This window comes from Limnohabitans sp. TEGF004, from assembly GCF_027924965.1.
Taxonomy (GTDB): Bacteria; Pseudomonadota; Gammaproteobacteria; order Burkholderiales; family Burkholderiaceae_C; genus Limnohabitans.
Genome location: NZ_AP027056.1, coordinates 2091068 through 2146875, shown reverse-complemented (window position 1 = coordinate 2146875; position 55808 = coordinate 2091068). Strand labels below are relative to the sequence as shown.

The 55808-nt window shown below is 56.2% G+C and carries 55 protein-coding genes, 1 tRNA gene, 1 pseudogene and 1 other annotated feature (2 of these 58 running past the window's edge); of the genes and pseudogenes, 25 read left to right on the top strand and 32 right to left on the bottom strand.

Features of this window, described 5'->3' with window-relative positions; translation table 11 throughout:
- Both ileS and LINBF2_RS10480 read right to left on the bottom strand, forming a co-directional pair.
- Window positions 1-678, bottom strand: partial view of an isoleucine--tRNA ligase gene (gene ileS, locus LINBF2_RS10485; RefSeq protein ID WP_281888714.1) — the start only. Its footprint begins 2214 nt before the window's first position; only the first 678 of its 2892 coding nucleotides appear in the window; its start codon is at window positions 676-678; its stop codon lies off the left edge, out of view.
- Between the two features lie 117 nt (window positions 679-795).
- Window positions 796-1770 (bottom strand): bifunctional riboflavin kinase/FAD synthetase, encoded by a 975-nt coding sequence (locus tag LINBF2_RS10480; protein ID WP_281888712.1) that lies wholly within the window; start codon window positions 1768-1770, stop codon window positions 796-798.
- A gap of 109 nt (window positions 1771-1879) precedes the next feature.
- Between LINBF2_RS10480 and LINBF2_RS10475 the strand changes: the two genes are divergently transcribed.
- Complete coding sequence (locus LINBF2_RS10475; RefSeq protein WP_281888710.1) at window positions 1880-2437, top strand: HNH endonuclease; 558 nt, start codon at window positions 1880-1882, stop codon at window positions 2435-2437.
- 1 nt (window position 2438) lies between these two features.
- Here LINBF2_RS10475 and LINBF2_RS10470 read toward each other — a convergent pair whose 3' ends face one another.
- Genes LINBF2_RS10470 through LINBF2_RS10460 form a run of 3 tightly spaced genes read right to left on the bottom strand, consistent with a single transcriptional unit; the run spans window position 2439 to window position 3616 of the window.
- On the bottom strand, window positions 2439-2741 hold the full coding sequence (locus LINBF2_RS10470) for a hypothetical protein (RefSeq protein ID WP_281888707.1): 303 nt from the start codon (window positions 2739-2741) through the stop codon (window positions 2439-2441).
- A gap of 2 nt (window positions 2742-2743) precedes the next feature.
- Entirely contained in the window at window positions 2744-3334 is a 591-nt protein-coding gene (gene purN / locus LINBF2_RS10465; protein ID WP_281888706.1) for a phosphoribosylglycinamide formyltransferase, read from the bottom strand.
- Between the two features lie 45 nt (window positions 3335-3379).
- The gene (locus tag LINBF2_RS10460; protein ID WP_281888704.1) at window positions 3380-3616 is read right to left on the bottom strand and encodes a DUF1653 domain-containing protein; all 237 of its coding nucleotides are present in this window, start codon (window positions 3614-3616) and stop codon (window positions 3380-3382) included.
- Window positions 3617-3636: 20 nt separating this feature from the next.
- Here LINBF2_RS10460 and LINBF2_RS10455 point away from each other — a divergent pair, with 20 nt between their 5' ends.
- On the top strand, window positions 3637-4971 hold the full coding sequence (locus LINBF2_RS10455) for an RsmB/NOP family class I SAM-dependent RNA methyltransferase (RefSeq protein ID WP_281888702.1): 1335 nt from the start codon (window positions 3637-3639) through the stop codon (window positions 4969-4971).
- Window positions 4972-5023: 52 nt separating this feature from the next.
- Complete coding sequence (locus LINBF2_RS10450; RefSeq protein WP_281888700.1) at window positions 5024-6235, top strand: fatty acid desaturase; 1212 nt, start codon at window positions 5024-5026, stop codon at window positions 6233-6235.
- A gap of 62 nt (window positions 6236-6297) precedes the next feature.
- Here the strand turns inward: LINBF2_RS10450 and rpmG are convergent, their stop codons facing one another.
- The 3 genes from rpmG to trxB all read right to left on the bottom strand — a co-directional run bounded on the left by rpmG (window position 6298) and on the right by trxB (window position 7797).
- On the bottom strand, window positions 6298-6468 hold the full coding sequence (gene rpmG, locus LINBF2_RS10445) for a 50S ribosomal protein L33 (RefSeq protein ID WP_100131508.1): 171 nt from the start codon (window positions 6466-6468) through the stop codon (window positions 6298-6300).
- Window positions 6469-6493: 25 nt separating this feature from the next.
- A complete protein-coding gene (gene rpmB / locus LINBF2_RS10440) occupies window positions 6494-6727 on the bottom strand; it encodes a 50S ribosomal protein L28 (RefSeq protein WP_100131507.1) in 234 nt (77 codons plus the stop codon).
- A 113-nt stretch (window positions 6728-6840) separates the two neighbouring features.
- Complete coding sequence (gene trxB, locus LINBF2_RS10435) at window positions 6841-7797, bottom strand: thioredoxin-disulfide reductase (RefSeq protein WP_281888698.1); 957 nt, start codon at window positions 7795-7797, stop codon at window positions 6841-6843.
- Between the two features lie 102 nt (window positions 7798-7899).
- Here trxB and LINBF2_RS10430 point away from each other — a divergent pair, with 102 nt between their 5' ends.
- From LINBF2_RS10430 to LINBF2_RS10395, 8 genes are all read left to right on the top strand, one after another.
- Entirely contained in the window at window positions 7900-10251 is a 2352-nt protein-coding gene (locus LINBF2_RS10430; RefSeq protein WP_281888696.1) for a DNA translocase FtsK, read from the top strand.
- A 64-nt stretch (window positions 10252-10315) separates the two neighbouring features.
- Window positions 10316-10969, top strand: a complete 654-nt coding sequence (gene lolA / locus LINBF2_RS10425) for an outer membrane lipoprotein chaperone LolA (RefSeq protein ID WP_281891325.1) — start codon at window positions 10316-10318, stop codon at window positions 10967-10969.
- 8 nt (window positions 10970-10977) lie between these two features.
- Window positions 10978-11499: a DNA-deoxyinosine glycosylase gene (locus LINBF2_RS10420; RefSeq protein WP_281888694.1), complete on the top strand. Its 522-nt coding sequence runs from the start codon at window positions 10978-10980 to the stop codon at window positions 11497-11499.
- A 50-nt stretch (window positions 11500-11549) separates the two neighbouring features.
- Window positions 11550-12839: a replication-associated recombination protein A gene (locus LINBF2_RS10415; protein ID WP_281888692.1), complete on the top strand. Its 1290-nt coding sequence runs from the start codon at window positions 11550-11552 to the stop codon at window positions 12837-12839.
- Window positions 12840-12842: 3 nt separating this feature from the next.
- Window positions 12843-13772 (top strand): branched-chain amino acid ABC transporter permease, encoded by a 930-nt coding sequence (locus LINBF2_RS10410; protein ID WP_281888690.1) that lies wholly within the window; start codon window positions 12843-12845, stop codon window positions 13770-13772.
- A 5-nt stretch (window positions 13773-13777) separates the two neighbouring features.
- Entirely contained in the window at window positions 13778-14866 is a 1089-nt protein-coding gene (locus LINBF2_RS10405) for an ABC transporter ATP-binding protein (RefSeq protein ID WP_281888688.1), read from the top strand.
- A complete protein-coding gene (locus LINBF2_RS10400) occupies window positions 14863-15645 on the top strand; it encodes an ABC transporter ATP-binding protein (RefSeq protein WP_281888686.1) in 783 nt (260 codons plus the stop codon). The genes LINBF2_RS10405 and LINBF2_RS10400 overlap by 4 nt, the downstream gene beginning before the upstream one ends.
- 1 nt (window position 15646) lies before the next feature.
- The gene (locus LINBF2_RS10395; protein WP_281888684.1) at window positions 15647-16375 is read left to right on the top strand and encodes an ABC transporter ATP-binding protein; all 729 of its coding nucleotides are present in this window, start codon (window positions 15647-15649) and stop codon (window positions 16373-16375) included.
- A gap of 25 nt (window positions 16376-16400) precedes the next feature.
- On the opposite strand, the gene LINBF2_RS10390 is transcribed toward LINBF2_RS10395, so the two are convergent.
- Genes LINBF2_RS10390 through LINBF2_RS10370 form a run of 5 tightly spaced genes read right to left on the bottom strand, consistent with a single transcriptional unit; the run spans window position 16401 to window position 20427 of the window.
- Window positions 16401-16601, bottom strand: coding sequence for a DUF2788 domain-containing protein (locus tag LINBF2_RS10390; protein WP_104801216.1), 201 nt, complete (start codon window positions 16599-16601; stop codon window positions 16401-16403).
- Window positions 16602-16607: 6 nt separating this feature from the next.
- Window positions 16608-17384 (bottom strand): DUF2189 domain-containing protein, encoded by a 777-nt coding sequence (locus LINBF2_RS10385; protein ID WP_281888682.1) that lies wholly within the window; start codon window positions 17382-17384, stop codon window positions 16608-16610.
- Between the two features lie 5 nt (window positions 17385-17389).
- The gene (locus LINBF2_RS10380) at window positions 17390-18328 is read right to left on the bottom strand and encodes a tripartite tricarboxylate transporter substrate binding protein (RefSeq protein WP_281891324.1); all 939 of its coding nucleotides are present in this window, start codon (window positions 18326-18328) and stop codon (window positions 17390-17392) included.
- A gap of 37 nt (window positions 18329-18365) precedes the next feature.
- A complete protein-coding gene (locus LINBF2_RS10375; RefSeq protein WP_281888680.1) occupies window positions 18366-19382 on the bottom strand; it encodes a tripartite tricarboxylate transporter substrate binding protein in 1017 nt (338 codons plus the stop codon).
- A gap of 13 nt (window positions 19383-19395) precedes the next feature.
- A complete protein-coding gene (locus LINBF2_RS10370) occupies window positions 19396-20427 on the bottom strand; it encodes a CDP-6-deoxy-delta-3,4-glucoseen reductase (RefSeq protein WP_281888678.1) in 1032 nt (343 codons plus the stop codon).
- A 34-nt stretch (window positions 20428-20461) separates the two neighbouring features.
- Between LINBF2_RS10370 and LINBF2_RS10365 the strand changes: the two genes are divergently transcribed.
- Complete coding sequence (locus LINBF2_RS10365; RefSeq protein WP_281888676.1) at window positions 20462-21376, top strand: NAD-dependent epimerase/dehydratase family protein; 915 nt, start codon at window positions 20462-20464, stop codon at window positions 21374-21376.
- Here the strand turns inward: LINBF2_RS10365 and LINBF2_RS10360 are convergent.
- From LINBF2_RS10360 to LINBF2_RS10345, 4 genes are all read right to left on the bottom strand, one after another.
- Window positions 21368-22369, bottom strand: a complete 1002-nt coding sequence (locus LINBF2_RS10360) for a tripartite tricarboxylate transporter substrate binding protein (RefSeq protein ID WP_281888674.1) — start codon at window positions 22367-22369, stop codon at window positions 21368-21370. The genes LINBF2_RS10365 and LINBF2_RS10360 overlap by 9 nt on opposite strands.
- Before the next feature lie 41 nt (window positions 22370-22410).
- Window positions 22411-23532: an NADH:flavin oxidoreductase/NADH oxidase gene (locus LINBF2_RS10355; RefSeq protein ID WP_281888672.1), complete on the bottom strand. Its 1122-nt coding sequence runs from the start codon at window positions 23530-23532 to the stop codon at window positions 22411-22413.
- Between the two features lie 93 nt (window positions 23533-23625).
- Window positions 23626-24789 (bottom strand): hypothetical protein, encoded by a 1164-nt coding sequence (locus LINBF2_RS10350; protein ID WP_281888670.1) that lies wholly within the window; start codon window positions 24787-24789, stop codon window positions 23626-23628.
- A 145-nt stretch (window positions 24790-24934) separates the two neighbouring features.
- A tRNA-Leu gene (locus LINBF2_RS10345) sits at window positions 24935-25019 on the bottom strand.
- A gap of 1630 nt (window positions 25020-26649) precedes the next feature.
- On the opposite strand from LINBF2_RS10345, the gene LINBF2_RS10340 reads away from it, so the two are divergent.
- The 3 genes and pseudogenes from LINBF2_RS10340 (at window position 26650) to LINBF2_RS10330 (ending at window position 28855) form a co-directional block, all read left to right on the top strand.
- Window positions 26650-26925: a hypothetical protein gene (locus LINBF2_RS10340; RefSeq protein WP_146100163.1), complete on the top strand. Its 276-nt coding sequence runs from the start codon at window positions 26650-26652 to the stop codon at window positions 26923-26925.
- A gap of 2 nt (window positions 26926-26927) precedes the next feature.
- Window positions 26928-27731, top strand: coding sequence for a tetratricopeptide repeat protein (locus LINBF2_RS10335; protein WP_104801206.1), 804 nt, complete (start codon window positions 26928-26930; stop codon window positions 27729-27731).
- 143 nt (window positions 27732-27874) lie between these two features.
- A pseudogene (locus LINBF2_RS10330) lies at window positions 27875-28855 on the top strand (IS3 family transposase).
- Window positions 28153-28269, top strand: a sequence feature (AL1L pseudoknot). It overlaps the preceding pseudogene by 117 nt.
- Before the next feature lie 70 nt (window positions 28856-28925).
- Here LINBF2_RS10330 and LINBF2_RS10325 read toward each other — a convergent pair.
- Together LINBF2_RS10325 and LINBF2_RS10320 are read right to left on the bottom strand one after the other, a co-directional pair.
- Window positions 28926-29096: a hypothetical protein gene (locus LINBF2_RS10325; protein WP_161499771.1), complete on the bottom strand. Its 171-nt coding sequence runs from the start codon at window positions 29094-29096 to the stop codon at window positions 28926-28928.
- Window positions 29097-29107: 11 nt separating this feature from the next.
- Complete coding sequence (locus tag LINBF2_RS10320) at window positions 29108-29437, bottom strand: hypothetical protein (protein ID WP_104801328.1); 330 nt, start codon at window positions 29435-29437, stop codon at window positions 29108-29110.
- Window positions 29438-29574: 137 nt separating this feature from the next.
- Here LINBF2_RS10320 and LINBF2_RS10315 point away from each other — a divergent pair, with 137 nt between their 5' ends.
- Window positions 29575-29805, top strand: a complete 231-nt coding sequence (locus tag LINBF2_RS10315; protein ID WP_104801329.1) for a hypothetical protein — start codon at window positions 29575-29577, stop codon at window positions 29803-29805.
- A gap of 53 nt (window positions 29806-29858) precedes the next feature.
- On the opposite strand, the gene LINBF2_RS10310 is transcribed toward LINBF2_RS10315, so the two are convergent.
- Window positions 29859-30404 (bottom strand): phasin family protein, encoded by a 546-nt coding sequence (locus LINBF2_RS10310; RefSeq protein ID WP_104801330.1) that lies wholly within the window; start codon window positions 30402-30404, stop codon window positions 29859-29861.
- A 139-nt stretch (window positions 30405-30543) separates the two neighbouring features.
- Here LINBF2_RS10310 and cysM point away from each other — a divergent pair, with 139 nt between their 5' ends.
- Window positions 30544-31446 (top strand): cysteine synthase CysM, encoded by a 903-nt coding sequence (gene cysM / locus LINBF2_RS10305; protein ID WP_104801428.1) that lies wholly within the window; start codon window positions 30544-30546, stop codon window positions 31444-31446.
- Window positions 31443-31670 carry a sulfurtransferase TusA family protein gene (locus tag LINBF2_RS10300; protein ID WP_281888665.1) on the top strand — a complete coding sequence of 76 codons (228 nt, stop codon included), beginning with the start codon at window positions 31443-31445 and terminating at the stop codon, window positions 31668-31670. The genes cysM and LINBF2_RS10300 overlap by 4 nt, the downstream gene beginning before the upstream one ends.
- Here the strand turns inward: LINBF2_RS10300 and galU are convergent.
- The gene (galU, locus tag LINBF2_RS10295) at window positions 31657-32556 is read right to left on the bottom strand and encodes a UTP--glucose-1-phosphate uridylyltransferase GalU (RefSeq protein ID WP_281888663.1); all 900 of its coding nucleotides are present in this window, start codon (window positions 32554-32556) and stop codon (window positions 31657-31659) included. The two genes, LINBF2_RS10300 and galU, sit on opposite strands and share 14 nt — an antisense overlap.
- 39 nt (window positions 32557-32595) lie before the next feature.
- On the bottom strand, window positions 32596-35613 hold the full coding sequence (locus tag LINBF2_RS10290; RefSeq protein ID WP_281888661.1) for a valine--tRNA ligase: 3018 nt from the start codon (window positions 35611-35613) through the stop codon (window positions 32596-32598).
- 170 nt (window positions 35614-35783) lie between these two features.
- Here LINBF2_RS10290 and LINBF2_RS10285 point away from each other — a divergent pair, with 170 nt between their 5' ends.
- The 3 genes from LINBF2_RS10285 (at window position 35784) to queF (ending at window position 39061) form a co-directional block, all read left to right on the top strand.
- Window positions 35784-37373 (top strand): ABC transporter substrate-binding protein, encoded by a 1590-nt coding sequence (locus LINBF2_RS10285; RefSeq protein ID WP_281888659.1) that lies wholly within the window; start codon window positions 35784-35786, stop codon window positions 37371-37373.
- A 61-nt stretch (window positions 37374-37434) separates the two neighbouring features.
- Complete coding sequence (yaaA, locus tag LINBF2_RS10280; RefSeq protein ID WP_281888657.1) at window positions 37435-38211, top strand: peroxide stress protein YaaA; 777 nt, start codon at window positions 37435-37437, stop codon at window positions 38209-38211.
- Between the two features lie 4 nt (window positions 38212-38215).
- Window positions 38216-39061: an NADPH-dependent 7-cyano-7-deazaguanine reductase QueF gene (gene queF, locus LINBF2_RS10275; protein ID WP_281888655.1), complete on the top strand. Its 846-nt coding sequence runs from the start codon at window positions 38216-38218 to the stop codon at window positions 39059-39061.
- A gap of 10 nt (window positions 39062-39071) precedes the next feature.
- Here the strand turns inward: queF and LINBF2_RS10270 are convergent, their stop codons facing one another.
- The 9 genes from LINBF2_RS10270 to argH all read right to left on the bottom strand — a co-directional run bounded on the left by LINBF2_RS10270 (window position 39072) and on the right by argH (window position 48437).
- Window positions 39072-40142, bottom strand: a complete 1071-nt coding sequence (locus tag LINBF2_RS10270) for an HD domain-containing phosphohydrolase (protein WP_281888653.1) — start codon at window positions 40140-40142, stop codon at window positions 39072-39074.
- A 2-nt stretch (window positions 40143-40144) separates the two neighbouring features.
- Entirely contained in the window at window positions 40145-41566 is a 1422-nt protein-coding gene (locus LINBF2_RS10265; RefSeq protein WP_281888651.1) for an ATP-binding protein, read from the bottom strand.
- Window position 41567: 1 nt separating this feature from the next.
- On the bottom strand, window positions 41568-42428 hold the full coding sequence (locus tag LINBF2_RS10260; RefSeq protein WP_281888650.1) for a phosphate/phosphite/phosphonate ABC transporter substrate-binding protein: 861 nt from the start codon (window positions 42426-42428) through the stop codon (window positions 41568-41570).
- 54 nt (window positions 42429-42482) lie between these two features.
- Complete coding sequence (gene dinB / locus LINBF2_RS10255) at window positions 42483-43706, bottom strand: DNA polymerase IV (RefSeq protein ID WP_281891323.1); 1224 nt, start codon at window positions 43704-43706, stop codon at window positions 42483-42485.
- Between the two features lie 81 nt (window positions 43707-43787).
- Entirely contained in the window at window positions 43788-44297 is a 510-nt protein-coding gene (locus LINBF2_RS10250) for an anti-sigma factor (RefSeq protein ID WP_281888648.1), read from the bottom strand.
- A gap of 28 nt (window positions 44298-44325) precedes the next feature.
- Window positions 44326-45480, bottom strand: a complete 1155-nt coding sequence (locus LINBF2_RS10245; RefSeq protein ID WP_281888646.1) for an alpha-hydroxy acid oxidase — start codon at window positions 45478-45480, stop codon at window positions 44326-44328.
- 98 nt (window positions 45481-45578) lie between these two features.
- On the bottom strand, window positions 45579-46514 hold the full coding sequence (locus LINBF2_RS10240) for a 1-phosphofructokinase family hexose kinase (protein WP_281888644.1): 936 nt from the start codon (window positions 46512-46514) through the stop codon (window positions 45579-45581).
- On the bottom strand, window positions 46511-46987 hold the full coding sequence (locus LINBF2_RS10235) for a DUF2127 domain-containing protein (RefSeq protein ID WP_281888642.1): 477 nt from the start codon (window positions 46985-46987) through the stop codon (window positions 46511-46513). Before LINBF2_RS10235 ends, LINBF2_RS10240 begins: the two co-directional genes overlap by 4 nt.
- A gap of 1 nt (window position 46988) precedes the next feature.
- Complete coding sequence (argH, locus tag LINBF2_RS10230) at window positions 46989-48437, bottom strand: argininosuccinate lyase (protein WP_281888640.1); 1449 nt, start codon at window positions 48435-48437, stop codon at window positions 46989-46991.
- A gap of 195 nt (window positions 48438-48632) precedes the next feature.
- Here argH and hemC point away from each other — a divergent pair, with 195 nt between their 5' ends.
- From hemC to LINBF2_RS10210, 4 genes are read left to right on the top strand one after another with little or no spacing between them, the layout of a single operon-like run.
- On the top strand, window positions 48633-49541 hold the full coding sequence (hemC, locus tag LINBF2_RS10225) for a hydroxymethylbilane synthase (protein ID WP_281888638.1): 909 nt from the start codon (window positions 48633-48635) through the stop codon (window positions 49539-49541).
- A gap of 17 nt (window positions 49542-49558) precedes the next feature.
- A complete protein-coding gene (locus LINBF2_RS10220) occupies window positions 49559-50428 on the top strand; it encodes a uroporphyrinogen-III synthase (RefSeq protein ID WP_281888636.1) in 870 nt (289 codons plus the stop codon).
- The gene (locus tag LINBF2_RS10215; RefSeq protein WP_281888635.1) at window positions 50425-51510 is read left to right on the top strand and encodes a uroporphyrinogen-III C-methyltransferase; all 1086 of its coding nucleotides are present in this window, start codon (window positions 50425-50427) and stop codon (window positions 51508-51510) included. The genes LINBF2_RS10220 and LINBF2_RS10215 overlap by 4 nt, the downstream gene beginning before the upstream one ends.
- Window position 51511: 1 nt before the next feature.
- Entirely contained in the window at window positions 51512-52810 is a 1299-nt protein-coding gene (locus tag LINBF2_RS10210; RefSeq protein ID WP_281888633.1) for a heme biosynthesis HemY N-terminal domain-containing protein, read from the top strand.
- A gap of 165 nt (window positions 52811-52975) precedes the next feature.
- Here LINBF2_RS10210 and LINBF2_RS10205 read toward each other — a convergent pair whose 3' ends face one another.
- Window positions 52976-55808, bottom strand: the 3' portion of a protein-coding gene (locus LINBF2_RS10205) for an Rne/Rng family ribonuclease (protein WP_281888631.1). 197 nt of this gene lie beyond the right edge of the window; 2833 of the gene's 3030 nt are visible here — the last part of the coding sequence; its start codon lies beyond the right edge, outside the window — the gene reads right to left on this strand; the stop codon is at window positions 52976-52978.

The window sequence follows — 55808 nt, the reverse complement described above, 5'->3', positions numbered from 1 at the left end:
TTTTTCGGGCTGGGCGCACAAGAAAGCCACGTCGAGCGTGTCGCTCTTCTTGTCGGCGTATTCAATTTCAAACTCGGCCAAAGATGAGCCGCAGTCAAAACACCAGTACACGGGCTTCAGGCCACGGTACACAAAGCCACGTTCCATCACGCGTTTGAAGGCGCGCAGTTGGCCGGCTTCGTTGGCAGGGTCCATGGTGCGGTAGGGGCGCTCCCAGTCCCCCAACACGCCCAAGCGTTTGAAGTCTTCGCGTTGTTGGTCAATTTGCTCGGTGGCGAATGCGCGGCTCTTGGCCTGCATGTCGTCGCGGCTGAGTTTGCGACCGTGTAGTTTTTCGATGGCGTTCTCGATGGGCAAACCGTGGCAGTCCCAGCCGGGAATGTATTGCGCGTCAAAGCCGCCCAATTGCTTGGACTTGACGATCATGTCCTTCAGCACTTTGTTCAGTGCGTGGCCGATGTGCAGTTTGCCGTTGGCGTAGGGCGGGCCGTCGTGCAGCACAAACAGCGGTGCACCTTGGCGAGCCACGCGCAGTTTTTTGTACAAGCCTTGCTCGTTCCATTGCTTGGCCCAAGCGGGTTCGCGTTTGGGCAAGTCGCCACGCATGGGGAACGGGGTGTCCATCATGTTTAGCGTGGAACGGTAGTCCGTGGAAGTTGGGGTGGCTTTGTCTGTCATGGCTATCTCAGGTCGGAGGCATTAAGAGGGGGCTGGCTGCTAAACCCAAAAGCGGGGCAGCTCGCTAAATCAGGCAGATGCGGGGCAATGTGCAGCAAGAGGGGGCTGCACGCCCCGTCAAATTCGGGCTGCGAGCCAGGCGCGTGCATCGTCGCAGTCTTTGTGTATGCCTTGCATCAAGGCGTCCAGACCGTCGTACTTCAGCTCGTCGTGTAATTTGTGCAGCAGTTCCACGCGGATGATTTTACCGTAGCCCCCCTCAGCGCCTAGGCTGGCGGGCCAGTCGAGGCAATGGGTTTCTAGCAGCACGCGGCCGCCGTTCACATCGGTCGGGTCAAGCGAGGGGCGAATGCCCAAATTGGCCACGCCGGCCAAGGGCTGGTCGGCCAAGCCATGCACTTGCACCACGAAGATGCCGCTGGCGGCGGGCTTCCAATGACTAAAGCGCAGATTGAGTGTGCGGCAGTTCAGCTCGCGGCCCAGTTTGCGGCCATGCACCACATGACCCGAAATGGCATAGGGGCGGCCCAGCAACTGCGCCACCTCTTGCATCGCGCCGCGGCCCATGGCCTCGCGCACGGCAGAGCTGGACACGCGCAGGTTTTTCACCTCGTAGCTGTTCATGCGAGCCACATCAAAACCGTGGGATGTGCCTGCGGCGTCGAGCATTGCGTAGTCGCCCGCACGTTTGGCCCCAAAGCGGAAGTCGTCACCCACCAGCACGTATTTCACGCCGAGGCCTTTGACCAGCACGTCTTCGATGAAAGCCTGTGGCTCTTGCGAGGCAAAGCTTTGGTCAAACGGCAGCACCACGCATTGGTCTACACCGCAAGCTGCCAGCTCGTTGAGCTTGTCGCGCAGGGTGGCGATGCGGGCGGGGGCGAGGTCGGGCTGTTGGTGCTGCTTGGCGAAGAAGTCGCGGGGGTGCGGCTCGAACGTCATCACGCAACTGGGCACGCCACGGTGACGTGCCTCATTTTTCAGCAGGGCCAGCATGGCTTGGTGGCCACGGTGCACGCCGTCAAAGTTGCCAATCGTCAGCGCACAGGCTGAAGCCAACTGGGGGTGATGAAAACCTCGAAAAATTTGCATGGTTTGAGTGTGGGGCGACGAACATAAAACTGTCACCCAATAAAGGTATATTGTCAGCGATAGATGTGCATTCCCGATCGGTCGTTTTAGAAGCGAATGGAGGTGAGGTGTGAAGGTCTTGAAACTGTCTGCCCAAGGGCTACCGCAGTCGTGGATATCGCTGGAAGAGGCGGTCCTCCATTACGCGGCCGACGAAGTGCGCTGGGAATCTGGCGGCGAGGTGGCGGTGTTTCATGGCGGCACCAATGCCATCACGGGCCAGCAGTCGATCATCACGGTCAACAGCATCATCGGCACGAAAGGTGTGCCCAACATCAACCCGTTTGATTTGAAATCGGGCCTGACCAACGACAAGCTCTTTAGCCGCGACCGCAACGTTTGCGCCTACTGCGGCGACCATTTCCACGAATCAGAACTCACGCGTGAGCACATTCGCCCCATTGGCCAACGCGGCCCAAACACGTGGATGAATGTGGTGACGGCGTGCAAATCGTGCAACCACCGCAAGGGCAACCGCACGCCCGAGCAAGCGCGTATGCCTCTCTTGTACACACCTTATGAGCCATCGTTGTGGGAGGACTTCATCCTTCGTAACCGCCGTATCTTGGCGGACCAGATGGAGTTTTTGATGGCGCATGTGCCTAAGAGTTCTCGGCTTTTGGCATGAATTAGTTTTTGTTTATTTCAGCGATGATTTGAAGTGCTGCGCCCAGTGCAGCTAGCGCAATGCTGTAGGGAAGAACGTTTTCGAGTTTTGATGCAAATGCGTGCAGGGTCTTTGAGATTTTTTCTTGAGTTGACTCTTCATGAATGAGACCTTTTTTGGCGGCTTCATAGGCGTCTATATATATGGTTTCTCGAATTTCCCCTGTTGCTCTTTCTGCTTTGGATTTTGCAATATCTCTGCATGCAGCTAATCCAAGACCAATCAATTGCAACCCCATACCAATTAGATTTAAATTGATGTCCATATTTAATCCGTCAGCAACTCTGCCACTGCCTTCGGATAAATCAAATGCTCCTGCGTCAACACCCGCGCAGCCAGTTTGTCTGCCGTGTCGTCGGGCAGCACGGGCACAACCGCCTGCGCGAGTATGGGGCCGTGGTCTAGTTCGGCGGTGACGCGGTGCACGGTGGCTCCGGCAAATTTGCAGCCTGCTTCGATGGCGCGCTCGTGCGTGTGCAGGCCAGGGAAGGCGGGCAGGAGCGAGGGATGGATGTTGAGCAGTCGGCCTTCGTAGTGCGCCACAAAACCTGGCGTGAGGATGCGCATGAAGCCAGCCAGCACAACAAGGTGGGGCTGGTGTTTGTCGATCTCGGTCATCAAGGCGGCGTCAAAGGCTTCGCGGGGTTGGGGCTGGTCGGCGAAGGCTTTGTGGTCGATGACGGATGTGGCAATACCGTGTTCTTTGGCAAAGGCCAAGCCTTTGGCGTCAGCTTTGTTGCTGATGACGGCACTCACCCGTGCGTTGAATTGCTTGGCCCAGTTTTGGGCTTGCGCGGTGCGCACGATGGCGGCCATGTTGGAGCCGCCGCCAGAGATCAAGATGACGATGTTTTTCATTGCCGCGAATTATCGCGGGGTGTGTAACACCGCTGCATACAAGGCTTAGTTGGTTTTGACGAAGCGCGGCTGCATCACGCCGTCAATCAGCACCTGTTCGCTGAACATCGCCGCAGGGCGCACCCACAGGCCATGCGCGCCATACAGGGCGCGGTAGACGGTCATGGGTTCTAGCGTTTCGCTGTGGCGGGCTGTGCCAATCACCTGGTATTGGCCGCCTTTGTAGTGGCGGTAGAGGCCGATGGGAGTTTCTTGCAGTGGGGGGAGGTCTTGGTCGTTCATAGGATGGGACAATACACCCTATGCATCCAAAAGCCCTTGTTGAAGCTTGTACCGAGCTTGTCCGCCTCACTTTGAAGTTTGACCACCCTGCTGATTCAGTGGTGTCAAAGTTTTTCCGTGACTACCGTAAAACCTATGCCTTCGGCCCGCGCGAGCGTGCGGCCTTGGCCGAAACCACCTACAACGTGTTGCGCAACAAACTGCGCTACGACCACTTTGCGCCCTCGGGCTCTGGCCCCAAAGAGCGCCGCTTGGCCATCCTTGGCTTTGCGCAGCACTTGAAAGACCAAGCGCCTGCCAACAACGCGCCCAAGAGCGCCAAGCACGCCAACAACAGCCCGCTCGACTTTTTGTTCAGCGCGTTGAACAAACAAGAAGCCGCATGGCTTGAAGCCTGTGAAGCGGTGAACCCCACCGACCTGATGGAACGTCATCGCCACAACATGCCCGAGTGGCTGGTGGAGCCACTCAAGGCCCAAGTGGGCGAGGGCTTTTGGCCTTTGGTCGAACGCCTCAACGGCGGCGCACCGCTGGACTTGCGCGTGAACACCTTCACCGACAAACGCGCCGATGTGCAGCACGAGTTGAAGCTCGCGGGCATCAAGGCTGTGGACACACCGTTCTCGCCTTGGGGTTTGCGCATCGAAGGCAAACCCGCCTTGTCTGGCCTAGACGCGTTTGCGCGTGGCGCGATTGAAGTGCAAGACGAAGGCTCACAGCTGTTGGCCCTGTTGCTCGACGCCAAGCGTGGCGAGATGGTTGTGGACTTTTGCGCAGGCGCAGGCGGCAAGACGCTTGCCATCGGCGCGTCCATGCGCAGCACTGGCCGCTTGTATGCGTTTGACACCTCTGGTCATCGCTTGGAATCGCTCAAGCCCCGCTTGGCACGCAGCAAGTTGTCAAACGTTCACCCCTCCGCCATTGCGCACGAGCGTGACGAGCGTGTGAAGCGCCTAAGCGGCAAGATTGACCGCGTGTTGGTGGATGCACCTTGCTCGGGCCTAGGCACTTTGCGCCGCAACCCTGACCTGAAATGGCGTCAGTCACCCAAGGCCGTTGAAGAGTTGACGGTCAAGCAAACCTCCATCTTGGCCAGCGCCGCACGTTTGGTGAAGTCTGGTGGCCGCTTGGTGTACGCCACCTGCAGCGTGTTGCCCGAAGAGAACGAGGCGATTGCCCAAGCCTTCAGTGCAGCTCACCCCAACTTTGTGCCGTTGTCAGCAGCCGACACTCTGACAGAGCTAAAAGTAGCCAATGCGGCCTCGCTTTGTACAACTGACGGTTTGTATTTGCGCCTTTGGCCCCATATACATGCGACAGACGGGTTTTTTGCTGCGGTTTGGGTAGCTAAATAAGGCCCAAAACCTTAAAATTGACAGTTGATCTCTACACGTTGAAAGACATTACATGTTGTTACCCAATTGGGCTTGGCTTGACGCCACGTTGAACTGGCTGAGCTACGGCTTGCTGCATTTTTCTGGCTGGCAAGTTTTCATCGTCACGATGGTGCTCACGCACATCACCATTGCCAGCGTGACCATCTATTTGCACCGCCACTCAGCACACCGCGCTTTGGATTTGCATCCGATTGCGTCTCACTTCTTCCGTTTCTGGTTGTGGCTCACCACGGCCCAAGTGACCAAAGAGTGGACCTCCATCCACCGCAAACACCACGCCAAGTGCGAGCAAGCGGAAGACCCACACAGCCCACACATTCACGGCATCAAAACCGTGTTGTTCACGGGCGCTGAGTTGTACCGCAAAGAAGCCGAGAACCTCGAAACCCTCGAGCGTTTTGGCCACGGCACACCCAACGATTGGATTGAGCGCAATGTCTACACCCCGCATTCAGTGCTGGGTGTGTCATTGATGCTCGTCATCAACTTGGCGTTGTTCGGCGCTTTGGGCCTGACCGTGTGGGCTGTGCAGATGATGTGGATTCCCGTCACTGCTGCTGGCATCATCAACGGTGCAGCCCACTACTGGGGCTATCGCAACTTTGAGGCGCCAGACGCCAGCACCAATATTTCGCCTTGGGGCATCATCATTGGTGGCGAAGAGTTGCACAACAACCACCATACCTACCCCACATCGGCCAAGTTGTCGGTCAAGCCCTACGAGTTCGATTTGGGCTGGTTGTACATCCGCATCTTGGAAACTGTGGGTTTGGCGACTGTTAAGAAGACACCTCCAAAGCTCGCCTTTGGCGACATCAAGCCAGTGGCCGATGAAAAGACCTTGGAAGCCGTCATTGCCAACCGCTACGAAGTGATGGCCAATTACGCTACCCAACTGCGTTTGGCCATGAAGCAAGAGCTCGACAAGATGAGCACCTTGCCTGCTGACTCTGTGCTGGCTGCTGCCAAGCGCTGGATGCACCGCGATGCCGAGAAGGTGCCTGCGGCAGTGGCGGCCCAATTGGCCCAAGCCCGCGCAGCCTTGCCTGATGTGGACACGATGGTGAAGATGCGTGAAGAGCTGCGCCAGTTGTGGCTCAACACCAACCACAACCGTGCGCAGTTGGCGCTTGACCTGCAAGCTTGGTGCAAACGCGCCGAGGCCAGTGGTATTGCTGCCTTGCAAGAGTTCTCGATGCACTTGCGTGCTGCACGCGTGTAAACACACAACGCACAGACAATAAAAAACCCGCCTAGGCGGGTTTTTTATTGGGCCAATCTGAATTACTTCAGTTTGGTTTCCTTGTATTCAACGTGCTTGCGAGCTTTGGGATCAAATTTCATGATCAACATTTTCTCGGGCATTGTTTTCTTGTTTTTGCTGGTCGTGTAGAAGTGACCTGTGCCGGCTGTCGATTCCAGCTTGATTTTTTCGCGTCCGCCTTTGGATGCCATGATCGTGTCCTTTCAGTAACTGGAATTAAGCTTGACCGCGTGAGCGCAAGTCAGCCAACACGGCGTCGATGCCGTTTTTGTCGATCAAACGCAGAGCTGCGCTAGAAACGCGCAAGCGAACCCAACGGTTTTCAGTCTCTACCCAGAAACGGCGGTATTGCAGGTTAGGCAAAAAACGGCGTTTTGTCTTGTTGTTTGCGTGGGAAACGTTGTTCCCAGACATTGGGCCTTTGCCCGTTACTTCACATACGCGTGCCATGTGGACACTCCATATCAACGGCGGTCGTTCCCACGAGCGCCTCACCTCGCCAAAAGGGTGGCGGTAACCCATCTCTTCGCTGAATTCAGCAAAGCCTGAGATTGTAGCGCGTTTTAGTGGGCGCCTTGCTCTAAGAAGCGCTGGGCGTCCAAGGCAGCCATACAGCCCGTGCCGGCGCTGGTGATGGCTTGGCGGTAGATGTTGTCTTGCACGTCACCCGCGGCAAAGACGCCGGGCACGCTGGTCATAGTGGCAAAGCCCTCAGAACCGCTCTTGGTCAGCAAATAGCCGTTTTTCATGGCCAGTTGGCCTTCAAAAATGCCGGTGTTGGGGGAGTGGCCAATGGCGATGAAGCAGCCTTGGGTGGCGATGTCGCGGGTGCTGCCGTCTGCGGTGCTCTTCAAACGGATGCCGGTTACGCCTGAGGCGTCACCTAGCACTTCGTCCAAGGTGCTGTTGGTTTCCAGCACGATCTTGCCTGCGGCAACCTTTTCCATAAGCTTGTCGATCATGATGGCCTCGGCCTTGAAGGTGTCGCGGCGGTGAATGAGGTGAACTTTAGAAGCAATATTGGACAAATACAGGGCTTCTTCCACAGCGGTATTGCCGCCGCCGACCACGCTGACCACTTGGTCGCGGTAGAAGAAACCGTCACAGGTGGCACAGCCCGACACGCCGCGGCCCATGAAGGCTTCTTCAGAAGGCAGGCCCAAGTATTTGGCCGATGCGCCGGTACAAATGATGAGGGTGTCGCAGGTGTAAGTGCCGCTGTCACCCGTCAAAGTGAAGGGGCGCTTGGAGAAGTCGACCTTGTTGATGTGGTCAAACACGATTTGCGTGTTGAAGCGCTCGGCGTGTTGCTGAAAACGCTGCATCAGCTCTGGGCCTTGCACACCGTTCACATCGGCGGGCCAGTTGTCGACTTCGGTGGTGGTCATCAATTGGCCGCCTTGGGCCATGCCAGTGATCAACAGAGGCTTGAGGTTAGCGCGGGCTGCGTAAACGGCGGCGGTGTAGCCAGCAGGGCCGGAGCCGAGAATCAAAACTTGGGCGTGTTGGTTGGTAGACATCTGAGGAACGCAATCGAAGTGACAATAAAGACAAGATTGTAAGAACCTCGCTTTATCCCTGAGAAGTCAAGGTTGCCTCTCGGGTAAGCTCTGCCTCTAGACATGACTTATTCGCTCAATACATTAAAGAACGATCCGCGCGCCTCGAGTGCCGATGCGGACCACAAGCCCACAGGTTTTCGCCGCTTTGCCCAAGAAATTGCGCTGACGGCTGGCTTCGTGCTCATGACCTTTTGGTTGCTGGCGCTGCTCACCCATTCACCGCTAGACCCTGCTTGGACCACGTCGGGTGCAGGCAGCATGGTGCACAACTTTGGCGGCCGTGTGGGCGCTTTGTTTGGCGACCTGAGCTTTTTCTTGCTCGGCTATTCGGTATGGTGGTGCTATGCCGCTGCTTTGGTGGCTTGGCTGTCTGCTTTGGCCAACCGCTTGCGCGACGAAGACGAGCCCGCCCCTGAACACACCGGTTGGCGCTACACGCGTTTTGCGTTTTGGGCTGGCTTGGCATTGCTGTTGATTTCAAGTACTGGCTTGGAGTGGACGCGCATGTACCGCTTTGAAGACCGCTTGCCCGGCCACAGCAGCGGCGGCGTGTTGGGTTACTTGGTGGGGCCATCGAGCTTGAACTGGTTGGGCTTTAACGGTTCGGGTTTGATTTTCATTGTGTTTGGCGTCGTGGGTGCGTCGTGGGTGTTTCGCTTCTCTTGGGGACAAACCGCTGAAAACATTGGTGCTTTGCTAGACGGCTGGTACGAAACATGGCGCGAGCGCCGCGAGCGCGAAGAAGACGTGGCCTACGGTCTGGTCGCTGCACGAGAACGTGAAGAAGTGGTTTTTGAAGAGCGCGTAGAAATCAAAGAGCATCCACCCATCACCGTGCACATTGAGCCTGAGATCATCGAAGTGCCCAAGAGCGCACGCGTGGCCAAAGAGCGTCAAAAAACCCTGTTCAGTGATGCAGCCACAGACTCACGCTTGCCACAAGTCGATTTGCTAGATGACCCCTTGGTACGCCAAGACACCGTGGCCCCTGAAACGCTGGAAATGACCAGCCGAATGATTGAGAAAAAACTCAAAGACTTCGGCGTGGAAGTGCGTGTAGTGGCTGCGTCCCCCGGTCCTGTGATTACCCGCTACGAGATTGAGCCCGCCACAGGTGTGAAGGGTTCGCAAGTGTTGAACCTCGCCAAAGACTTGGCGCGTTCACTCTCGCTGGTGTCTATCCGTGTGGTGGAAACCATTCCCGGCAAAAACTACATGGCGTTGGAATTGCCTAACGCCAAACGCCAGTCCATTCGCTTGAGTGAAATTTTGGGCTCGGACGTGTACAACGAATCTAAGTCCATGCTCACCATGGGCTTGGGTAAAGACATTGTGGGTAACCCCATCGTGGCCGACTTGGCCAAGATGCCTCACGTCTTGGTGGCGGGTACCACGGGCTCGGGCAAATCGGTGGGTATCAACGCCATGATTTTGTCCTTGCTCTACAAGGCCGAAGCTCGTGATGTGCGCTTGCTGATGATCGACCCCAAGATGTTGGAGATGTCGGTCTACGAAGGGATCCCGCATTTGTTGGCTCCCGTGGTGACCGACATGCGCCAAGCTGCACACGGCCTGAACTGGTGTGTGGGCGAAATGGAGAAACGCTACAAGCTCATGAGTAAGTTGGGCGTTCGTAACCTTGCTGGTTATAACGCCAAGATTGACGAAGCTGCTGCGCGTGAAGAGTTCATCTACAACCCCTTCAGCTTGACACCCGAACAGCCTGAGCCACTACAACGTCTGCCACACATCGTAGTGGTGATTGACGAATTGGCCGACTTGATGATGGTGGTGGGTAAGAAGATTGAAGAGCTGATTGCACGCCTCGCCCAAAAGGCGCGTGCCGCCGGTATCCATTTGATTTTGGCTACACAACGTCCCAGCGTGGACGTGATTACCGGTCTGATCAAAGCCAACATTCCGACGCGTATCGCGTTCTCTGTGGGCTCCAAAATTGACAGCCGCACGATCCTCGACCAAATGGGCGCAGAGGCGTTGTTAGGCATGGGTGACATGTTGTACATGGCCAGCGGCACAGGCTTTCCCGTGCGAGTGCACGGCGCGTTTGTGAGCGACGAAGAAGTGCACCGCGTGGTCAACTACTTGAAGAGTCAAGGTGAACCCGACTACATCGAGGGTGTGCTCGAAGGCGGCACAGTCGATGGTGATGGCAACCCATCAGGTCCCGATTTGTTTGGTGAAGTGTCGGCCGAAAAAGACCCGATGTATGACCAAGCGGTTGAGGTGGTGTTGAAGAACCGCAAGGCCAGCATCTCGCTGGTGCAACGCCACTTGAAGATTGGCTACAACCGCGCCGCACGTTTGGTGGAAGACATGGAGAAGGCCGGCATGGTAAGCGCCATGAGCAGCAATGGTCAACGCGAAATTTTGGTGCCTAAGCGGGATGAATGAGCTTCATTCACGGGCTCAGACGATGAGTGGAATAAAAATGAATTTAGCTTTTTCAAAACGCATCATGCGTCATGGTGGTGCAGCCCTGGCTATCTGCGCGTTTAGCGCAAGCGTTGCCTATGCGAGTAGCCTTGACACACTTGAAACGTTTTTGAAGTCCACCAAAAGTGGCCGCGCTGAATTCACGCAAGTGGTCACGCCGCCTGCCAAAGCTGGGCAAACCACGGTGCGCAGCAAAACATCAACGGGTCAGTTTTCATTTGTGCGCCCCACACGTTTTCGTTTTGATTACGTCAAACCGTTTCCCCAAGTCATCGTGGCCGATGGCCAAACCCTGTGGTTGTACGACGCTGACCTAGAGCAAGTGACCGCGCGCAAACAAGCGCACGCCTTAGGCAGCACGCCTGCTGCTTTGGTCGCGACGGCCGTGGATTTGAGCACCTTGCAAAAAGAATTCAGCTTAGAAGCGCAAACGGATACCGATGGTTTGCAGTGGGTGCAAGCCACGCCCAAAAACCGCGAGAGCACCATCCAATCGGTGCGCATGGGTTTGCGTGTCGATGGTGTGCAAGTGAGTCTCGGTAAGCTCGAAATTTTTGATGCCATGGGGCAGCGTTCGGTGCTCAGCTTTGAGCGTTTTGAAGTGAACCCTGCCAACCTCGGCGCAGCGCAGTTCAAATTTGCGGTGCCCAAAGGCGTGAGCGTCATCCGTCCTTAAGCGTCGACATGACACAGGCCACGCCCGTGTTGCAAGGCTTGCCGCCTTTGCTGGATGTCAACACACGCTTGGTCGTGTTGGGCAGCTTTCCTGGTGTGGCCTCGCTGCGCGCGCAGCAGTATTACGGCCACCCGCAAAATCAGTTTTGGAAAATCATGGGCACGCTGTTGTCGCCCCATGTGGCAGAGGTGTTAGCCATGCCCTATGCCGAACGTGCGCAGTGGTTGCTTAGCCAAGGTGTGGGCTTGTGGGATGTGTACGCCGCCTGCGAGCGCGAAGGCAGTCTAGACGCCAACATTCAAAACGCGCAACCCAACGACCTGCAAAACCTGCGCATACGTTGCCCGGCACTCGTGGCGATTGCACACAACGGCGGTGAAAGCTTCAAACACGCCAAGCTCACCCGCGCTTTGGGCTTGCCTGTGCATCGTTTGCCATCGACCAGCCCCGCGCATGCGAGTTGGACGTTTGCACGCAAGTTAGAGGCTTGGCGTGAGGTGTTTCAGGCGGCGGGTTTGCTGCCTTCTTAGCAAGCCCTTCGCTACACTCTGAGCCTGTACAAATCAAAGCCTTTTTAAGCGTGTCCTCCACCCACATTCCCCTCGCCGAACGCTTGCGTCCACGCACGCTGGGCGAAGTCATTGGTCAGCAACATTTGCTGGGTGAGGGTATGGCGTTGCGCGTGGCGTTTGAATCGGGCCAACCGCACAGCTGCATTTTGTGGGGCCCGCCCGGCGTGGGTAAAACCACCATCGCCCGTTTGATGGCCGATGCGTTTGATGCGCAGTTTCTGTCCATCAGCGCTGTGCTGGGCGGTGTGAAAGAAATTCGAGAGTCGGTCGAGCAAGCCATCGCCGCCCGCGATTCGCTCGACCCTAAACGCACCATCATGTTTGTGGACGAGGTGCACCGCTTTAATAAGAGCCAGCAAGATGCGTTCTTGCCGCATGTGGAGTCAGGGCTTTTCACTTTCATTGGCGCGACCACCGAGAACCCGTCGTTCGAGGTGAATTCGGCTTTACTCTCGCGAGCGGCGGTGTATGTGTTGCAGTCTCTCAGTGTGGAAGACCTCACGCAAATCATTGCCAAAGCGCAAGCCATTGGCGCAGTGCCTGCTTTGGAAGATGCCGCCTTAGAGCGACTCATTGCCTATGCCGATGGCGATGCACGTCGATTGCTCAACACGCTTGAAACCTTGTCCGTTGCGGCCAACCGCGAGAAGCTAGAAGAAATCAACGATGCATGGTTGATGCGCGTGTTGGGCGAGCGCATGCGCCGCTACGACAAAGGCGGCGAACAGTTTTACGACACCATCAGCGCGCTGCACAAATCGGTGCGCGGCTCTGATCCCGATGCGGCTTTGTATTGGTTGGTGCGCATGCTAGATGGTGGGGCCGAGCCCAAATACATGGCGCGCCGTTTGATTCGCATGGCGGCCGAAGACATTGGCTTGGCCGACCCACGCGCTTTGCGCTTGGCGCTGGACGCGGCTGAGGTGTACGAGCGCTTGGGTTCGCCCGAGGGCGAGCTGGCGCTGGCTGAGTGCGTGGTGTATTTAGCCGTCGCTCCCAAATCGAATGCGGTTTACAAGGCTTATAACGAAGCCAAAGCCCTCATCAAGAAAGACGGCACGCGTCCCGTGCCCATGCACTTGCGCAATGCCCCCACCAAGATGATGAAAGACATGGACTGGGGCAAGGGCTATCGCTATGCCCACGATGAAGAAGATGGCTTTGCAGCGGGCGAAAATTACATGCCCGAAGGCTTAGAGAATACGGGCTTTTACCGCCCTGTGGAGCGCGGTTTAGAGATCAAAATCGCTGACAAATTGCGCCACTTGCGCGACAAAAACAAACAAGCAGGTAAATAACAAATGGACGTCTTGCTTCAACAAGTCATCAACGGCTTGGTGCTCGGCAGCATGTACGCGCTGGTGGCCTTGGGCTACACCATGGTCTACGGCATCATCAACCTCATCAACTTCGCACATGGCGAGGTGTTGATGATTGGTGCTTTGTGCAGTTGGTCGGTCATTGGGTTATTGCAGCCGCTCATGCCCGACACACCGGGTTGGGTGGTGCTGATTATCTCGATGGTGGTGGCCTCTGCGGCGGCGGCGGCGTTGAACTACGCGATTGAAAAAATCGCGTATCGCCCGCTGCGCAATGCACCCAAATTGGCCCCACTGATCACCGCGATTGGCATGTCCATCTTGTTGCAAACGCTGGCCATGATTGTGTGGAAGCCCAACTACAAGCCTTTCCCCGCGCTCTTGCCCACCACGCCGTTTGAAATTGGCGAGGCCGTAATCACCCCTACGCAGCTCATGATTTTGGGCCTGACGGTGGTGGCCTTGGCCGTGTTGTCATGGTTGGTCAATCGCACCAAGCTAGGCCGTGCCATGCGCGCCACAGCTGAGAACCCACGCGTGGCTAGCCTCATGGGCGTGAAGCCCGATGTGGTGATTTCAGCCACCTTCATCATCGGTGCAGTGTTGGCCACGATTGCGGGTGTGATGTGGGCCATGAACTACGGCACTGCGCATCACGCCATGGGTTTCTTACCTGGCCTCAAAGCGTTTACAGCAGCGGTGTTTGGCGGTATTGGTAACTTAGGCGGTGCAGTGCTGGGCGGCTTGCTGCTGGGCCTGATTGAATCGATTGGCTCAGGCTACTTGGGCGAGCTCACCGGCGGTGTGCTGGGCAGCCACTACACCGACATCTTGGCGTTTGTGGTGTTGATCATCACGCTCACGCTGCGCCCCTCGGGCCTGCTGGGTGAGCGCGTGGCAGACAGGGCTTGATCACCATGACACACAAAATCTTTTCTAACCGTTGGCTCATGGCCGCCGTTTTGTTGGTGTTGCCATTGGTGCTGCAAAGCTTTGGCAATGCGTGGGTGCGCATTGCCGACATGTCGCTGTTGTATGTATTGCTGGCGCTTGGCTTGAACATCGTCGTGGGTTACGCAGGTTTGCTCGACTTGGGCTATGTGGCGTTTTTTGCCGTGGGCGCGTATTTGTTTGGCCTGTTGGCTTCGCCGCATTTGACTGAAGTGTTTCCGTGGATCGCGGTGATGTTTCCAGATGGTTTGCATCTGAGCCTTTGGCTGGTGTTGCCGTTGGCAGCAGGTTTGGCTGGTTTGTTTGGCGTGCTGTTGGGCGCGCCCACCTTGAAGCTGCGTGGTGACTACTTGGCCATCGTCACCTTGGGCTTTGGCGAAATCATTCGCGTGTTTTTGAACAACCTTGATCACCCCGTCAACATCACCAATGGCCCCAAGGGCTTGGGGCAGATTGATGCAGTGAGCGTGTTTGGCTACCCGTTGTCGAAGCGCTTGGATTTGGGCTTCATCGAGTTGCCTTCGGTCACGCTGTATTACTACCTGTTCCTCACGCTGGTGGTGGTGAGTGTGGTGATTTGTCACCGCCTTGAATACTCGCGCATTGGTCGCGCTTGGATGGCGATTCGTGAAGACGAAATTGCCGCCAAAGCCATGGGCCTGAACACGCGCAACTTGAAGCTCATGGCCTTTGGCATGGGGGCCACGTTTGGCGGTATTTCAGGTGCGATGTTTGCGGCCTTCCAAGGCTTTGTGTCGCCCGAGTCCTTCAGCCTGATGGAGTCGGTGATGATTGTGGCCATGGTGGTACTGGGTGGCTTGGGCCATTTGCCAGGCGTCATCTTGGGTGCGGTGTTGTTGGCTGCTTTGCCCGAAATGTTGCGCTATGTGGCGGGGCCTTTGCAGGCCATGACCGATGGCCGTTTGGACGCTGCCATCTTGCGCCAGTTGCTGATTGCCTTGGCCATGGTCACCATCATGTTGTGGCGGCCACGCGGTTTGTGGCCCACGCCTGAACATGGCAAAAACCTTAACCCACAAGGAGGTGCGCGATGAGCGACCTCGTGTTGAATGTCTCGGGCATCTCCAAACGCTTCGGTGGTTTGCAGGCCTTGACAGACGTGCGCATGCAAATTGAGCGCGGTCAGGTCTATGGCCTGATCGGCCCCAACGGCGCTGGCAAGACCACCTTCTTCAACGTCATCACAGGCTTGTACACACCCGACAGCGGCAGCTTTGAGCTGGCAGGCAAACCGTATGAACCCACGGACGTCCACTTGGTGGCGCAGGCGGGTATTGCACGCACGTTTCAAAACATCCGTTTGTTTACTGAGATGACCGCGTTAGAAAACGTGATGGTGGGCCGCCATGTGCGCACCCGCTCTGGTTTGCTCGGCGCGATTTTCAGAACGGCTAAATTCAAAGCGGAAGAGTTGGCGATCGAGCAACGCGCGCGTGAGCTGTTGGACTATGTGGGTATCGCCAGCTTGGCCGATTACAAAGCACGCACGCTTAGCTATGGCGATCAACGCCGCTTAGAAATTGCCCGTGCTTTGGCGACCGACCCGCAACTCATTGCACTCGACGAGCCTGCCGCTGGCATGAACGCCACCGAAAAAGTGCAGCTGCGCGAACTGATCGACAAAATTCGCCGTGACCACCGCACCGTGCTGTTGATTGAACATGATGTGAAGTTGGTCATGGGCCTGTGCGATCGCGTGACGGTGCTCGACTACGGCAAAGTGATTGCCCAAGGCACACCTGCTGAGGTGCAGCGCAACCCGCAAGTGATTGAAGCCTATCTAGGCACGCAATCAGAGCATGAGGGGCATTGAGATGACACACGACAACGCAGCTGTGTTGCTGAAGGTCAGCAATGTGTTGGTGGGCTACGGCGGCATTCAAGCCGTCAAGGGCGTGAGCTTAGAGGTGCGCGAGGGCGAGTTGGTCTCGCTCATCGGCTCTAACGGCGCAGGCAAAACCACCACCATGAAAGCCATCACGGGGCTGTTGCCTTTGGGTAGTGGCCACATTGAGTTAGCTGGCAAAACCATTGACGGCCAAGGGCCTTGGGACTTGGTGCAGCAAGGCTTGGCCATGGTGCCCGAAGGCCGCGGCGTGTTCACCCGCATGACCATTGTTGAGAACCTGCAAATGGGTGCTTACATTCGTGATGACAACGCTGCCATTGCCGAAGACATTGAGCGTGTGTTCACCACCTTTCCGCGTTTGAAAGAACGTCGCGATCAATTGGCGGGCACGATGTCGGGTGGTGAGCAGCAAATGTTGGCCATGGGCCGTGCGTTGATGAGCCGCCCCAAAGTGCTGTTGCTCGATGAGCCTTCCATGGGCTTGTCACCCATCATGGTGGACAAGATCTTTGAAGTGATTCAAGAGGTGTCAGCCCAAGGCGTGACGATTTTGTTGGTCGAACAAAACGCCAGCCGCGCCCTGCAAATTGCCGACCGTGGCTATGTGATGGAGTCGGGCCTGATCACCTTGAGTGGTGATGCGCATGAGATGCTGCACGACCCCAAAGTACGCGAAGCGTATTTGGGCGAATAAGCCTGCGCTTTGAAAAGAGGAGGGCTTAGCCCTCCATCATCCAAATCAACACTTGCTTGGCCACAAAGCCGAGCATGCCAAAGGCCAGCACCAAGAACAACACAAAGGTGCCGAACTTGCCGGCTTTGGATTCACGTGCGAGCTGAAAAATAATGAACAGCATGTACAGCATGAAGCCGCCCACGCCAAAGGTTAGCCCGAATTGGGCGAATTGTTCTTCTGTCATAAAAACTCAGTGGACCGATGGGTCGTAAGTGACCAGGTCCCGGTAAGCGTGCCAGCTGGCGTGTCCCAACATGGGCACCACACCGAGCAAGCCTAAAAAGGCTGAACCAATGCCCAGCGCTGTAAACAAACACAAAATGCCAGCCCAACACGCCATGGCGAATGGGTTCAAAGCCACTACGCGCCAACTCGTCAGCACGGCTTGTTGCACGGTGAGTGTGGGGTGGTCCATCAGCAAAGGGATGGTCACCAAGGTAGATGCAAACATGGGGGCTGCAATCAGGGCGCTCATCAGTACCCAAATCTCAAACAAGCCAAAGTTGGATTGCAGCACCACCAAGCGAATGAAGTCGGTGGGCGTGTGGACGCTGGCCGGTAGCATCCAGTGAATCAAAGCGGCAGAACACACCAACCAGCCTGCACTAGAGAGCGCCAACAACAAGCCAAAGTGCAGCAAGCGCTTGTCGCCACAAGTCCAAATGCGAAAGGCGTCAGCCATGGTGGCTTCTTCGTTGCGCTCTAAGCGACGGCTGATGTCGTACAAACCCATGGCTAGTAACGGTGCCACGATCATGCAGGCAGACAGCATGGCTGCGATCCACCAAAACTCGTGGCGCGCAAACCAAAACAAGCCCCCACAAATCAGCGCCAAGATGAGGCCGTGCATGACCCCCGGCGTTGGGCAGCGTTCCATGTCCTTCCATGCCAGCGCGAGCCAGTGCATGGGGCGAACCATCTCGATGTCTTTGACCTCAAGCGCTGGGTGGGGTGTGATGAGATCCATGTGGTTTAGTCTACGCGTGCACCGCTGGCTTTCACCACGGATTCGTATTTTGAAAGTTCAGAGGCCATGAATTGGCCAAACGCTGAGGGGGTGCTTGGCACAGGTTCGGCCATCAGACTGGCGAACCTCGTTTTTGTTTCTGGCGCGTTCAAGGCCTGTACAAAGGCTTGGTTCAAACGCTGAATCACACTCGCAGGCGTGCCAGCTGGTGCGACCAAACCCCACCACGTATCAACTGAGAAATCTTTCAGATTTTCAGCAATGGCGGGTACTTCTGGCAATGCTGCGCTTCGTGTGGGTGTGGTGACAGCCAGCGCCAAGAGTTTGCCGCTCTTGATATTGGGTGCAGCGGTCGCAAGGTTGTCGAAATTGAAATCGACATGACCTGCGAGCAAAGCGAGTTGTGCTGGGTTGCCGCCGTTATAAGGAATATGCACCGCAAAAATACCGGCTCGTGTTTTGAATAATTCGCCAGCTAGGTGACCAGCACTGCCATTGCCACCCGAACCGTAGTTGAGTTTGCCTGGGTTGGCACGTGCATAGCGCAGGAAATCTTGCAAGGTGGCAATGTGCAGGCGTTTGGCCGTGTCTGCATTCATCACCAACACATTCGGCACGCGCAACATTTGCGTGATGGGCGCGAAGTCTGTTGCCGCGTTGTAGGGCATTCGGCTGTAAAGCCAAGGATTGACCGCATGCGTGGCCGTTGCCGCAATGCCAATCACGGTGCCATCTGGCGTCGCTTTGGCCACCGTGTCGGCACCGATGTTGCCACCTGCACCTGGACGGTTTTCGATGATGACGGTACCTAAGCTGTCTTTAACGCGTACCGCCAAAGCGCGCGCTGTGACATCAATCGGTCCACCTGCTGCATAGGGCACGATCAAGCGAATAGGTTTAACGGGCGTTTGTGCATGGGCGGATTGAAAGCTACACAAGCACATCACGAGTGCTGCAGTCACTCTCGAAATAGCAAATAAATTAGTCAATGCGTGCTCCTGATCGTTTGATGATGGGTGCCCATTTGATGGACTCGTCGTGAATCAATTTCGCGAATTGTTCGGGCGTGCCGCCTACGGGTTCAAGGCCAGCAGCTTTGAGTCGTTCTTTCACGGAGGCATCGTGGATGGCTGAGTTCAGTGCGCTGTTGATGCGGTCCACCACATCGCGTGGTGTGCCTGCGGCTACCAATACACCGTTCCATGCCAAAGCTTCGAAGCCTTTGAGTTCAGGCACGCCGCTTTCAGCCACAGTGGGGACGTCTGGCAGCAAGGGATAGCGGTGTGCGCTGGTGACGGCCAAATATTTCAAACGACCTTGTTTGACTTGCGGCGCAATCACGGTGGGTACCGAGGCCATGAACTGTGTCTCACCCGACATGGTGGCCATCACAGCAGGTGGGCTGCCATTAAAGGGAATGTGCACCGCGTAGGTGTTGGTCACGGCCTTGATGTACTCCATCGTCAAGTGCGACGAACTGCCGTTGCCAACTGACGCAAAGTTGTATTTGCCAGGCGATGTTTTCATCAGCGCAATGGCTTCACGCATATTGCTCACCGGCAGTTGAGCGTTGACCGCAATCACGTTGGGTTGTGATGTGGTGGTCATCACCGGCTGCAAATCTTTCAGCGGTTGATAAGGCAGCTTGGGGTACAGATGCGGCGCAAACGACAAAGGGCCGTTGTACGACATGACCCAGGTGTAGCCATCGGGGGCTGACTTGGCCACTTCGTTGGTGCCCAAGGTGCCGCCTGCTTGTGGTTTGTTTTCAATGACCACGGTTTGACCCAAGTTGTCTTTGAGCTTGTCTTGCATGGCGCGCGCAATGACGTCAAGCGACGAACCTGCGGGGGCCACCACGATCCAACGTATTTGTTTGTTGGGAAAGTTTTGCGCATGTGCGCTTGACATGCAAAGCCCTGCACTCAAACTCAACAAGGCAGGCAAGAGACGAAGCAGTTGGCGGCGTGGGGATGTGTGAGGGTTTTGCATAGTCATGGTTTTCTCGTGTTTAGGCTTTGTCAGCCGCTGAGGTGAATGAGTCGGCATAGAACTCGTCCGTCGGCAAACCTGCTTGTGTATAGGCTGCGCGGGCCGAGTCCACCACGATAGGTGCACCGCAGGCATACACCTGATGGCCGCTGAGGTTTGCGTGGTCTTGCAAAACAGCCGCGTGCACAAAGCCTGTGCGGCCCGTCCAGTGGTCTTCTGGCAAAGCGTCAGACACGACGGGCACGTAGGAGAGGTTTGGCATGGCGGCGGCTTGGGCTTGCACCCAGTTGTGCATGTACAAGTCGGCAGGGCGGCGACCACCCCAGTAGAGCGTCACGGGGCGTGTAATGTCCTTATGTTGCATGTGCTCCAAGATAGCTTTGATGGGCGCAAAGCCTGTGCCTGAGGCCAAGAATATCAAAGGCTTGTCAGAATCTTCACGCAAGAAGAAGCTGCCTTGTGGGCCTTCGATGCGTTGGATTTCTTTTTCTTTCATCGCACCAAACACGTGGTCGGTGAATTTGCCACCGGGCATGTGACGGATGTGAAGCTCAATCGCGGGAGAGCCTTCCACAAAGGTGTGCGGTGCATTGGCCATCGAGTAGCTGCGGCGGTCACCGTCGCGCAACAAAAAGTCCACGTACTGACCTGCATGGAATTTCATCGGGTCAGTGGCGGGCAGTTGCAGCTTGACGATCATCACGTCGTGCGATGCTTTCTCCAGCGAGACCACACGCACTGGCATTTTCTTAATGGGGAAGGCGCCTTCTTCCACCACTTGGCGCGACTCGAGCACCACATCGCTGTGCGCAGTGGCGCAGCAGGTGAGCACAAAGCCGTTGGCCGCTTCTTCAGGGCTGAGGGCTTTTTCTTGGTGTTTGCCGTGGGTCACTTCGCCCGAAATCTTTTTGCACTTGCAAGAGCCGCATGCACCATCTTTGCAGCCGTAGGGCAGGCCAATGCCTTGGCGCAGGCCGGCGGCCAGCAAGGTTTCATCAGAAGTGGCAGTGAATGCGCGGCCGCTGGGTTGGACCGTGATGTTGAAACTCATCTTTGGGTATCCTTGAACTTTTATAGGGTGTATTTTGCCTTCCAATCAATCCCCCCTCGGCGCTTTGCCTTCTCGCTTCAAACGTGAGCGTTTGCTCATCATCGGCTGCGGTGATGTGGGCCAGCGCGTGGTGCGTGTGCAGCGCCATGTGCGGGTGGTGGCGCTCACCTCTAGCCCTGACCGTCTGGCTGCCTTGCGGGCCCAAGGCGTGACACCAATCGTGGGTAATTTGGATGCGCCAGCCTCTTTGCAACGCTTGGCGGGCTGGGCCACGCGTGTGTTGCACTTGGCCCCTCCGCCCTTGCAGGGCTACACAGATCCACGTACTTTGGCCTTGACTCGAATGCTGATGCGCCGCAGCGCACCGCAGAGCGTGGTGTACGGCTCGACCAGCGGTGTGTATGGCGATTGCGCCGGCGCATGGGTCAATGAAAACCGGATGGTGAACCCCATCACTCCCAGAGCCCAGCGCCGTGTGGATGCCGAAGCGCGTGTGCGTCATATGGGCCGTTTGCGCTCTAGCGCGATACGGGTGAGTGTGCTGCGCATCCCCGGCATCTATGCGCCAGATCGCGAAGGAGGCACACCGCGTGACCGACTGTTGCGTGGCACGCCTGTGCTGGCGCAGGCTGACGATGTGTTCACCAACCACATCCACGCTGACGACTTGGCGCGTGCGTGTCAATTGGCTCTTTGGCGCGGCCAGCCGCAACGCGTGTACAACGTGAACGACGACAGTCAGATGTTGATGGGCGATTACTTTGACATGGCGGCTGGCTTGTATGACCTGGCCAAGCCACCACGCATCAGCCGCGCCCAAGCGCAAACCGAGCTGCCTGCCATGCAGCTGAGTTTCATGAGCGAGTCACGCCGCATGGTGAACACGCGCATGAAGCGCGAGCTGCGTTTGCAGCTGCGCTATGCAGACGTCAAAGACGGCTTAGTCTGACTTGATGTTGCCCGCCTTGATGGCCTTGGCCCAGCTGGCGGTGTCGCGCTCCAGCAGTTTGGTGGTGTTCTCGGGTGTGAGGTAGCGCACTTCCACGCCCGCAGCATCCGCGCGTTGCTTGGTTTCTGGTTGTTCCATGCTGCGCTTGACATCAGCTGAGAGCTTTTGCACCACGTCTTTGGGTGTGCCGCTGGCCACGTACAAGGCCACCCATGATTCCAATTCAAAGCCACTCAAGCCTGCTTCTGAGGCGGTGGGGACTTGGGGCAGTTGTGGGTGACGCGTTTTGCCTGTGACCGCCAACGCTTTGAGTTTGCCATTGAGCACATGGCCCATCACCGATGGCGGCGTGGTGATGAACACCTGCACTTGGCCAGCCAGCACGTCTTGAATGGCTTGGCCCGAGCCCTTGTAAGGCACGTGCGTCATTTCAATGCCGGTTTGTTGTTTGAAGATTTCCGTACCGATGTGTGACACCGAGCCATTACCTTGTGAGGCGTAGTTGATCTTGCCTGGGTTTTGTTTGGCCCACGCGATGAACTCTTTCAAGTTGTTGGCAGGCACGGAAGGGTGCACGGCAATCACGTTGGTCGCCACGGTGATGAGGCCCACTGGTGTGAGGTCTTTCAAGTCCCAAGGCAGTTTGTCCATCAAGATGGGGTTGGCAATGTGATAACCCGAGTACGACACCAACACGGTGTAGCCGTCTTTGGCGCTGCGTGCCACGTTGGCATAAGCCAAGTTGCCGCTGCCGCCGGGCTTGTTGTCCACTACTACCGATTGGCCTGTGAGGCGGGCCAAAGGCTCGCTCACCAAACGGGCCGAGGTGTCCACCAAACCGCCGGGTGGGTTGGGCACCACCAAGGTGATGGGTTTGCTGGGATAGGCATCGGCTTGCGCATGTGCCGCGAATGGGGCAAGGCTTGCCCCCGCGCTAATGAGGGTGGCGGCCAAGAGGCTCAAGTTGAGGTGGCGGCGTTTGAGGTGTTTCATGTGTTGTCTCCTGTTTATGAGTTTGGCGTGATCGTTGAGGCTCAGCGTTGGCCCATGTGTACCGATTCAAAAATGCCTTGCGCTTCACGCGGCATGCAGCGCCAGTACTGCGGGCTCGCTTGCACTTTGCCATGCAAAGCAGCCGCGGCTTCCCACACCCAACGGGGTTTGTAAAGGAAGGCGCGGGCGAGAGCAATCAGATCCGCATCGCCGCGCACCAAGATGTCTTCAGCTTGTTGCGGTTCGGTGATGAGTCCCACGGTGATGGTGGGCATACCGGTTTTTTGCTTCACCAGTTTGGCGAACGGCACTTGGTAGTCGGGGCCGATGGCAATTTTTTGTTGCGCAGCTACGCCACCGGATGAGATGTGCACAAAGTCTGCGCCTGCGAGCTTCAAGCGCAGTGAGAAGTCGGCGGTTTCTTCGGGCGTCCAGCCGTTGTCTACCCAGTCGGAGGCCGAGATGCGCATGCCCAGCGAGCCTTTGAACACGGCGCGTACCGCTTCAAACACTTCCATGGGAAAGCGCGTGCGGTTGTCAAAGTTTCCGCCGTAGGCATCGGTGCGATGGTTGGCGATGGGCGACAAGAACTGGTGCAACAAATAGCCGTGTGCGCCGTGCAGCTCGATGGCTTCAATGCCCATGGCTTCTGCGCGTTGAGCGGCTTTGGCAAATGCTTGTTTGATGCGTTCTAGTCCTTGAGCGTCTAGCTCGTGTGGGGCAGTTTCTTGCGCTAAGTGAGGAATGGCAGAGGGCGCTTCTGTGGCCCAGCCGCCTTGTGCTGGGGTCAGCAACTGACCACCTTGCCAAGGCGCTGCGCTTGATGCCTTGCGCCCTGCGTGCGCGAGCTGGATGCACACCGGCACGTTGGGTGCAAGCTTGCGTGCGCGATGCAGTTTGTCTTGCAAAGCAGCTGCTGTTGCGTCATCCCACAAGCCCAAACACAAAGGTGTGATGCGGCCTTCGGGCACGACGGCTGTGGCCTCGATGATGAACATGGCAGCACCGCTGTTGAGCAAGTTGGTCCAATGCGCCAAGTGCCAATCGGTGGCTTGGCCGTTGTCGGCTGAGTATTGGCACATGGGGGCCACGATGGCGCGGTTGGCCAAGGTGAGCGGGCCGCGTGGCGAGGTCAGGGTGAATTCAGAAAAGAGGTGACTCAAGGTGCGCTCCAGAAACAAAAATGCCTGCGGATGAGGCAGGCATGGATCCTAATCAGAGTTCAGCGCGCACGCTGGCATGTGCGTGACAAGGCGTTAGTCGAGATCGATGTCGAAATCTTCCGGATTGCCTTTTTGAAGTTTGCCGTCCTCTTTGTGCACTTTTTCTTCGAAATCCGTCAAACGCCCGTTGAGGGCCTCTACGTTGTGTTTGATGCCTGCAAGACGGCCATGAAACGCGTCGTTCATCTGCTCGCGTTTGAGTTTGGCCAGTCGCTGTTGTTCCGCTGCCGTCAATGGCGCATGTGGTGCCACCGCAGGGGTGCTGGGCTTGGTGGCGCTTGATGTGGCTGAGCTTGCAGGTGCACTAGAAGTGCTGCCGCTTTGCATGCCGGTGGGAAAGTCTACTTTTTTACGCTCAACCTCACCTGGTGGGAGTTGCTCAAAGTGCGACTCAATCTTGCTGTTGTCCACGCCTTGACGATTGATACCCGCTGGTCCATCTTGAGGTGCGGCTTGCCGATTGAGCGAAGCCGCATCCGTACCGATGGGCTGATTGTTGGGTGCTATGCCTGGGCCTTGTGGGATGGCTTGTTGGTTGTTGGCGACGCTATCTTGATTGAGCGTTTGCTGGTTGTTTTGCCCACCTAAGTTGGCCAATTTTTGTTCATTGGCGCCGTTGGCATCAGTGGCGATGCCCTGTTGGTTTTTTGCATTGCCATCTTGGCCTAGCAATTGGCGATTGACTGCCACATCGTCTTTGGCAAGCGCTTGCAAATTAGCAGCCGCGGCTGGGTCGTTGCCGATGTCTTGTACGTTGGCGACGATGTTCCCTACGGGGATGTTCTGCACATTGGAGGTAATGGCATCTGTGGGGATGCCTTGGCGATTCGCCTCAATTGCTTTCTCACCCGCGATGTTTTGCTTGTTGGCCGCGATATTGCTGCCGCCAACGCTTTGCAGGTTGGCCGCGATCGCGTCTGATGAGACACTTTGCACATTAGGTGCGATTCCTTTGACGTTGCCAACCGATTGAATGTTGTCTTGAATTTTGTCGGTGGTGACGTTTTGTACGTTAGCAGCGCCTTGACTGGCTGCAACTTTTTGGATGTTGGCGTCTGCAGCGCCGTCGTCAGTTGCAATATGCTCTGTGTGTTCTGCCAGTGCTGCCGCAAGGGCTTTTTCAGCATCTAAAGCGGCAAGCGCTTTTTCTTCAAATGCGCGCTTGCGAGCTTCGGTCTCTTCTTCATGAGAAACCACGATGTTTTTTGGGGTTTTGGCGTTTCCGGTGTGCTCGGAAACAGAGACATGATGCTCAGCACCACTTCTGACTATGTTGGAAAAGTCGTCGTCATTCATAAATTTGAAGGCGTCGCTATCGAGTCAGGACGGTAAAGGATACCGATGGTGCCCGGGGCCGGAATCGAACCGGCACGCCTCGCGGCGGGGGATTTTGAGTCCCCTGCGTCTACCAATTTCACCACCCGGGCACGGGAGAGAAGAGCAATATTATGACACAGATTTCCCATCGTTCGAGCTTGCGGTGAGAAAACTTGTGTCATGGTGGTGGACGGGTGGCTGTGAGGATGGGTTGGGCAGAGGTCGGACAGTTGGGAGATTTTGCTTATCTGTTGTATCGGCACGAGTTACTAGAACTTGTGCAGGTTTTTACGCTCGCGACAACTGCAATAACAACTCGATTGGCATTGAACATGTGCAACAGCGGCACTATCGTTGACGTTTTCTTTAATTGCTGAAAATTTTTTATTACTGCACACAGTTTGTGCATCGCAATTTCACGCTCAAGAGCCACCAGCATTTGCGGTTCAAACTACTTGAAAGATGGCGTCAAAGCTGGATTTTGAATTCAACTCGCCGCCATTACTAGTCTTCAAATAGGCTCAAAAAATACGCATTTGCGAATGCTCTTTAAGTGAAATTCGAAAAGTAAGTATTTCCTACCAAAACACTGCCGGTAGCGTATTGAGCTTGTTTTCAACACCAGATATAGTGTCACCTTAACGTTCGCTTACAACGAGCGTTAAAAAGAAAAGGCCACAAAGGGGTTCAGAGCCCAATGCAGCCTTTGACAGGAAACTTTTTTACCGGTCACCTGTCGCCCTCTCGTTTCGGAGTTGGTGCTGTGAAGTCTATACGACATCGCTTACGCCATTTTTCAGGGTATTCAATGACCGGGTTAACACGCCAACATTTGGAGAAAAACCATGGCAACTCACAAACCCGGCTCGTCCACTGGCAACAGTGGCGGCATATTTCAACAAGTAGGTCCAAAGGGAGGCAAGCAGCCAAACTTTGCAACCGTAGCTGACGGTAAGCCGCTGCCACCGACTACCAAGCCAGGACATGGCTGGGTACCGATTAAGACGACCCCAAACAGCAAACGCTAACCCTGAAAGGAATAAAAATGGCAATGGAGCTATATAGAAACTTGAATCGCGATTCTGGTGTGCACTCATATGAACTCGGTGATAACCAAATTGTTGTCAAGTTCAATGATCGGGCGACTTACACATACACCCAGCAGAGTATTGGTCTAACTAACTTGCTCAAAATGAAGGAGTTAGCCACAGCTGGGCGAGGGTTGAACAGTTACATCAATAAAACCCCCAGTGTAAAAAAAGCATTACGCAAGCCGTTCTGTGAATTGACATATGTGACAGCTGTTCAATTAGCCCAAGCATAAATTCAACCTGTGCTTGAAGACGCACGATCTAATCCATCGTGCGTTTTGCTTTTTGTAACTCTAAAATGAGAGTTAGCTGCTGTCGTGCAACACGACACTACAGCCCCTAACCAAAGTCCCGCCCATTTACTCTGGCTCAGGTCGCCCAACTGCACACACTAAATTACGCTGTGCGTTTTGGATCGGGAAGAGAAGGGCTTGCCGCAGCGATCTGTGCGATTTGGTACTTTGGCCAATGAGTGTTGAGTTAGAGAGCTTTACTTATTTCTTAGATCTTGCAGCAATACAACACCTTGCATTTAACACTCAATATGAGTATAGTAGTGAGAATTCACTTGAACAAATACGAGTCTGTAATGCGTTTTATTTTGTCAATTCTTTTGCTAACTAGTTCGTCTTTTGTATTAGCAGACGTAATGGATGATTTGCCTAAAAATAATAGGTACAACTATGTGAAAAAAATATCCGCAGCAGGAAATCTTAGTGTTTTCGATCAGTATGAGGCGCAAGACAGTTCCAAGATAATCTTTTTATGTATCCCTAATTCATTCTCCTTTAAAGTACAAGCGTTGTGGGATGTCGTAATATCGAATAAGCAAGAAGCCACAAAACTCGCAAAAAGTACATGTTCAGAACAGTATTCAAGATTTGTTTTGCTAGGTTACGGTGTAAAAGTTGAAAACAGGTATTAACTATGAAATGGCTGTTAAAAATTTGGTTCATCACACTGTGCATTAATAGTTTTGCCAACGATTTCGAGGATGCCTCTGCTGCTTACAAACGTGGAAATTGCGCTGAGGCCCTTATGAAATTCCGACAAGCGGCAATTCAAAACAATATAGATGCCCAAGTGAATCTAGGTATTATGTACGGCTCTGGTAAATGTACGAAGCAAGACTATGCCGAATCGCTTAAATGGATTCATCTTGCAGTAGCGCTAAACAGTGCGTCTGCACAAGATGTTCTCGGGACTATGTACGCATACGGATATGGAGTAGTGCAGGACCATTCGGAAGCAATCAATTGGTATCAATTGGCTGCGCAGCAGGGAAATGCTAACGCACAATTCAACTTAGGTGTTTCATACGATAACGGATATGGGGTATTGCAAAATTATGCTGAGGCAATCAAATGGTATCAACTTGCGGCGGAACAAGGGCATGATTACGCTCAATTCAACCTAGGGAGAATGTATGGACTCGGACATGGTCTAGTCCAAGACTACTCAAGAGAATTAAAGTGGTATCAACTTTCGGCTCAGCAAGGCAACTCTGATGCGCAGTTCAACTTGGGTATCCTTTATTACCAAGGAAATGGTATTACGCGAAATTACTTGAAGGCACACATGTGGTTTAACTTGGCAGCCATTAAAGGAAATGCTGAGAGCGTGGAAGCAAGGGCGCTCGCTGCTAAAAAGCTAACTTCAGCGCAAGTAATGGAAGCCCAACGAATGGCTAATGAATGTGCGACTAGTGACTACAAGAAATGCGATTTATGAGAGATGCCGGTAGGTTTTACTGTGAATCCAGCAAGGCCATAGCCCTCTGCGTCTATCGGGGTGCTGGCGCTAGGGCAGACTCAGGTCAAACTCTGAATCGCCCCGTGTTTTGAGGAGGCTCCAAGCTTTGAGAAGATGGAGCTATGAGCAAATCAAATCGTTTTTCCCCCGAAGTACGCGAACGCGCTGTTCGCATGTTGCAAGACCACCGTGGCGAATATCCGTCCACATGGGCGGCCATTGAATCAATTGCACTCAAGATCGGCTGCGCCCCTCAAACCCTTCACGAATGGGTTCGTAAGCACGAAGTCGACAGCGGCGTGCGCGGCGGCACCACCAGCGCTGAGCATGACCGAATCAAGGAACTTGAACGCGAGAACAAAGAGCTGCGTCGGGCCAATGAGATCTTGAAGGTGGCCAGCGCGTTTTTCGCCCAGGCGGAGCTCGACCGCCGACTCAAGTCTTGAAGCGTTTCGTCGACCAGCATCGCAATACCTTCGGGGTCGAGCCAATTTGCAAGGTTTTGCAAATTGCCCCGTCTTGCTACAGGCGACACGCCGCCCTGCAACGCAACCCACAACTTCGCTGTGCAAGAGCCAAGCGCGATGATGAATTGATCCCTCACATTCAACGCGTTTGGAACGCCAACTTGCAGGTCTATGGCGCGGACAAGGTCTGGCATCAAATGAATCGAGAGGGCATACCCGTAGCCCGTTGCACGGTGGAGCGTTTGATGAAGCACCTGGGCCTGCACGGCGTACGTCGTGGCAAGGTGGTGCCACCACGTTCTCAGACAAGGCGGCCATGTGCCCGCTGGACAGGGTTAACAGGCAGTTCAAGGCCGAACGGCCCAATCAGTTGTGGGTGTCGGACTTCACCTACGTCTCAACTTGGCAGGGTTGGCTGTACGTGGCGTTCGTAACGGGCTGTACAAGACCGAGTTGATTCACCGCCGTGCGCCTTGGAAAACGAAGGAGTCTGTGGAATTGGCAACTCTTGAATGGGTGTCTTGGTTCAACCACCACAGGTTGCTGGAGCCGATTGGGTATATTCCACCTGCCGAGGCTGAGGCCAACTACTATCGGCAACTCGCTGAGAAGGCCAACACCGAGGTGCTAACTTAAACCAACTGGCCTCCTCGAAATGCGGGGCGATTCAAACTTTCTCCGATCTTGGTTTGAGCTGCTCTTGAAGTCAGTCTTTGTATTTTGACAATACAAAGACCGCGGGCAACAAACCAAGAGGAAGCAGCATGGCGCCGATGTTCATGAACTCATCTGTGTGCAACAACCCGAACCCCAATGCAGACAGCGCCAATCCCCATGGCACCAGCTGATGCAATTCAATTTTGGGTAGCTTTTTCATCGCCACGGTTTTTATGAGTTGTCATCGATGAAGATGCCTTTGAGCTTCTTCGCATCAAGCAAGCTGGGATCAATCCTGTCAAACACCACTTCGCGAACCACCTCACCATCGGCACTTTTGACTTTCAAGTGCAAGGCTTTGTCTTCGTGGTTGATGGAGTAATTGAGGTCGGTCAACTTCACGCGCGCAGGTTGTTTCGTCAGCGTGTCCGGCTTTTGTTCGGACTTGACCTGCTGAGTACCGTCCATGGTGCGGTGTGTGTCTTTTGAAAACGCAACAGCACCGTCCTTGGTTGTTTCCAAAGATTTCAAGGATGCAACGGTGACGTGGTAGTCAGACATGAGAGATGGGATTTTTACGTACTGCCTAGGCAGTATCGGCACGAAATCCAATAACTTGAGCCTGTTGAATGACAAGCGGGGTGCAGGGCGTCATCGTCAGCAATTACCCTTGGTCAATCATTCGATAAAATTGATACATGAGCAAAGACGACGTCACCACCAAAATCGCCAGCGACGGTCTTCGCTACAAATCCAAAGCGGGCGGCAGTCCGTTTGGTGCTACGGGCAACATGATCAACACCATGAGTTGCATGAAGTGTGGTTTGCACAAGCCGCGTGCTCTCGGCTCATTTCGCCGCTTGCTGGATAAAAGCCATTTCTTCTGTGGCGATTGCCGCCCAGTCAAGGCGGCCGAACCCACCGCATAAAAAAATCCCCGTGCCTTGCGACACGGGGATTTATTTTTTAACGCAACGAAGTTTTAGGCGCGCGCTTTGCGACGCACAGGTGCCTTGGCTGCTTTAGGTGCGTGTTCTTTCAATTTGGCAATGCCTTCTTGAGCCAACTCGGCAGTTTTCTTGGCGTTTTTGCGGGCTTCGGCGAGTGCTTTGTTGCCTGCATCCACAGCGGCTTTGACAGCTTGCACAGCAGCTTCAGAGCCTTCAGGGGCTTTCTTCAGGTTTTCATGGAGCGCTTTGTTGGCCGCTGTGTGGGCTTGGTCAAAGTGACCTTCTGCGAAAGCGGTGGCTTCGGCTTGGAATTGTTGGCCCAGTTCGAATGCCGTGGCGGCAAAGCCTGCCAAGCTCTTGGCGGATGTTTCCAATTGGTCCTTCAACAGGGCAATCGCTGCTGTTGGATCTTTCACTTCCAAGGCAGATGCCAGTTGCTCTTGAGCCAACTCGGCACTGACCTTGGCTTGCTCAAGTGTCAACTCAGTGATGCGCTCAACTTGCGCGAATGACAGGTTAGCCAATTCGAAAGCAGCTTGCATAGAGGCTTCAACTTGGGGTTTGATTGGGTTTTGCATGATGAGTCCTTAGGTCGTTAAATTTGATAAAGGAATGTTATCGACGATTTTTGAAAAAACAACGGGGTTGCTTCGCTTTAGAGCTAGGTCTCTAGGCCCTTCCCGACTTATGGCACAGTAGCGTCTTATGAGTTCAAACCTGATTTATCCCACGATTGAAGACGCCATTGGCAAGACGCCTTTGGTCGCTTTGCAGCGCATGGGCGCTGCCGACAACGCCAAACGCGGCAACGTGATTTTGGGCAAGCTCGAAGGCAACAACCCTGCGGGTTCTGTGAAAGACCGTCCCGCTTTGTCGATGATTCAACGCGCGCAAGAGCGCGGCGACATCAAACCTGGCGACACTTTGATTGAAGCCACCTCTGGCAACACCGGCATTGCACTGGCCATGGCTGCGGCCATCAAGGGCTACCGCATGGTGCTCATCATGCCCGAGGACTTGTCGATTGAACGTGCGCAAACCATGAAGGCCTTTGGTGCTGAATTGATTTTGACGCCCAAGAGCGGCGGCATGGAATACGCTCGCGACTTGGCTGAGCGCATGCAAGCCGAGGGCAAAGGCCGCATGCTCGACCAGTTTGCCAACGAAGACAACCCACGCATCCATTACGAGACCACAGGCCCTGAGTTGTGGGAGCAAACGCAGGGCCGCATCACGCACTTCGTGAGCGCTATGGGCACCACGGGCACCATCACCGGTGTGTCGCGCTTCTTGAAAGAGAAGAACCCTGCCATTCGCATCATCGGTGCGCAGCCTTCGGAAGGTTCGCGCATCCCTGGCATTCGCAAATGGCCGCAAGAGTACCTGCCCAAAATTTACGACGCCAGCAACGTGGATGAGTTGGTCTACGTGAGCCAAGACGATGCCGAAGACATGTGCCGCCGCTTGGCACGTGAAGAGGGCATCTTTGCTGGTATTTCTGCTGCGGGCGCCTGTTGGGTGGCGATGCAAGTTGCGCAGCAGGTTGAGAACGCGACGGTTGCTTTTATCGTGTGCGACCGTGGCGACCGTTACTTGTCTACCGGAGTGTTTCCCGCATGAACATCGATGTCGAACTGGACACGCGTGGCCTGAACTGCCCGCTGCCGATTTTGAAAGCCAAAAAAGCATTGGCGGGGATGCAGAGTGGTCAGGTGCTGAAAGTCGTGTCAACCGACACGGGCTCGGTGCGTGACTTTGCAGCGTTTGCTAAGCAAACTGGGAATGAACTGTTGTCGCAAACCACCGAGGGCAGCGACTTTGTTCACATCCTCAAGCGACGTTGAATGAAGCGATGTTGAGGTGTTTGAGGTAGTCGCGGAATTCAGCGCCGACTTCCGCGTGTTGCAAGGCAAGTTCGACGCTCGCTTGCAAGAAGCCCACTTTGCTACCGCAGTCGTAGCGCTTGCCTTCGTATGAGTAGGCCATCACTTTTTCTGTGGCCAATAAACCGGCAATGCCGTCAGTGAGTTGAATTTCACCTTGCACACCACGGCCGCCTGCGCGAATGCGCTCGAACACCGCAGGGGTCAAGATGTAGCGGCCAGCCACCGTGGTGCGAGAGGGTGCTACTTCGGCTTTGGGTTTTTCCACCATTTGCTGGATGTCTACCAGACCGTTGCCAATGTCTTTGCCTGCCACCACGCCGTAACGGTGCACATGCTCTAGGGGCACTTCTTGCACGGCCAACACAGAAGACTGTGTGCGCTCAAACACTTCAGCCATTTGCTTCAACACGCCAGGGCCGCCGGGTTTACCGCGCATCAAGTCGTCAGCCAGTAAAACGGCGAAAGGCTCGTCGCCCACCAAGTGTTCGGCACACAGCACCGCATGGCCCAAACCGAGCGCGCGAGCTTGGCGCACGTACACGCATTGCATGTCGTCGGGTTGCACGCTGCGCACGATGTCGAGCAGGGCTTGTTTGCCTGCGGCTTCGAGTTCGGTTTCCAACTCATAGGCCATGTCAAAGTGGTCTTCGATGGCGCGCTTGCTGCGGCCTGTGACAAAAATCATTTCACGAATGCCAGCCTCATAGGCCTCTTCCACCGCGTATTGGATGAGCGGCTTGTCCACCACGGTCAGCATTTCTTTGGGGCTGGCTTTGGTGGCGGGCAAGAATCGTGTGCCCATGCCTGCAACAGGGAACACGGCTTTGGTGAGAGCTTTGGTCATATGCGTGAAATTAATAGTTTTGGCAAGTTTAACGGGGCATTATTTCTGCAGTTTGACAAGCTGCTCTTGCACCTTGGTCAAGGTGGCGGTGAACTCAGCCACACGCTTCTTGGCTTCTTCAATCACGGCCGGCGGTGCTTTGGCCACGAAGGCTTCGTTGCTGAGCTTGGCGCCCGCTTTTGTGATTTCGTTTTGCAAACGGTCCACTTCTTTGCCTAAACGAATCTTCTCGGCGGCCACGTCCACTTCGATGAACAGGCACACACGCAACTCGCCAATCACGGCTACAGGTGCAGCTTGAGCAGCAGCAGACCAAGCCGCTTCGTCGTCAAACACTTTGACTTCGCTGAGCTTAGCCAAGGCTTGCAACACAGGCGCGACGCCTTGCATGAACGCGTGTTCTTCGGCGTTGCCAGCCAATGCAAACAAAGGCATGCGCGTGGCGGGTGACACGCCCATCTCACCGCGCAAGTTGCGGCAAGCATCCACCAATGATTTGACGCGTGCCACATGGCTTTCTGCTTGTTCGTCAATGCGTTCAGGCTGGCTCACGGGGTAAGCCGCGATGCTGATGGAGGCTGTTTTGTCGTCCGCCTTGACGCGACCGGCCACAACAGCCACCGTTTGCCACAGCTCTTCAGTGATGAACGGTGTGATGGGGTGGGCCAAACGCAGAATAGTTTCCAGCGTGCGGATGAGGGTGCGGCGCGTGGCGCGTTTCTGGGCGTCGTCACCAGTGTTGATTTGCACCTTGGCGATTTCCAAATACCAATCGCAGAACTCGTTCCACACGAAGTCGTAAATCGTGTTGGCCACGTTATCGAGGCGGTACTCGGCAAAGCCTTTGGCCACTTCGGCTTCCACGCGTTGCAGCTTAGAAACGATCCAGCGGTCGGCTTGACTGAACTTCAAATAGCCATGGGCTGGACCACCCACCACGCACTCGGCTTTGGTGTGTTCTTTGAGGCCGCAGTCTTGGCCTTCGCAATTCATCAACACAAAGCGTGAAGCGTTCCACACTTTGTTGCAGAAGTTGCGGTAGCCCTCGCAGCGCTTGCTGTCGAAGTTGATGCTGCGGCCCAGTGTGGCCATGGCGGCAAACGTGAAGCGCAGTGCATCTGCACCGTAGGCAGGAATACCTTCTGGAAATTCTTTTTCTGTTTGCTTGCGCACCTTGGGCGCAGTTTCGGGCTTACGCAAACCTTGTGTGCGTTTTTCAAGCAAAGGCTCGAGCGTGATGCCGTCAATCAAATCGACAGGATCCAACACATTGCCTTCTGACTTGCTCATCTTCTTGCCTTGCGCGTCGAGCACCAAGCCGTGGATGTAAACATGTTTGAATGGCACGCGACCTGTGAAGTGGGTCGTCATCATGATCATGCGGGCGACCCAGAAGAAGATGATGTCGTAGCCTGTGACGAGCACGCTGCTTGGCAGGTACAGGTCATAGTCGTCGGTTCCGCTGCCGAGGGTGCCGCAACCGGCCTTGCTCCCACTCGCTTCGCTCGCAATGTCGCTGCGTCCGGCTCCGGCACCCTCGCCAGCTGCGTCGCTGCTCCAACCCAGTGTGCTGAATGGCACCAGTGCGCTGGAATACCAAGTGTCCAGTACGTCTTCGTCGCGCTTGAGTGTTTTGCCAGGGGCCTTAGCCTGAGCCTCAGCTTCATCACGCGCCACATATACGTTGCCGTCTTCGTCGTACCACGCTGGGATTTGGTGACCCCACCACAGCTGGCGCGAGATACACCAGTCTTGGATGTTGTTCATCCACTGGTTATAGGTGTTCACCCAGTTCTCTGGCACAAAACTCACTTGGCCAGATTGCACAGCGTCAATGGCTTTTTGTGCAATGCTCTTGCCTGTTGAGTCTTTGTCGCTGACTTTGTTCATGGCGACGAACCATTGGTCAGTCAACATGGGCTCAATCACTTGGCCGGTGCGGGCGCAGCGCGGAACCATCAGTTTGTGTTTCTTCACTTCCACCAAAGCGCCTGCGGCTTCGAGGTCGGCGACCACAGCCTTGCGGGCCACGAAGCGGTCCAGGCCTCGGTATTTCTCGGGGGCGTTGTTGTTGATGGTGGCGTCCAGATTCAGCACGCAGATCATTTCCAACTTGTGGCGCTGTCCCACTTGGTAGTCGTTGGTGTCGTGCGCGGGCGTGACCTTCACCACGCCGGTGCCGAAGTCTTTGTCCACGTAGTCGTCGGCAATCACGGGGATGGTGCGGCCGCACAGTGGCAGGTTGACCTGCTTGCCGATGAGGTGCTTGTAGCGCTCGTCTTCGGGGTGCACCATCACGGCCACGTCACCCAGCAGGGTTTCGGGACGGGTGGTGGCCACGGTCAATGAACCGCTTCCATCGGCCAAGTCATAGCGGATGTGCCACATCGAGCCGTCTTCTTCTTCGCTCTCAACTTCCAGGTCAGACACCGCGCTCATCAGCACCGGGTCCCAGTTGACCAGGCGCTTGCCACGGTAGATCAGGCCTTGTTCATACAGCTGCACAAAAGTCTCGGTCACGGTCTTGGACAGCTTGGGGTCCATCGTGAAGTATTCGCGGCTCCAGTCCACGCTGTCGCCCATGCGGCGCATCTGGCTGGTGATGGTGTTGCCCGATTCTTCTTTCCACTCCCACACCTTGCTCACAAAGTTTTTGCGCGCTTCGGCAGGGCTGGTGCCCATGTCGTGGCGGCTGATGCCTTTGGCTTGCAGTTGGCGCTCCACCACGATTTGCGTGGCAATGCCCGCGTGGTCAGTGCCGGGAATCCAAGCGGTGTTGAAGCCAGACATGCGGTGGTAGCGCGTCAAGCTGTCCATGATGGTTTGGTTGAACGCATGGCCCATGTGCAGCGTGCCCGTCACGTTGGGGGGCGGCAGTTGGATAGCAAACGCGGGGGCATCGGCTGCAGGTGCGCCTGTGCCACGGAAGCCAGCGACGCCATAGCCGCGTTGTTCCCACTCGGGGCCCCAATGGGCTTCAAGGGCGGCGGGCTCGAACGATTTGGACAGGCGCTCAAGGCCGGGTTGTTCGATGGGTGTAGCGGGCGTGTTGCTCATGGGATGTGTTTTGACAAAAGAAAAACGGCAGACTGAATGCTGCCGTTGGATGCAAGATGCGGCCACGCATTTTACCTAGAGCAAATCCGTGCCTTTTAGTTCAATGCTATTCAGTGATACGCGTAATTTGAATTAAATTAGACCTATTAAATTACTTTCGAATAAATTTTATGAAAAAACTGTTACATCTGGTGATGCTGCTTTGCTTACACGCCACGGCGATGGCGGCTGACAAGACTTTGATTTTTTGCTCAGAAGGTGATCCCGAGTATTTCACTCCCGCCTTCAATGGCACGAGCACCTCGTTTGATGTGACCGGTCAAATTTACGATCGACTCGTTCGGTTTGAGCAAGGTGGCACACAGCTTCGGCCCTCATTGGCTCAGCAATGGCGTGTCTCGAAAGATGGACGCACGTATGTGTTCAGCCTGCGCCGCGGTGTGAAATGGCACAGCAATGCCAATTTCAAACCCACGCGCGATGTCAATGCCGATGACATGTTGTTCACGTTGGGGCGTCAGTGGCAGGCCGATCATCCCTACCGCCATGTGACCCGCAGCCGATACCCGTACTTTGAGAGTTTGGGCTTTGCGCAATTGCTCCAGCGTGTTCGCAAATTGGATGCGTACACGGTGGAGGTGGTGTTGAATCGCCCCGATGCCACCTTTGTGTCGACCTTGGCCATGCAATGGGCGGGTATCCAATCGCAGGAATACGCGCAAGCGATGTTGAACAACCAAACCCCTGAGCTGTTCGACCAGCAACCGATTGGTTCGGGTCCTTTTCAATTCAAAAGTTACACCCGTGGTCAAGAGGTGGTGTTTCAGGCGTTTGACGATTACTGGGAAGGCCGTAGCAAACTGGACCATTTGGTTTTCAGCATCACGCCCAATGCGTCTGAGCGTTGGCGAAAAATCAAGGCTGGGCAATGCCATGTCATGCCTTATCCCAACCCTGCCGATTTGCCTGAGATGAGGCGTACAGATGGTGTGGCCATGCAAGAAAAAACAGGCGTGAACATCGGCTACATGGCTTACAACACCAGCAAGCCACCTTTCACCGATGTGCGTGTGCGCCGCGCTTTGAACATGGCCATCGACACACGCCGCATTTTGCGGCAGGTGTACAAGCACACCGCCTTGCCCGCCACCAATCCGATTCCCCCCATTCAGTGGGGCTACAACCGAAACGTGCCCGAAGACAGCTACGCCCCCGCGCAAGCGATGGCGCTTTTGAAAGAGGCCGGTTACGCCAAAGGCTTCAGTGTCGATTTGTGGGCCATGGACGTGCAGCGCCCTTACATGCCCGACGCCATCGCTGTGGCCAAACTCATTCAAGAAGACTTGGCCGAAATCGGGGTACGCGTCACGGTCAAAACCCACAACTGGTCTGAGTATTTCCAACGCGCGCGTACGGGCGAGCATGACATGGTGTTGTATGGATGGACGGGCGACAACGGCGACCCGGATAACTTCCTCAACACCTTGCTCAGCTGCGATGCGGTGGATGGCAACAACCTCGCACGTTTTTGCAATGCCAGCTACGACGATTTGGTGAAAAAAGCCAAAACCTCGTTGGACCAAAGCGAACGTACCCACCTGTATGAGCAAGCGCAATTGATCTTTAAAGAACAGGCACCTTGGCTGACCATTGCCCATGCCAACCAATACAAGGTGCTGCGTGCCGAGGTGAAAGGTTTTCACATCACGGCGCTGGGGCGGCATTGGTTTTATGGTGTTGATTTGGTGCAGCAGCCTTAGCCGTGAACGGACACAGCATGCACCGCATAATTCAGGCTTCCTTGTGAAGCCTTTTTTTCTTATGTTGTTCTTGCTCTCACCCGCCAAAGCCCTCGACTACGACACCCCTGCGGGTGACGTGCCGCACACACAGCCGCTGTTTATGAAGCAGTCGGCCGAGTTGATTGATGTGCTCAAAGAAAAATCACCGCAAGACATTGCCAGCTTGATGAGCTTGAGCGATGCACTCTCTAGCTTGAACGTGGCGCGCTACCAAGCGTGGAGCCCCAAATTCACCACGAAAAATTCCAAGCAAGCGGTGCTCGCTTTCAACGGCGACGTGTACGAAGGCTTGGATGCCAAAACTTTGAAACCCAAAGACTTGGACTGGGCGCAAGAACACGTGGCGATTTTGAGTGGCCTCTACGGCGTGCTGCGCCCCCTCGACTGGATGCAGCCTTACCGCTTAGAAATGGGCACCTCACTGGCCAACGACAAAGGCAACAACCTCTACAAATTTTGGGGCACACAGATTGCCGATTATTTGAACGAACGTTTGAACGGTGAGCGTGAGCCCATCATCGTCAACTTGGCTTCGCAAGAGTATTTCAAATCGGTGGACCGCAAAGCCCTCAAAGCGCGCGTGATTGAGTGCGTGTTTGAAGACTACAAAGGCGGCAAATACAAAATCATCAGCTTCAACGCCAAGCGTGCGCGCGGATTGATGACGCGCTATGCCGTGACGCACCAAGTCAAAACACCCAAAGGCCTCGAAGGCTTCAACCTCGAAGGCTATGCGTTTGATGCCTCGGTCTCAGAGCCAGACCGCAAAGTGTTCCGCCGCAAATTAGAGGCTTGAATCAATGAACACCCCTGAACAATCACAACTGGGTAAATCGTCGTCGTATGTGGACCAGTACGACGCATCGCTGTTGTTTCCCATTCCGCGTCAAACCAAACGCGATGAAATTGGCATCACTGGCCAGCCGCCATTTTTTGGTGCTGACTTGTGGACGGCGTATGAGCTGAGCTGGCTCAACACACGCGGTAAGCCGCAAGTGGCTTTGGCGCGCATCACCGTGCCTGCAGAGTCCACGCACATCATTGAGAGCAAATCGTTCAAGCTGTACTTGAACAGTTTCAACAACACGCGCATCGACGATGTGGCCGAGTTGCAAACGCGTTTGCGTCAAGACTTGAGCGCGAGCATTTGGCATGGCGAAGCCGTCAAAGCGAGTGTGGGTGTGCAACTGGTGCTGCCCGAGAGCTTTGACCGCGAGCCTGTGCATGAGTTGGATGGTCTCAGTCTTGACCGTTTGGATTTGGAGTGCGACCAATACCAACCCAATCCCGAGTTGCTGACGGCCAATTTCAACGAAGCACCCACCAATGAAACCTTGACCAGCAATTTGCTCAAAAGCAATTGCTTGGTCACGGGCCAGCCTGATTGGGGCAGTGTGCGCATCAGCTACACCGGCCCGCAAATTGACCAAGCGGGTTTGTTGCGTTACATCGTGAGCTTTAGAAACCACAACGAGTTTCATGAGCAATGTGTGGAGCGCATCTTCATGGACATCACACGCCGTTGCAAACCGTTGCGCTTAGAGGTGTATGCGCGCTACACGCGCCGCGGTGGCTTAGACATCAACCCGTGGCGCACCAGCCACCCGCAGGCCATGCCGTCCAACGTGCGCACGGCACGTCAGTGATGACCCGCGCTTAACCGCGCAGGGCTTTCACAAACACATCGGTCATCTCGGGGCAAAACAGCGTGCCCTTGTTGCTCAAAATCACGCGCACTGCATCGGCCGGGCTGCTTTCGCTCTTGGCATAGTCGCCTGATTGCAATTCTTCGTAGGCCTCAACGATGGCCACAATGCGCGCGCCGATGGGAATGTTTTGCCCTGTCAATCCATCGGGAAAGCCCGTGCCGTTGAAGTATTCGTGGTGCGAGCGAATGATGGCGGCCACGCCCTTCATGTCGTCCAAGCTGTTGAGTGTGGTCTCACCCATGGCGCAGTGGGTGCGATACACCTTGGCATCGGCCAAAGGCAATTCGATGAATTTGGTGTTGAGCACGCGGTCGCTCAAACCAATCTTGCCGATGTCATGCAACAAACCTGCGATGTACACCGATTGACATTCGTCATCGCTCAAGCCCGCCAGCTTGGCCATCTTCATTGACAGCGTGGCCACGCGGCGTGAATGCTGCAACAGGTCTGGTCGACGTAATTCCAAGATGTTGGAGAACGCTTTGATCGATGCCACATAGGCTGCACGCAAATCTTTGGTGCGCTCTTGCACGCGAGACTCGAGCGTGTCCACCATTTCATTGAGCGATTCTTTTTGCGCGATGGTGAGCGCTTCTAAGCGGTCATGCTCGTTGGCCAAGGTACCAAATGCGATGGCTGATTTGATGGTGCCCAGCAGTTCTTCGTCGTTCCACGGCTTGGCGGTGTAGCGGTAAATCGCCCCTTGGTTGATGGCCTCAATCGCACCAGACACATCGGAGGCACCCGTGAGCATGAGGCGCATGGTGTGCGGCCATTGTTGGCGTACTTTCTCAAGCAACTCTGTGCCATTCATGCCGGGCATTTGCATGTCAGAAATGATGACGTTCACCGGTTCTTTGGCCAGCAGCTCCAACGCCTGTGCGCCGCTTTCTGCTGTGAACACCTCAAAACCTTCGAGTGACAACATGCGGCGCAAGGCCGACAAAATGTTGGGCTCATCATCTACGCACAACACTTTGTATTGGCTGGCATCGAACGATTCATTGCTAGAAGTCATGGTCATCCTTGGGCCGCAGGGCGTTTGATGGGAAGGGTTATTTTGAAGGTGGTGCCGATGCCTACCGTGCTGTCTACGGTGAGCGTGCCGCCGTGCTGTTGAATGATGTTTTGCGACACAGATAGACCCAAGCCCGTGCCTGTGCCTGGGTCTTTGGTGGTGAAAAACGGGTCAAAGATTTTCTTCAAAATCTCAGGCGTAATGCCAGGCCCGTTGTCTTGCACCTCCACCCAGACCTGTGTGTCATCGCAGTGCGTGCGGATGTCAATCAAGCCCATCTTGCCCTCTGGCATGGCTTGGGCGGCGTTGACGATGAGGTTCAAAAACACTTGGTCAATTTGCGAAGGGGCACATTCGACCAAAGGCAAATTGCCCAGTTCCAGTCGCACATCCGCACGATTTTTGAGTTGATTGCGTGCGATGTTGAGCGTTGACTTCAACCCCACTTGGATGTCTGACGCCACATAGTGCGTGGCCGCATTGGTGCGCGCGTAGTCTTTCAAGTCTTGGATGATGGCCTTCACACGGCCCACGCCTTCTTGGGTTTCTTTCACCAAGTTTTGCAAGTCGTCACGGATGAAGGCGTAGTTGAGTTTTTTCTTAAGCGCCGCCATCTCAGTGCTGTCAGCCTCGGGCGCATCCAACACTTTTTCGTAGACGGCCAAATATTTTTGCAAGGTGGTGAGGTTGGATGACACATAGCCCACGGGGTTGTTGATTTCGTGGGCCACGCCTGCAGCCAGCTCGCCAAGCGAGGCGAGTTTTTCGGATTGCACCAAACGTTTGGTGGCTTCGTCGAGCTTGACTTCAAACATGTGGCCGCGTTTGACCACGGTGAAATACGCGCGCCACAAAAACACACCCAAGATGATGATGCCCGACACCACCGACAACGCCGACAGCAACAACGTTTGTTGGCGCAGGCTGCGCAAGTCTGCGCTGTCGAGTTCGTTGTAGGTTTGCAAACGCACCCACCCGAGGTCTGAGCCCAAGCTCACTTTGGTCCATGTGGTGATGAAGGCGTCATCGCGGGATTGCACAAACGCTTGCTCAGTGGCGGGGGCTTGAATCCAGTTGGGTTCAAACACCAAACGTGGTTCTTGACCCGGTTCACGCTTGAGGGCCGACAGCACCTTGCCTGTGGTGTCGGTCAACACGACCGAGGCCACCTCGGCGTTGGACATGGTTTGCAAAATACGTGACTCCACCGAGGCGTAGTCTTTGAGCACCATCTGGTCAGCCACCGCCACGACCAAGCCTTGCGTGAGGTTGTGTGAGGTTTGAAACTTACCTTCCCACAGCAAGCTTTTCGATTGGTAATACGCCGCCACGCCTGAGCCAATTTGCAGCAACGCCAACGCCAAACCAATCAACAGGGCGGGTTTGATGCTTTGCCATTGCGAGGCGTTCAGGCGCTGCAGCATGTCACTGCCCCGTGAGGACCAAGAACTTCTCGAGCTGCAAAGACTCCAAAGGTTTGTAGTGTTTGGCGTAAGTGACGGCTTGAGGCTTGCTGAGGTTGATGCCATCCAACAGTTTGCGGCCCTCCTCGTCTTGCGTGAGTTTGAGCATGGCCTTCAAGAAGCGCTCGCGCACCGCGGCAGGGACAGACGGGTGCGTGGCCACAGGGTGCGGCGTGTAGGCAGGGGTTTCGTAGAGCACGCGCAACTGTTGGCGCACTTCGGGCGCTTCGTTGTCGAGGGTGTTGTTCACGCCACCGCCAGCGATGGCGTCTTTGCCAATGACCGAGCGGTACACATTGCTGTGTGTTTTGACGAACACGGGTCTGATGTCAATTTTCTTTTTCGCCAATTCGGCGCGAATCAGCAGCGACGCGGCAAATGCATTGGGCGCCGGAAAGCTGATGCTTTTGCCTTTCAACTCCTCCAAGCTTTTGATGGGGCTGTCTGCACGCACCACCAAAATGCCGGTGAGCAAATCTTCGCTGTCGGCCAGCAAGGGCTGGTATTTTTTCTTTTGGTTTGCCAACACCGCGTGATACGGGTTGAGGAACACAAACTCAGGTTCACCCTTGAGCAGCTTTTGCTCAAACTCTGGAATGGTGGCGGACACCCGCAGCTCAAAACACAGGCCGGCATCTTGGCCCACGCGTTGCAACAAAGGGGACCATGTGGTGTAAATTTTGGCAGCGGTGAGCTGAGGCACCACGTCAAAGGTGTAGACCTTGGTGGTGTTTTGTTCACCCAGACAAGCTGCTTGGGTATTGCCGCTTAAAAGAAAAACGCAAGCGAGTAAGCCAAATAGATTGCGTGTGAGTAAGCGCATTTTTCAAAATCCAATTTCATTAATTTTGTTATTTTCGCCTGTGCGGTTCTCTTATCACTTTGGAGCAATATCGTCCCCAAACAGGGACTCGGTATAGGGCTGGTTCGATGTTTCTTCTTTGCGCAGACCTTGAGCTTGCCAGTCTTCTAGTTTCATCAAGGAACCCACACGAACGCCAAACAAACGCAATCGGCGCGTGAGGTCCACACGCTTCAGGCATTGGCCTGCCGCTTGTCGAATCGCAGTGGCTTGGTGGATGTGGTGGTCTAGCGTTTGGTCACGTGTGACGCTTTGAAAGTTGTCGTAGCGCAGCTTGATGCCAATGGTTTTGCCCACATAGCCTTTGCGTTGCAAGTCGGCGGCGACTTGCTCACAGAGCTTGGTGAAGATGGCGCTCAGCGCCTCGCGGTCACGCACGGCATGCAGGTCTTGCTCAAACGTGGTTTCGCGGCTGATGCTCACGGGCTCGCTTTCGGTTTCAATGGGGCGGTCGTCTTTGCCGTGTGCGGCGTCATGCAGCCACGCGCCGTAGCTTTTGCCAAAGTGCTGCATCAGCCACAGGCGGTCGTGCTGCGCCAAATCGCCAATGGTGTGAATGTCGTGCTGGGCCAGCTTGGCTTCTGCTTTGGGGCCAATGCCATTGACCTTGCGACAGGGCAGGGGCCAGATCATGGTTTCCAAATCGTCGGGCTCTACGATGGAAATGCCGTTGGGCTTATTGAACTCACTCGCCATTTTGGCCAGTAGCTTGTTGGGTGCGACGCCTACTGAGCAAGTGAGGCCTGTGTCGTCAAAAATTGCTTTTTGAATCAGGCGCGCCAACACGCGCCCACCTTCACGTTGGCCGCCGGGCACGTCTGTGAAGTCGATGTACACCTCGTCCACGCCCCGGTTTTCCATGAGCGGCGCGATGTCGGTGATGATGCTTTTGAAGCGTTGCGAGTAATGGCGGTATTGGTCAAAGTCCACCGGCAGCAAGATGGCGTCGGGGCACAGCTTGGCCGCCTTCATCACCCCCATGGCTGAGCCCACGCCAAACTGCCGCGCTGCATAGGTGGCGGTGGTGATGACGCCGCGCCCTGTGTAGCCTGCGATGCGCGGAAAAAAGTCGAGCGGAATTTCGTGCAGCTTGTCTTCCGACCATTCGTAGTCGGGGTGGGCCTCACGCAAGCGGGCCAGCATGTCGTCAATACGGCGGCGGCCACCGCCAATCACCACAGGCAAGCCTTTGAGTTGCGGGTAGCGCAGCAGCTCTACGGACGCATAAAACGCGTCCATGTCGAGGTGGGCAATGCGGCGTTGCAGTGCTGCTTCAGGCGAAGAGGTCACAACTCACCCATTCACCAAAGCGCATCCGAGTTAAATGGCTTTTTGAACCAACCAACCTTTGAACAGCAAAGGCTGACGAGGCTTGCCATCACGCGGGCCACGGTCTTTGTTTTCAACGCTGATGGCCAGAGTGCGCGCACCTTCTAAGGCTTGTGCGGGCACATCGAGTTGTTGGGTTTTGTATTTGTTGGTCAGCACGCCCAACATGCGCGGCGTGTCGTCTTCGGCGATGGCCCACACATGCAAGGCTTGCTCACGCCCTTCGAGTACATCGTTCAAGCGTTGCACTTGCAGCTTTTGATTTTTCGGGTCGTAGGTCAGCAGCATGGCGGGGGCCTGCGCATCGTCAAGCAACACGGACACCTCACGCACCTGCGGAATTTCCACCAGCTTGGCTTCGAGGTGGTGAATTTGCGCCTTGAACTGCTCATACATGCTGGCGCTGAACGCCCAGCCGATGAGCACCACGAGGGCCAAGAAAATGCTCAGCGCACGCCACCAGCCGCTGACGCCGGTGGGTGCAGTTTTGTGTTCAGTCATCCGTCAAGTGTGCCTCAACTCATGCACCTCAAGCCGTGGGAAACGTGCCCGGCAGCAAGATGTTGGTGTTCACGTTTTGGATGTTGGTGTGGCCGCAAAACGCCATGGTCACATCCAGTTCTTTGTGGATGATTTGCAGCGCCTTGGTCACGCCTTCTTCGCCCATCGCACCCAAGCCGTACACCATGGCACGGCCAATCAGCACGCCGCGTGCACCCAAGGCCCAAGCCTTGAGCACGTCTTGGCCTGAGCGAATGCCGCCGTCCATCCACACTTCAATTTGGTCGCCCACAGCGGCCACGATAGCGGGCAGGGCTTCGATGCTGGATTGCGCACCGTCGAGTTGGCGACCGCCGTGGTTGCTCACCACGATGGCGTCCGCGCCGCTTTGCGCGGCCAGCTTTGCGTCTTCCACGTCTTGAATGCCTTTGAGGATGAGCTTGCCACCCCATTGGGCTTTGACCCAAGCCACGTCTTCCCACGACAAGCGTGGGTCAAACTGCTCGTTGGTCCATGAGGACAGCGACTTCATGTTGCTCACGCCTTTGACGTGGCCTACCAAGTTGCCAAAGGTGTGGCGGCGTGTGCCTGCCATGCCTAAACACCAGCGTGGCTTGGTCATGAGGTTGATGATGTTGGCGATGGTGGGGCTGGGGGGCGCCGTCAAACCATTCTTCAGGTCTTTGTGGCGTTGGCCAATCACTTGCAAATCGAGCGTCAGGACCAAGGCGCTGCACTTGGCTTTGCGGGCGCGCTCAATCATGTTGGACATGGCTTCGCGGTCGCGCATCATGTAGAGCTGGTACATGAAGGGGGCGGTGGTGGCAGCGGCCACGTCTTCCATCGAGCAAATGCTCATGGTGGACAAGATGAAAGGGATGCCAAATTTCTCAGCAGCGCGGGCGGCTTTGATTTCGCCGTCGGCGCTTTGCATGCCGGTCAAGCCCACGGGGGCAATGGCCACGGGCATCTTCACATCGAGGCCGACCATCTTGGTAGCGGTGGAGCGGTTTTCCATGTTCACCGCCACGCGTTGGCGCAGCTTGATTTTTTGGAAATCCTCTTCGTTGGCGCGGTAAGTGCCCTCGGTCCAGCTGCCGGAATCGGCGTAGTCATAGAACATGCGGGGCACGCGTTTCTCGGCCAAAACGCGCAAGTCTTCGATGTTGGTAATCACGGGCATGGGGGTCTCCTAAATTTGAGACGGATGGTAGCCCGAGGTGATGCTCAAGCCCTGTGAAGAGTGCGACAGCGGGATTGAAATAATTTAAAGCGAGGGCGTCAGGCTGCTTGAACCACCACTTGTGGCAGCAAATAGTGCACATCTGCCGCTTGGCTCAACGAGGTGCCAGGCGCAAGCAAGGCGGCCGCCCCAGACGCCATGCCGTACTGAAACGCCTTGACCAAGCTGTCTCCACGCTCCAGTGACCACACCATGCCGCCCACAAAACTGTCGCCCGCGCCAATCGTGGTTTGCACATCAACCTGAATGCTGCGGGCACGCCACTGTTCGTTGGCACTGACCACCAAGGCGCCGTCTGCGCCCAAAGACACCGCCACGATCTCGGCGTGGCCGCTTTGAATGAGTTGCTGCGCGGCTGCTACTTGGGCTTCTTCGGTGGTCAAGGCTTGGCCGGTTAAATCGCGCAGCTCACGCAAGCTGGGTTTGAACAAATACACGCCGACCTTCAGTGCTTCGGTCAGCGCAGGGCCATTGGTGTCTAGCACCACGCGCACGCTGTGCGCTTTGGCCAAGGTGGTCAAGCGCGCATAAAAGTTCTCGGGCACGCCGGGTGCCAAGCCGCCGCTGATGACCAAGAATTGTTTGGGCAGGTGTTGTGCCACGTAATCAAAACACGCTTCCACTTCAGCGGCTGAGACCTGAGGGCCGGGCAGCACAAAGCGAAAGTCATTGCCGCTCGATGTTTCGTGCACCGAAAAACTCTCGCGTGTTTCTTCGGCGATGGGCATGACATGGCAGCGCACTTTCTCTGCGCTCATCAATTTGTGGTGACGCTCGCCTGTGACGCCGCCTGCCATATACAAAGCCACGCAGTTCGCGCCCAAACGGTGCAGCACACGTGCCACGTTCACGCCTCCGCCGCCCTGGTGTTTGATCACCGAGCCGCAACGCATCTTGTGTGTGTCGCTCACCTTGTCGATGGTGGTCAACACATCCAAGGCCGGGTTGAGGGTGATGGTGAGGATGTCGGTCATGCGTGTCCCTGTTGTTGATGGCGATGCCACAAGGCGTAGGCTAGGTAGCCCACGATGACCGTATTCAATGTCACGATGAAGGCGTTCATCCATGAGGGCTCGTCGATGAAATGCACCACCTCAAACGGAATGTAAATGCCGCCCGACAGCGCACCCAAATACTCGCCCCATGCTTTGCCTAGCCAAAGACCCGTTGCTTCGATAAAGCGCAACGCAATGTAGACCGAGGCCAGTATCAGCAGCATCTGTACATCGGTGTCTGGCAGCAACTCAGCGTAATGCAGCAGCAGGGAAGGGTAGTGCGCCTCGGGGTCCAGGCCAAAGCGACCAATCAGCGTCAAGACCACAGCACGCACATCGCGGTGCAGCAGGTCGAGCACGCCAATCAAACCAGCCAGCGCGGCCAAGCCTTTGGTTGCCTCAAAGGCAGCGATGGCGTGGAGGGCGCTGCGCTGACTCGGGGCGTCTGACATATCAGCCTAGGCGTTTGTGGTGACGCTCAATCTGCGCCCAAACCTGAACAGGTGCTGTTCCACCCAGAGTGTTGCGTGCATTGAGTGAGCCATGCAGGCTCAAGCAGTCGTACACATCTTTTTCGATGGCGGGGTGAAAGCTTTGCAACACTTCAAGTGGCAGCTCAGACAAATCGCAGTTGTGGCTGGCAGCGGCTTTCACGGCGTGTGCCACGGTCTCGTGGGCATCGCGGAAAGGCTGGCCTTTTTTCACCAAGTAGTCGGCCAAGTCGGTGGCAGTGGCAAAGCCTTTTTTTGCCGCGTCTTCCATGGCTTGGGCGTTGACGGTGATGCCACCTTCTTTTTGGCCCGTGGCTGGGTTGACTTGTCCGCCCACCATTTCGCTGAAGATGCGCAGCGTGTCTTTGAGTGTGTCCACCGTGTCAAACAAAGGCTCTTTGTCTTCTTGGTTGTCTTTGTTGTAGGCCAAGGGCTGGCCTTTCATCAAGGTGATGAGGCCCATCAAGTGACCGACCACGCGGCCAGTTTTGCCGCGTGCGAGTTCGGGCACGTCTGGGTTTTTCTTCTGCGGCATGATCGAGCTGCCGGTGGTGAAGCGGTCGGCAATTTTGATGAAGCCAAAGTTTTGGCTCATCCACAAAATCAACTCTTCCGACATGCGGCTGATGTGCACCATGCACAGGCTGGCGGCGGCGGTGAACTCAATGGCGAAGTCGCGGTCGCTCACGCCGTCTAAGCTGTTTTGGCAGACTTGTGCGTTGCCGTGTTCATCGACCATGCCCAGTGTGCGGGCCACGCGCTCGCGGTCCAGCGGGTAGGTGGTGCCTGCCAAAGCAGCGCTGCCTAATGGCAAGCGGTTGGTGCGGCGGCGCACGTCGCTCATCCGCTCGGCATCGCGTGCAAACATTTCCACGTAGGCCAACAGGTGGTGGGCAAAGCTCACGGGCTGGGCCACTTGCAAGTGGGTGAAGCCGGGCAAGATGACTTCGACGTTTTTCTCAGCCACTTCCACGAGTGACTTTTGCAAATCGACCAGCAAGTCGATGATCAGGTCCATCTCGCTGCGCAACCACAGGCGCACATCGGTGGCCACTTGGTCGTTACGGCTGCGTCCGGTGTGCAGGCGCTTGCCCGCATCGCCTACCAGTTGGGTGAGGCGCGCTTCGATGTTGAGGTGCACGTCTTCGAGGTCGAGCTTCCACTCGAACTGGCCAGATTCAATTTCAGACCAAATTTGTGCCATGCCTTTTTGGATGGCGGCATGGTCGTCTTTGCCGATGATGCCTTGGTGGCCCAGCATCTCGGCGTGGGCCAAGCTGCCCGTGATGTCGGCTTGCCACAAGCGTTTGTCAAAGAACACGCTGGCGGTGTAGCGCTTGACCAACTCGCTCATGGGTTCAGAAAACAGGGCGGACCACGCTTGGGATTTTTTGTCGAGTTGGTTTGTCATATGGGTCAGATTTTATCGGGCTGGCGGGGGCTTCCCGTTAAGACGTTTTGCTTTCGTCTTGGCGGCGCGCGCTTTCTGCAAGCCAAACGCCAAGGCCCGCCTGCTAACATTTGCCTCAATTGATTTCGCCACGCGCGTTGTGGCCCTGAAAAAGCGAGTTTTGTTTTGTCCACTGCTTCCTCATCCCCTGTTTCCTTGACCATCGCCACCCGCGAAAGCCGCTTGGCCATGTGGCAAGCCGAGCATGTGCAAGCCTTGTTGCAGGCCCAAGGCCACAGCGTGGCGCTGTTGGGTATGACCACGCAGGGCGATCAAATCTTGGACCGCTCCTTGAGCAAAGTGGGCGGCAAAGGTTTGTTTGTGAAAGAACTCGAAGTGGCCCTTGAAGAAGGCCGAGCCAACTTGGCCGTGCATTCGCTCAAAGATGTGCCCATGGATTTGCCCGAAGGCTTTGATCTGGCCTGTGTGATGGAGCGCGAAGACCCGCGTGATGCGTGGGTGTCGTCCACCTATGCACATCTGAACGATTTGCCGCAAGGCGCGGTGGTGGGCACGTCTAGCCTGCGCCGTACCGTGCTGCTGCGCGCTTTGCGCCCCGATTTGAAGATTGAGCCTTTGCGTGGCAACCTCGACACCCGTTTGCGCAAGCTCGACGAAGGTCAGTACGACGGCATTGTGTTGGCCGCTGCGGGCTTGAAGCGTTTGGGTTTGGGCGAGCGCATTCGCCACATTTTTGAAACCACCGAGATGTTGCCCGCCGCAGGGCAGGGCGCGTTAGGCATCGAAGTGCGCAGCAACCGTGCCGACGTTGCACAAGCCTTGGCCCCCTTGGCCGATGCCGCTACTTGGCTGACCGTGACCGCCGAGCGCGCCGTGAGCCGCGCCATGGGCGGCAGCTGCTCGATGCCTTTGGCCGCACATGCCACCTTGACCGATGGCGTGCTGCACTTGCAAGCCGCTTGGGGTGACCCATCGGGCGCGCCGGTGTTGTTGCGTGCTGAAGTAAAGCAAGCCTTGAATGCGGCTGACCCCGCTTCGCGCGATGCCGCTAACTCGCTGGGCGAATCGGTGGCGGCTCAGTTGCGCGCGCAAGGCGCTCACTAAACCTCACGTTGCCAGCCATGCGCGTCATCATCACCCGACCTGCAGGCGATGCGCCAGCGTGGGTGGATGCGCTGCAAACTGCGGGCTATCAAGCACTGGCCTTGCCGTTGATTGAGGTGGGGCCCGCCACACATCGACAAGCTGTGGTGCAAGCGTGGGCGCAATGGGCTGAATTTCAAGCCGTGATGTTTGTCAGTGCTCAGGCTGTGCGCTATTTCTTTGACAGCCAACCCGCGGCGCAGCGTGTCGATGCTGGCCAAGCTGCTAGCCCCACCTGGTTAAACGGCCCGCGCTGTTGGGCCACAGGCCCCGGCACGCACAAAGCCTTGCTGCAAGCGGGCGTGCCCGAGGCGTGCATTGACAGCCCCGCCGCCGACGCGGCGCAGTTTGACTCAGAAGCCTTGTGGCAACGTGTGGCCTCGCAAGTCAAGGCAGGACAGCCTGTGCTGATTGTTCGTGGCCATGATGTGTCGGCAGACGCAGGCATGTCACAAAGCACTGCGGGTGTTTCACAAGCAGTGCCAAGCGCCGTAGCAGAGGTTCCACCGAACGGCACAGGTCGTGATTGGTTGGCTCAGAAACTGCAGGCCGCAGGCGCATCGCCTCAGTTTGTGGTGGCTTACGAGCGTCGCGCGCCCCTGTGGTCGGCAGAGCACAAAGCGCAGGCCGTCAGTGCCGCGACGGACGGCAGTGTGTGGTGCTTCAGCAGCTCGCAAGCGATTGAGCATCTGGTCCATGCTTTGCCCACGCAAAGCTGGGCCAAGGCACGCTGTCTTGCCACCCATCCCCGCATCGCGCAAACCGCACAGTCCTTGGGTTTTGGTGAAATTCAAATGTCTAAGCCGTCATTGGCAGATTTATTAGTCTCATTAGAATCTCTGGCATGAAGCCAGAGCACGACGACACCCACAACCTCCCGCCTTTGGGCCACACCACAGAACCGCTTGCCAGCGCGAGTGAGTTCAACAACACAACGGACACCAGCAAGTGGCTCACACGCAGCATCGGTGCGTTGGCTGTGGTGGGCGCTGTGGGGTCGGGCCTGATGTGGGCCAAGCTCTCGGGCATTCAAGAACAACTGGCACGCCAAAGCGCGGACACCGGCAGCCAAGCCGTGGAAGCGCGTGTGACCTCCAAACAAGCCGAAGAGCTGGCGCGCGAAACGGCAGCCCGCTTGTCGGTGACCGACGCCAAACTCAGCGAAGTGTCCTTGCAACGCAGTCAACTCGAAGAGCTGATGCAAAGCCTCTCACGCTCGCGTGACGAAAACCTGGTGGTGGATATTGAGTCCGCCATTCGTCTGGCCCAACAACAAGCCCAGCTCACTGGCAGTGTGCAGCCCTTATTGGCCGCGCTCAACTCGGCTGAGCAACGCTTGACCAAGGTTGCGCAGCCGCGCTTGGCCCCTGTGCTGCGTGCTGTGACCCGCGACATCGAACGCATCAAGGCTACCTCGGTGGCCGACACACCTGCTTTGCTTTTCAAGCTCGACGAACTGGTGCGCGTGGTCGACACCTTGCCACTGCTGAACGCAGTGGGCAATGCGCCTCAACCCAAAGCTGCTCAGCCCGTGCCCACCACCAGCTGGGCGAAAGCCATCAGCATGAGCTGGTGGGAGAAGGTGTGGTCCGACATTTGGAACGATGCACAAAACCTCATTCGCGTGAGCCGCATCGACAAGCCCGAAGCCAGCATGCTCGCGCCCGACCAAAGTTACTTTGTGCGAGAAAACCTCAAACTGCGTTTGCTCAATGCCCGCTTGGGTTTGCTGGCCCGTCACTTTGATGTGGTGCAGTCCGACATGAAGCAAGCCAACGACGATTTGGCGCATTACTTCGACATGCAAACCCGCCAAGGCCAAACCACCTTGGCGCTGGCGCGTGAGGTGTTGGCGCAGTCCAAGCAAATTGAGATTCCGCGCGTGGACGACACCATCGCGGCCCTCACCACAGCTGCAGCGGGGCGCTGACATGAGAGCCGCTCTGTGGTTTGTGGCCCTGTTTGGTGTGGCGGTGGCGTCTGCTTTGTTGGCGGGTGGCAATCAAAGCACGGTGACTGTGTTTTGGTCGCCTTACCGTGTCGACCTGTCGCTCAATTTGGTGTTGCTCGTGCTCGTGGTGTTGTTTGTCATGCTGCACTTGTCGTGGCGCGCCATGTCGGCTTTGTTTGAATTGCCGCACCAAGCGCGTCGCTGGCGCCTGCAACAAAAAGAACGTGCCATGCACGCGGCTTTGCTCGATGCTCTGTCTGAGTTGTGGAGTGGTCGCTATGTGCGCGCTGTGAAGTCGGCTGACAAAGCCCTCGCATTAGAAAGCTTGTTGGCTTCGGTACGCACGGCTGATGACCCTGCCCCTCGCCACGCGCACCAGCTGCGTGCGGTATCGCATTTGGTGGCGGCTGAAAGCGCACACGCTTTGCGTGACCGCGATACACGTGTGTCTCACCTGCAAGCCATCATGGCCATGAACCGCGAAGCGTCGGATGAGTTGGTGGAAGAAACCATGGAAGCCGCCTATTTGGCAGCCGCCCGTTGGTCCTTGAGCGACCGCGATGCACCCGAGGCCGCTCGCTGGCTCGATGGTTTGCGCCACGGTGCAGCCCGCCGCATGTTGGCTTTGCGCATGCGCCTCAAAGCTGCTCGCTTGAACAAACAACATGCCTCAGCTTTGGAGACCGCACGCTTGCTGACCAAGCACGGCGCGTTTTCAGATGCAGCTGGCCAAAGCCTGTTGCGTGAGTTGGCTGTGGCCAGCCTGAACGAAGCGCACGACAGCGCCCAATTGCAACGCGCATGGGATGCTCTAGAAGTCACCGAGCGCAGTCAACCCGACGTGGTGCTGCACGCCGCACAACGCATGCTCAAACTCAGCGGCGAAGCCGCAGCCGTGATGCCTTGGCTCACGCCTTTGTGGAACCGCATGGTGCAGCAGCCTGACAGCTGCACGCCTGCCATCCGTGAGCGCGTGGCCCAAGCTTTGGCCCGTGCGCTGGTGTTGTTGCCCGCCGACCCCGAGTGGTTGGCCAGCATCGACCGAGCGCGTCAAACTTACCCACGTTGGGTGGAGCTGCAATATTTGGCTGGCATGGTGTGTTGGCATCATGCGCTGTGGGGCAAGGCCCAACAGATGTTGGAGCAAGCTGCACCTCAACTCACCCATGCCGACATGCAGCGCCATGCTTGGCGTACCTTGGCCCAATTGGCTGAGCAAAAAGAAGATACGGCGCGTGCCCAGTCGTGCTGGAAACGAGCCGCTGAAGTGGCGGCATAAAGCGGCAGTGCTTTGGCAAGCATCGTTGGTTCATAGCTAGAGCTGCTGTACGCATTTGTCGTCTAGACGCTCAAACATCACGTACACCCCATAAACAAAAAAGGCCTAGATTTCTCTAGGCCTTTTTCTTTTGGAGCTCATCACCCCTTGCGGGGTGCGGGTGGTTTACAGATCCCTGCGGGTCTCAACCAACACCAGTGGGCCTTCATCCAAGATCACCAGCGGTGGGCGCTCGCGTGGCACATGCACAGGCTTTGGCTCAGCTGCGATGGCTGCTTGTACGGCGGCGATGCTGTCTGGATTGGAGTTGACCCATTCCAAACCGCTACCTTGAGCCACGGCTTGCATCTCTGCCAAAGGCAGTGTGAACGCTTGGATATGCGGCATGCCTTGGCGTGCAGGGGCTTGGGCCGCTGGCGCTGCTGACTGTGCTTCTTCACGCGGTGCGTGACGTGGAGCGCGGTCGGAACGGTCAGAGCGCTCGTTGCGTTCTTGGCGCTCTGGACGCTCACCACGTGGTTCGCGTGGTTCACGCGGTTGGCGTGGCTCACGTGTCTCGCGGGCTTCTTGCGGGGCTTGCTCGTTTGACGTGTGGTCATGCGCAGCGTGGTCGTGCTCAGCAGTTTGGCCGTTGTCGGCGTGTTCTGTAGAACCTTCTTCACGCGGTGCGCGGTCGCCACGCTCGCGGCGGTCACGGCCGTAACGGTCGCGTGAGCGGCGCTCACGACGCTCGCCACCGTTCTCGTCGGTTTGCGTTGCTTGGCCTTCGGTGTCAGCAGCTTGGTCGAGTGGCAAGGCTTCAGGGTTGCCGTTTTCGTCTAAACGTGGGGCGCGTTCACGGCGACCGTCGTTGCGTTCGCCGCGTGGGCTGCGTTCGCGACGGCCTTGGCCACCTTCACTGCGTTCGCCGCGCTCTGTGCGTTCACCGCGAGGTTCGCGTTGCTCGTTGCCGCCTTCGGTGCTTTCGCCACGCTCTTCGCGGGCCATGCGTTCGTTGCGGGCTTTGGCGCGAGCTTCTGCTTGAGCTTCAGGTGATGCGTTGTTGTCGAGGGCGGCTTGGCCTTCTGCATTGCGAACTTCACCGTTACGGCCTTCTGCATTGCGGCCTTCGCCACGACCACCGCGGTTGCGGTCTTGACGTGGGCCACGGCCTTCGCGACCACCCTCGCTGCGACCACCTTCACCGCGTTGTTCCACATTGCGCTCGCCACGCTCTGCACGCTCGCCGCGTGCTGGGCGTTCGCCACGGGCCTCAACGCCTTCGGCGTTGCGCTCATTACGGCCTTCAGCGTTGCGACCTTGACCTTCAGGGCGCTCACCGCGCTCAGCGCGATCACCACCACGGCCACCGCGGCCACCACGGCCGCCTCGGCTATTAGCACTGCGGCCATCACGGCGCTCGCCGCGTTCGCCTGGCTTTTTGTCGCCTACAGCTGGCTTGGCTTTTTCTTCTGAGTCGCTGCTGAACAAACCAGTGAACCAACCCCACAAGCCGCTTGATTTAGCTTCGGGTGCTTTGGCCGCAGGCTTAGCGCCGCGTGCGTGTGCAGGTGCTTTCGCCGGTGCAGCAGGCTTAGGCTCATGTGCTGGCGCAGGTGCATCAGGCAATACGCCTTTGATGACGGGCGTTTGCTTATTTGTAGGCTCTTGTGAGCGGCGTGTCACGGCAGTGGGGTCTTCAAACTCCTCGGCCATTTTGTAGCTGGCTTCCACGCGGTCGAGGCGCGGGTCGTCGTGCTTGAGACGCTCCAACTTGTAGTTCGGTGTTTCCAGTGTCTTGTTAGGCACGAGCAACACGTTCAAGCGTTGTTGAATTTCAATCTTGGCAATTTCAGTGCGCTTCTCGTTCAACAAGAACGACGCCACTTCCACTGGCACTTGGGCGTACACGGCTGCCGTGTTGTCCTTCATGGACTCTTCTTGGATGATGCGCAAGATTTGCAGCGCCGAGCTCTCGGTGTCACGCACGTGGCCAGAGCCGCCGCAGCGTGGGCAAGGAATCGAAGCACCTTCGCTCAGCGCAGGGCGCAGGCGTTGGCGGCTCATTTCCATCAAGCCGAATTTGCTGATGGTGCCAAATTGCACGCGGGCACGGTCGTGGCGCAATGCTTCGCGCAAGCGGTTTTCCACATCACGGCGGTTGCGGCTTTCGTCCATGTCAATGAAGTCGATGACGATCAGGCCGCCCAAGTCGCGCAAGCGCATTTGGCGGGCCACTTCGTCGGCAGCTTCAAGGTTGGTGCGTGTCGCAGTTTCTTCGATGTCGCCGCCTTTGATGGCGCGTGCCGAGTTAACGTCCACAGAAACCAAAGCTTCGGTGTGGTCAATCACAATCGCGCCGCCTGATGGCAGGTTGACGGTGCGGGCATAGGCCGATTCGATTTGGTGTTCGATTTGGAAGCGGCTGAACAGCGGGGTTTCGTCGCTGTAGCGCTTCACGCGAGCGGCGTGCTCAGGCATGACGTGGGCCATGAACTGGTGCGCTTGCTCATAGATGTCATCGGTGTCGATCAAGATGTCGCCGATGTCATGGTTGAAGTAGTCGCGGATGGCGCGGATGACCAAGCTGGATTCTTGATAAATCAAGAACGCGCCTTTGGCACCCTTGGCGCCGTCGATGGCGGTCCACAACTTGAGCAAGTAGTTCAAGTCCCATTGCAACTCAGGGGCGCTGCGGCCAATGCCAGCGGTGCGCGCGATGATGGACATCCCCTTCGGGTATTCCAATTGGTCCATCGCTTCTTTGAGTTCGGCGCGGTCGTCGCCCTCGATGCGGCGGCTGACGCCACCACCACGTGGGTTGTTGGGCATGAGCACCACATAGCGACCGGCCAAGCTGATGAAGGTGGTCAGGGCTGCGCCCTTGTTGCCACGTTCTTCTTTTTCCACTTGGACCAAGAGTTCTTGGCCTTCTTTGATGGCGTCTTGGATGCGTGCTTGGCTCGCAGTCACGCCTTCGGCGAAGTACTGCTTGGAGATTTCTTTGAATGGCAAGAAG

What these genes read in the sequence shown, in the direction of transcription:
- LINBF2_RS10480 (WP_281888712.1), bottom strand. Translation starts at nt 1,770, where the DNA reads ATGCAAATTTTTCGAGGTTTTCATCACCCCCAGTTGGCTTCAGCCTGT.
- LINBF2_RS10470 (WP_281888707.1), bottom strand. Translation starts at nt 2,741, where the DNA reads ATGGACATCAATTTAAATCTAATTGGTATGGGGTTGCAATTGATTGGT.
- purN (WP_281888706.1), bottom strand. Translation starts at nt 3,334, where the DNA reads ATGAAAAACATCGTCATCTTGATCTCTGGCGGCGGCTCCAACATGGCC.
- LINBF2_RS10460 (WP_281888704.1), bottom strand. Translation starts at nt 3,616, where the DNA reads ATGAACGACCAAGACCTCCCCCCACTGCAAGAAACTCCCATCGGCCTC.
- LINBF2_RS10455 (WP_281888702.1), top strand. Translation starts at nt 3,637, where the DNA reads ATGCATCCAAAAGCCCTTGTTGAAGCTTGTACCGAGCTTGTCCGCCTC.
- LINBF2_RS10450 (WP_281888700.1), top strand. Translation starts at nt 5,024, where the DNA reads ATGTTGTTACCCAATTGGGCTTGGCTTGACGCCACGTTGAACTGGCTG.
- rpmG (WP_100131508.1), bottom strand. Translation starts at nt 6,468, where the DNA reads ATGGCATCCAAAGGCGGACGCGAAAAAATCAAGCTGGAATCGACAGCC.
- rpmB (WP_100131507.1), bottom strand. Translation starts at nt 6,727, where the DNA reads ATGGCACGCGTATGTGAAGTAACGGGCAAAGGCCCAATGTCTGGGAAC.
- trxB (WP_281888698.1), bottom strand. Translation starts at nt 7,797, where the DNA reads ATGTCTACCAACCAACACGCCCAAGTTTTGATTCTCGGCTCCGGCCCT.
- LINBF2_RS10430 (WP_281888696.1), top strand. Translation starts at nt 7,900, where the DNA reads ATGACTTATTCGCTCAATACATTAAAGAACGATCCGCGCGCCTCGAGT.
- lolA (WP_281891325.1), top strand. Translation starts at nt 10,316, where the DNA reads ATGCGTCATGGTGGTGCAGCCCTGGCTATCTGCGCGTTTAGCGCAAGC.
- LINBF2_RS10420 (WP_281888694.1), top strand. Translation starts at nt 10,978, where the DNA reads ATGACACAGGCCACGCCCGTGTTGCAAGGCTTGCCGCCTTTGCTGGAT.
- LINBF2_RS10410 (WP_281888690.1), top strand. Translation starts at nt 12,843, where the DNA reads ATGGACGTCTTGCTTCAACAAGTCATCAACGGCTTGGTGCTCGGCAGC.
- LINBF2_RS10405 (WP_281888688.1), top strand. Translation starts at nt 13,778, where the DNA reads ATGACACACAAAATCTTTTCTAACCGTTGGCTCATGGCCGCCGTTTTG.
- LINBF2_RS10400 (WP_281888686.1), top strand. Translation starts at nt 14,863, where the DNA reads ATGAGCGACCTCGTGTTGAATGTCTCGGGCATCTCCAAACGCTTCGGT.
- LINBF2_RS10395 (WP_281888684.1), top strand. Translation starts at nt 15,647, where the DNA reads ATGACACACGACAACGCAGCTGTGTTGCTGAAGGTCAGCAATGTGTTG.
- LINBF2_RS10390 (WP_104801216.1), bottom strand. Translation starts at nt 16,601, where the DNA reads ATGACAGAAGAACAATTCGCCCAATTCGGGCTAACCTTTGGCGTGGGC.
- LINBF2_RS10385 (WP_281888682.1), bottom strand. Translation starts at nt 17,384, where the DNA reads ATGGATCTCATCACACCCCACCCAGCGCTTGAGGTCAAAGACATCGAG.
- LINBF2_RS10380 (WP_281891324.1), bottom strand. Translation starts at nt 18,328, where the DNA reads ATGTGCTTGTGTAGCTTTCAATCCGCCCATGCACAAACGCCCGTTAAA.
- LINBF2_RS10375 (WP_281888680.1), bottom strand. Translation starts at nt 19,382, where the DNA reads ATGACTATGCAAAACCCTCACACATCCCCACGCCGCCAACTGCTTCGT.
- LINBF2_RS10370 (WP_281888678.1), bottom strand. Translation starts at nt 20,427, where the DNA reads ATGAGTTTCAACATCACGGTCCAACCCAGCGGCCGCGCATTCACTGCC.
- LINBF2_RS10360 (WP_281888674.1), bottom strand. Translation starts at nt 22,369, where the DNA reads ATGAAACACCTCAAACGCCGCCACCTCAACTTGAGCCTCTTGGCCGCC.
- LINBF2_RS10340 (WP_146100163.1), top strand. Translation starts at nt 26,650, where the DNA reads ATGGATGATTTGCCTAAAAATAATAGGTACAACTATGTGAAAAAAATA.
- LINBF2_RS10335 (WP_104801206.1), top strand. Translation starts at nt 26,928, where the DNA reads ATGAAATGGCTGTTAAAAATTTGGTTCATCACACTGTGCATTAATAGT.
- LINBF2_RS10325 (WP_161499771.1), bottom strand. Translation starts at nt 29,096, where the DNA reads ATGAAAAAGCTACCCAAAATTGAATTGCATCAGCTGGTGCCATGGGGA.
- LINBF2_RS10320 (WP_104801328.1), bottom strand. Translation starts at nt 29,437, where the DNA reads ATGTCTGACTACCACGTCACCGTTGCATCCTTGAAATCTTTGGAAACA.
- LINBF2_RS10315 (WP_104801329.1), top strand. Translation starts at nt 29,575, where the DNA reads ATGAGCAAAGACGACGTCACCACCAAAATCGCCAGCGACGGTCTTCGC.
- LINBF2_RS10310 (WP_104801330.1), bottom strand. Translation starts at nt 30,404, where the DNA reads ATGCAAAACCCAATCAAACCCCAAGTTGAAGCCTCTATGCAAGCTGCT.
- LINBF2_RS10300 (WP_281888665.1), top strand. Translation starts at nt 31,443, where the DNA reads ATGAACATCGATGTCGAACTGGACACGCGTGGCCTGAACTGCCCGCTG.
- galU (WP_281888663.1), bottom strand. Translation starts at nt 32,556, where the DNA reads ATGACCAAAGCTCTCACCAAAGCCGTGTTCCCTGTTGCAGGCATGGGC.
- LINBF2_RS10290 (WP_281888661.1), bottom strand. Translation starts at nt 35,613, where the DNA reads ATGAGCAACACGCCCGCTACACCCATCGAACAACCCGGCCTTGAGCGC.
- LINBF2_RS10285 (WP_281888659.1), top strand. Translation starts at nt 35,784, where the DNA reads ATGAAAAAACTGTTACATCTGGTGATGCTGCTTTGCTTACACGCCACG.
- yaaA (WP_281888657.1), top strand. Translation starts at nt 37,435, where the DNA reads ATGTTGTTCTTGCTCTCACCCGCCAAAGCCCTCGACTACGACACCCCT.
- queF (WP_281888655.1), top strand. Translation starts at nt 38,216, where the DNA reads ATGAACACCCCTGAACAATCACAACTGGGTAAATCGTCGTCGTATGTG.
- LINBF2_RS10270 (WP_281888653.1), bottom strand. Translation starts at nt 40,142, where the DNA reads ATGACTTCTAGCAATGAATCGTTCGATGCCAGCCAATACAAAGTGTTG.
- LINBF2_RS10265 (WP_281888651.1), bottom strand. Translation starts at nt 41,566, where the DNA reads ATGCTGCAGCGCCTGAACGCCTCGCAATGGCAAAGCATCAAACCCGCC.
- LINBF2_RS10260 (WP_281888650.1), bottom strand. Translation starts at nt 42,428, where the DNA reads ATGCGCTTACTCACACGCAATCTATTTGGCTTACTCGCTTGCGTTTTT.
- dinB (WP_281891323.1), bottom strand. Translation starts at nt 43,706, where the DNA reads ATGGACGCGTTTTATGCGTCCGTAGAGCTGCTGCGCTACCCGCAACTC.
- LINBF2_RS10250 (WP_281888648.1), bottom strand. Translation starts at nt 44,297, where the DNA reads ATGACTGAACACAAAACTGCACCCACCGGCGTCAGCGGCTGGTGGCGT.
- LINBF2_RS10245 (WP_281888646.1), bottom strand. Translation starts at nt 45,480, where the DNA reads ATGCCCGTGATTACCAACATCGAAGACTTGCGCGTTTTGGCCGAGAAA.
- LINBF2_RS10240 (WP_281888644.1), bottom strand. Translation starts at nt 46,514, where the DNA reads ATGACCGACATCCTCACCATCACCCTCAACCCGGCCTTGGATGTGTTG.
- LINBF2_RS10235 (WP_281888642.1), bottom strand. Translation starts at nt 46,987, where the DNA reads ATGTCAGACGCCCCGAGTCAGCGCAGCGCCCTCCACGCCATCGCTGCC.
- argH (WP_281888640.1), bottom strand. Translation starts at nt 48,437, where the DNA reads ATGACAAACCAACTCGACAAAAAATCCCAAGCGTGGTCCGCCCTGTTT.
- LINBF2_RS10220 (WP_281888636.1), top strand. Translation starts at nt 49,559, where the DNA reads ATGCGCGTCATCATCACCCGACCTGCAGGCGATGCGCCAGCGTGGGTG.
- LINBF2_RS10215 (WP_281888635.1), top strand. Translation starts at nt 50,425, where the DNA reads ATGAAGCCAGAGCACGACGACACCCACAACCTCCCGCCTTTGGGCCAC.
- LINBF2_RS10210 (WP_281888633.1), top strand. Translation starts at nt 51,512, where the DNA reads ATGAGAGCCGCTCTGTGGTTTGTGGCCCTGTTTGGTGTGGCGGTGGCG.